Origin of the sequence: Micromonospora qiuiae (assembly GCF_016863555.1) — a bacterium.
Taxonomy (GTDB): domain Bacteria; phylum Actinomycetota; class Actinomycetes; order Mycobacteriales; family Micromonosporaceae; genus Micromonospora; species Micromonospora qiuiae.
Genome location: NZ_BOPC01000059.1, coordinates 1 through 57671 on the forward strand (window position 1 = coordinate 1; position 57671 = coordinate 57671).

General features: G+C 68.5%; 44 protein-coding genes and 4 pseudogenes (1 of these 48 running past the window's edge). 19 read left to right on the forward strand and 29 right to left on the reverse strand.

Annotation, left to right across the window (positions count from 1 at the left end):
• Positions 1 to 178 precede the first annotated feature (178 nt).
• The 6 genes and pseudogenes from Vqi01_RS31465 to Vqi01_RS20560 all read left to right on the forward strand — a co-directional run.
• A pseudogene (locus tag Vqi01_RS31465) lies at positions 179 to 809 on the forward strand (IS5 family transposase); the annotation flags it as partial.
• Positions 810 to 877: 68 nt separating this feature from the next.
• A pseudogene (locus Vqi01_RS20540) lies at positions 878 to 1282 on the forward strand (Rrf2 family transcriptional regulator); the annotation flags it as partial.
• Positions 1279 to 2019 carry an NIPSNAP family protein gene (locus tag Vqi01_RS20545; protein ID WP_204036452.1) on the forward strand — a complete coding sequence of 247 codons (741 nt, stop codon included), beginning with the start codon at positions 1279 to 1281 and terminating at the stop codon, positions 2017 to 2019. The pseudogene Vqi01_RS20540 and the gene Vqi01_RS20545, both read left to right, overlap by 4 nt.
• Before the next feature lie 243 nt (positions 2020 to 2262).
• Complete coding sequence (locus Vqi01_RS30875) at positions 2263 to 2373, forward strand: RICIN domain-containing protein (protein ID WP_239098533.1); 111 nt, start codon at positions 2263 to 2265, stop codon at positions 2371 to 2373.
• Between the two features lie 10 nt (positions 2374 to 2383).
• Entirely contained in the window at positions 2384 to 3469 is a 1086-nt protein-coding gene (locus Vqi01_RS20555) for a type I-G CRISPR-associated protein, Cas3-extension family (protein WP_204036453.1), read from the forward strand.
• A gap of 595 nt (positions 3470 to 4064) precedes the next feature.
• Positions 4065 to 5012 carry an XRE family transcriptional regulator gene (locus tag Vqi01_RS20560; protein WP_204036454.1) on the forward strand — a complete coding sequence of 316 codons (948 nt, stop codon included), beginning with the start codon at positions 4065 to 4067 and terminating at the stop codon, positions 5010 to 5012.
• Positions 5013 to 5122: 110 nt separating this feature from the next.
• On the opposite strand, the gene Vqi01_RS20565 is transcribed toward Vqi01_RS20560, so the two are convergent.
• The 4 genes from Vqi01_RS20565 to Vqi01_RS20580 form a co-directional block, all read right to left on the reverse strand.
• Positions 5123 to 5884, reverse strand: a complete 762-nt coding sequence (locus Vqi01_RS20565; RefSeq protein WP_204036455.1) for a GNAT family N-acetyltransferase — start codon at positions 5882 to 5884, stop codon at positions 5123 to 5125.
• Between the two features lie 68 nt (positions 5885 to 5952).
• Positions 5953 to 6738: an isocitrate lyase/PEP mutase family protein gene (locus tag Vqi01_RS20570; RefSeq protein ID WP_204036456.1), complete on the reverse strand. Its 786-nt coding sequence runs from the start codon at positions 6736 to 6738 to the stop codon at positions 5953 to 5955.
• Complete coding sequence (locus tag Vqi01_RS20575; RefSeq protein WP_204036457.1) at positions 6735 to 7985, reverse strand: MFS transporter; 1251 nt, start codon at positions 7983 to 7985, stop codon at positions 6735 to 6737. Before Vqi01_RS20575 ends, Vqi01_RS20570 begins: the two co-directional genes overlap by 4 nt.
• Entirely contained in the window at positions 7966 to 8592 is a 627-nt protein-coding gene (locus Vqi01_RS20580) for a mycothiol-dependent nitroreductase Rv2466c family protein (RefSeq protein ID WP_204036458.1), read from the reverse strand. Before Vqi01_RS20580 ends, Vqi01_RS20575 begins: the two co-directional genes overlap by 20 nt.
• Positions 8593 to 8631: 39 nt before the next feature.
• Here Vqi01_RS20580 and Vqi01_RS20585 point away from each other — a divergent pair, with 39 nt between their 5' ends.
• A complete protein-coding gene (locus Vqi01_RS20585; RefSeq protein ID WP_204036459.1) occupies positions 8632 to 9123 on the forward strand; it encodes a MarR family winged helix-turn-helix transcriptional regulator in 492 nt (163 codons plus the stop codon).
• A gap of 198 nt (positions 9124 to 9321) precedes the next feature.
• Here Vqi01_RS20585 and Vqi01_RS20590 read toward each other — a convergent pair whose 3' ends face one another.
• The 18 genes from Vqi01_RS20590 to Vqi01_RS20670 form a co-directional block, all read right to left on the reverse strand.
• Complete coding sequence (locus Vqi01_RS20590) at positions 9322 to 9819, reverse strand: alpha/beta fold hydrolase (protein WP_239098534.1); 498 nt, start codon at positions 9817 to 9819, stop codon at positions 9322 to 9324.
• Between the two features lie 3 nt (positions 9820 to 9822).
• Positions 9823 to 9993, reverse strand: a complete 171-nt coding sequence (locus tag Vqi01_RS30880) for a hypothetical protein (protein WP_239098535.1) — start codon at positions 9991 to 9993, stop codon at positions 9823 to 9825.
• Positions 9994 to 11105: 1112 nt separating this feature from the next.
• The gene (locus tag Vqi01_RS20595; protein WP_204036460.1) at positions 11106 to 14162 is read right to left on the reverse strand and encodes a glycosyl hydrolase; all 3057 of its coding nucleotides are present in this window, start codon (positions 14160 to 14162) and stop codon (positions 11106 to 11108) included.
• A gap of 533 nt (positions 14163 to 14695) precedes the next feature.
• Entirely contained in the window at positions 14696 to 18058 is a 3363-nt protein-coding gene (locus tag Vqi01_RS20600; RefSeq protein ID WP_204036461.1) for a glycosyl hydrolase, read from the reverse strand.
• A gap of 343 nt (positions 18059 to 18401) precedes the next feature.
• Entirely contained in the window at positions 18402 to 18680 is a 279-nt protein-coding gene (locus Vqi01_RS31640) for a response regulator transcription factor (RefSeq protein WP_372444386.1), read from the reverse strand.
• 135 nt (positions 18681 to 18815) lie between these two features.
• The gene (locus Vqi01_RS20610) at positions 18816 to 23597 is read right to left on the reverse strand and encodes a family 78 glycoside hydrolase catalytic domain (RefSeq protein WP_204036463.1); all 4782 of its coding nucleotides are present in this window, start codon (positions 23595 to 23597) and stop codon (positions 18816 to 18818) included.
• 420 nt (positions 23598 to 24017) lie between these two features.
• A complete protein-coding gene (locus Vqi01_RS20615) occupies positions 24018 to 24617 on the reverse strand; it encodes a LutC/YkgG family protein (RefSeq protein WP_204036464.1) in 600 nt (199 codons plus the stop codon).
• On the reverse strand, positions 24614 to 26023 hold the full coding sequence (locus Vqi01_RS20620; protein ID WP_204036487.1) for a LutB/LldF family L-lactate oxidation iron-sulfur protein: 1410 nt from the start codon (positions 26021 to 26023) through the stop codon (positions 24614 to 24616). The genes Vqi01_RS20615 and Vqi01_RS20620 overlap by 4 nt, the downstream gene beginning before the upstream one ends.
• Before the next feature lie 17 nt (positions 26024 to 26040).
• A complete protein-coding gene (locus Vqi01_RS20625; protein ID WP_204036465.1) occupies positions 26041 to 26808 on the reverse strand; it encodes a (Fe-S)-binding protein in 768 nt (255 codons plus the stop codon).
• A gap of 1 nt (position 26809) precedes the next feature.
• On the reverse strand, positions 26810 to 28336 hold the full coding sequence (locus tag Vqi01_RS20630; protein WP_204036488.1) for a rhamnulokinase: 1527 nt from the start codon (positions 28334 to 28336) through the stop codon (positions 26810 to 26812).
• 2 nt (positions 28337 to 28338) lie between these two features.
• Positions 28339 to 30369: a bifunctional aldolase/short-chain dehydrogenase gene (locus Vqi01_RS20635; protein ID WP_204036466.1), complete on the reverse strand. Its 2031-nt coding sequence runs from the start codon at positions 30367 to 30369 to the stop codon at positions 28339 to 28341.
• A 155-nt stretch (positions 30370 to 30524) separates the two neighbouring features.
• On the reverse strand, positions 30525 to 30746 hold the full coding sequence (locus Vqi01_RS20640) for a LuxR C-terminal-related transcriptional regulator (protein WP_204036467.1): 222 nt from the start codon (positions 30744 to 30746) through the stop codon (positions 30525 to 30527).
• Between the two features lie 107 nt (positions 30747 to 30853).
• The gene (rhaI, locus tag Vqi01_RS20645) at positions 30854 to 32035 is read right to left on the reverse strand and encodes an L-rhamnose isomerase (protein WP_204036468.1); all 1182 of its coding nucleotides are present in this window, start codon (positions 32033 to 32035) and stop codon (positions 30854 to 30856) included.
• Positions 32032 to 32373 (reverse strand): L-rhamnose mutarotase, encoded by a 342-nt coding sequence (locus Vqi01_RS31645; protein WP_372444388.1) that lies wholly within the window; start codon positions 32371 to 32373, stop codon positions 32032 to 32034. The genes rhaI and Vqi01_RS31645 overlap by 4 nt, the downstream gene beginning before the upstream one ends.
• An 18-nt stretch (positions 32374 to 32391) precedes the next feature.
• Complete coding sequence (gene rhaS / locus Vqi01_RS20655; RefSeq protein ID WP_204036469.1) at positions 32392 to 33450, reverse strand: rhamnose ABC transporter substrate-binding protein; 1059 nt, start codon at positions 33448 to 33450, stop codon at positions 32392 to 32394.
• Positions 33447 to 34499: an ABC transporter permease gene (locus tag Vqi01_RS20660; protein ID WP_239098536.1), complete on the reverse strand. Its 1053-nt coding sequence runs from the start codon at positions 34497 to 34499 to the stop codon at positions 33447 to 33449. Before Vqi01_RS20660 ends, rhaS begins: the two co-directional genes overlap by 4 nt.
• The gene (locus Vqi01_RS20665; RefSeq protein WP_204036470.1) at positions 34489 to 35550 is read right to left on the reverse strand and encodes an ABC transporter permease; all 1062 of its coding nucleotides are present in this window, start codon (positions 35548 to 35550) and stop codon (positions 34489 to 34491) included. Before Vqi01_RS20665 ends, Vqi01_RS20660 begins: the two co-directional genes overlap by 11 nt.
• The gene (locus tag Vqi01_RS20670) at positions 35547 to 37046 is read right to left on the reverse strand and encodes a sugar ABC transporter ATP-binding protein (RefSeq protein ID WP_204036471.1); all 1500 of its coding nucleotides are present in this window, start codon (positions 37044 to 37046) and stop codon (positions 35547 to 35549) included. Before Vqi01_RS20670 ends, Vqi01_RS20665 begins: the two co-directional genes overlap by 4 nt.
• Before the next feature lie 305 nt (positions 37047 to 37351).
• Here Vqi01_RS20670 and Vqi01_RS20675 point away from each other — a divergent pair, with 305 nt between their 5' ends.
• From Vqi01_RS20675 to Vqi01_RS20685, 3 genes are all read left to right on the forward strand, one after another.
• Complete coding sequence (locus Vqi01_RS20675; protein WP_239098537.1) at positions 37352 to 38347, forward strand: LacI family DNA-binding transcriptional regulator; 996 nt, start codon at positions 37352 to 37354, stop codon at positions 38345 to 38347.
• Positions 38348 to 39719: 1372 nt separating this feature from the next.
• Positions 39720 to 40064, forward strand: a complete 345-nt coding sequence (locus tag Vqi01_RS20680) for a poly(ethylene terephthalate) hydrolase family protein (RefSeq protein WP_204036492.1) — start codon at positions 39720 to 39722, stop codon at positions 40062 to 40064.
• Positions 40065 to 40130: 66 nt separating this feature from the next.
• Positions 40131 to 41516, forward strand: coding sequence for an extracellular catalytic domain type 1 short-chain-length polyhydroxyalkanoate depolymerase (locus Vqi01_RS20685; protein WP_204036473.1), 1386 nt, complete (start codon positions 40131 to 40133; stop codon positions 41514 to 41516).
• A 137-nt stretch (positions 41517 to 41653) separates the two neighbouring features.
• Here the strand turns inward: Vqi01_RS20685 and Vqi01_RS20690 are convergent, their stop codons facing one another.
• A complete protein-coding gene (locus tag Vqi01_RS20690; RefSeq protein ID WP_204036474.1) occupies positions 41654 to 41878 on the reverse strand; it encodes a hypothetical protein in 225 nt (74 codons plus the stop codon).
• 232 nt (positions 41879 to 42110) lie between these two features.
• On the opposite strand from Vqi01_RS20690, the gene Vqi01_RS20695 reads away from it, so the two are divergent.
• Positions 42111 to 43007 (forward strand): hypothetical protein, encoded by an 897-nt coding sequence (locus Vqi01_RS20695; protein WP_204036475.1) that lies wholly within the window; start codon positions 42111 to 42113, stop codon positions 43005 to 43007.
• 160 nt (positions 43008 to 43167) lie between these two features.
• Here Vqi01_RS20695 and Vqi01_RS20700 read toward each other — a convergent pair whose 3' ends face one another.
• Both Vqi01_RS20700 and Vqi01_RS20705 read right to left on the reverse strand, forming a co-directional pair.
• Positions 43168 to 43659 carry a transposase gene (locus Vqi01_RS20700; protein ID WP_239098544.1) on the reverse strand — a complete coding sequence of 164 codons (492 nt, stop codon included), beginning with the start codon at positions 43657 to 43659 and terminating at the stop codon, positions 43168 to 43170.
• Positions 43659 to 44333: an IS110 family transposase gene (locus Vqi01_RS20705; RefSeq protein ID WP_239098538.1), complete on the reverse strand. Its 675-nt coding sequence runs from the start codon at positions 44331 to 44333 to the stop codon at positions 43659 to 43661. Before Vqi01_RS20705 ends, Vqi01_RS20700 begins: the two co-directional genes overlap by 1 nt.
• 386 nt (positions 44334 to 44719) lie before the next feature.
• Between Vqi01_RS20705 and Vqi01_RS20710 the strand changes: the two genes are divergently transcribed.
• The 3 genes from Vqi01_RS20710 to Vqi01_RS20720 all read left to right on the forward strand — a co-directional run bounded on the left by Vqi01_RS20710 (position 44720) and on the right by Vqi01_RS20720 (position 48039).
• Positions 44720 to 45655, forward strand: coding sequence for a polyphosphate polymerase domain-containing protein (locus tag Vqi01_RS20710; RefSeq protein ID WP_204036477.1), 936 nt, complete (start codon positions 44720 to 44722; stop codon positions 45653 to 45655).
• Between the two features lie 3 nt (positions 45656 to 45658).
• Positions 45659 to 46336, forward strand: a complete 678-nt coding sequence (locus Vqi01_RS20715; protein WP_204036478.1) for a DUF4956 domain-containing protein — start codon at positions 45659 to 45661, stop codon at positions 46334 to 46336.
• A 71-nt stretch (positions 46337 to 46407) separates the two neighbouring features.
• Complete coding sequence (locus Vqi01_RS20720; protein WP_239098540.1) at positions 46408 to 48039, forward strand: CotH kinase family protein; 1632 nt, start codon at positions 46408 to 46410, stop codon at positions 48037 to 48039.
• 236 nt (positions 48040 to 48275) lie between these two features.
• On the opposite strand, the gene Vqi01_RS20725 is transcribed toward Vqi01_RS20720, so the two are convergent.
• Entirely contained in the window at positions 48276 to 48863 is a 588-nt protein-coding gene (locus tag Vqi01_RS20725) for a hypothetical protein (RefSeq protein WP_239098541.1), read from the reverse strand.
• A gap of 176 nt (positions 48864 to 49039) precedes the next feature.
• On the opposite strand from Vqi01_RS20725, the gene Vqi01_RS20730 reads away from it, so the two are divergent.
• The 4 genes and pseudogenes from Vqi01_RS20730 (at position 49040) to Vqi01_RS20745 (ending at position 53400) form a co-directional block, all read left to right on the forward strand.
• Complete coding sequence (locus Vqi01_RS20730; protein WP_204036480.1) at positions 49040 to 50350, forward strand: efflux RND transporter periplasmic adaptor subunit; 1311 nt, start codon at positions 49040 to 49042, stop codon at positions 50348 to 50350.
• A 30-nt stretch (positions 50351 to 50380) separates the two neighbouring features.
• A complete protein-coding gene (locus tag Vqi01_RS20735; RefSeq protein ID WP_204036481.1) occupies positions 50381 to 51085 on the forward strand; it encodes a response regulator transcription factor in 705 nt (234 codons plus the stop codon).
• 2 nt (positions 51086 to 51087) lie between these two features.
• The gene (locus Vqi01_RS20740) at positions 51088 to 52578 is read left to right on the forward strand and encodes a sensor histidine kinase (protein WP_443673856.1); all 1491 of its coding nucleotides are present in this window, start codon (positions 51088 to 51090) and stop codon (positions 52576 to 52578) included.
• A 138-nt stretch (positions 52579 to 52716) separates the two neighbouring features.
• A pseudogene (locus Vqi01_RS20745) lies at positions 52717 to 53400 on the forward strand (IS6 family transposase).
• 365 nt (positions 53401 to 53765) lie between these two features.
• On the opposite strand, the gene Vqi01_RS20750 reads toward Vqi01_RS20745, so the two are convergent.
• From Vqi01_RS20750 to Vqi01_RS31650, 3 genes are all read right to left on the reverse strand, one after another.
• Positions 53766 to 54380, reverse strand: a complete 615-nt coding sequence (locus Vqi01_RS20750) for a restriction endonuclease subunit S (RefSeq protein WP_204036483.1) — start codon at positions 54378 to 54380, stop codon at positions 53766 to 53768.
• Positions 54377 to 55768 (reverse strand): N-6 DNA methylase, encoded by a 1392-nt coding sequence (locus Vqi01_RS20755; protein ID WP_204036484.1) that lies wholly within the window; start codon positions 55766 to 55768, stop codon positions 54377 to 54379. Before Vqi01_RS20755 ends, Vqi01_RS20750 begins: the two co-directional genes overlap by 4 nt.
• A gap of 374 nt (positions 55769 to 56142) precedes the next feature.
• Positions 56143 to 56712, reverse strand: a complete 570-nt coding sequence (locus tag Vqi01_RS31650) for a DUF4357 domain-containing protein (protein WP_372444390.1) — start codon at positions 56710 to 56712, stop codon at positions 56143 to 56145.
• On the opposite strand from Vqi01_RS31650, the pseudogene Vqi01_RS31800 reads away from it, so the two are divergent.
• Positions 56618 to 57671, forward strand: a pseudogene (locus Vqi01_RS31800) (ISL3 family transposase); its annotated part runs 135 nt beyond the window's last position; the annotation flags it as partial. The gene Vqi01_RS31650 and the pseudogene Vqi01_RS31800 overlap by 95 nt on opposite strands.

Consider the following 57671-nt stretch of genomic DNA (forward strand, 5'->3'; position numbering starts at 1 on the left):
CGCCCCGGACATCGCAAAGCTCACCGTGGCGTCCCAGCCCTGATCCACAGCACGGGCCAACCGATGCGCGTCCAAGACCCGCTTCGTCAGAGGGTGGTTTGTGACCTCTTCTTCGCTTTGCGGCTGGCTGATCTTTGCGGACCCATAGCCGATGTGGTGGCGTCGCGCTAGGACGGTCGTGAGTGGACGTGCGGCGTATCCGAGTGACCTGACCGATGAGCAATGGGCGGTGGTCGGACCGTTCCTGCAGGCGTGGAATGATCGGCATCCGTCGGTGTCGGGGCATCAGGGCCGTTACGAGCTGTGGGAGATCGTGAATTCGATCTTCTATCAGAACCGGACGGGTTGTCAGTGGGCGTATCTGCCGCATGATCTGGCCCCGAAGTCCGCAACGTACTACTACTTCGCGCTGTGGCGTGATGACGGTACCGACCAGGTGATTCATGACCTGCTGCGCTGCCAGGCGCGGGAGAAGGCCGGCCGGGCGGAGGACCCGACCGCGGTGGTGTTGGACACCCAGTCGATCCAGGGCGGCCAACCACGCCCCTGCCGCGACGACCGGCAAGGACGCCGGCAAGAAGGTACCCGGCCGCAAGCGGGGTCTGGCCGTCGATGCTCTCGGCCTGATCATCGCGGTGGTGGTGACGGCGGCGTCGGTCACCGACAACGCGATCGGCATCCGGCTGCTGGACAACGTCCGCGCGCACACCCCGACGGTGACCACGGCGTGGGCCGACGCCGGGTTCAAAGACGACGTGCAGATCCACGGCACGGTCCGAGGTATCGGCGTCGAGCAAGTCCTTCGGACGTAACAAAAGTGGTTGCTTCCGGCGTGGGTGTCGGCGAAACTGTCGGGGTGGCGGCCAACAGCAGGGTGACGATCGCGGCCCACGCCTTGGCATGGCTGGAACTGGCCAGGCGGCGCGGTCGTGAGGTGCTCACCTCCGAAGAGGTGGCGGCCAGCGTCAACACGAACGCGGTCATCATCCGGCGCAGTCTCGGTGACCTGCAGCGGGCCGGCCTGGTGACGGCACGCCGCGGCAACGGCGCCGGCTTCTCCCTCGGGCGGCCGGCAACAGAGATCACGTTGCTGGACGTCTGGCTCGCCGTCTCGGCGAAGCCGCTGCTCGCCCTGCACCACTCCGAGCCGAACCTGGAGTGCCCGGTCGGACGCGGCATCCGTCCGGTGCTCACCGACCTGTACGACGAAGCGACCGACATGTTTCGGGCGGCGCTGGCGCGCTGGACCGTCACCGACGTCCTGGAAAGGATCCTGGCATGATCGTCGAACTGCGCCGTTACACCCTGCGTGAGGGACGCCGTGACGAACTGATCGATCTGTTCGACCGCGAGTTTGTGGAAACCCAGGAAGAACTGGGGATGGCCGTGCTGGGCCAGTTCCGCGACCTCGACCGGCCCGACCAGTTCGTGTGGCTGCGCGGATTCACCGACATGCAAGCGCGCCGGACCAGCCTGACAGCCTTCTATTCCGGCCCCGTGTGGGCGAAGCACGGACCAGCGGCGAACGCGACAATGCTCGACTCGGACGATGTACTGCTGCTCCGTGAGATCGTCGCGGTGCCGGTATCCGACCGCAGCACCGCCAACCCCGAATCAGTCTTGCACGCGACAATCTGGTACTGGGCCGGCCCTTTCCCCGACCCCACCCACAGCTCGACGCAGACCCTGGCCTTACTGAGGACCGAGTACGCCCCGAACGACTACCCCCGGCTGCCGATCCGTGAGCAGGAGCACGCCCTAGTCTGGCTCACCCGGTCACCCCTACAGGAAGGCGTCCCAACGGAAGTGGTGAAGACCGAACGCTTCCGCCTCAGCCCCACCCGCCGCTCCAGCCTTCACTGGCGAACTCAACAGCGCGCCGTCGATGCCGAGCGACACGCTCGCTGGTGCGTCGGCTCGGGACGGGGCGACGGCGTGTACGCAACCCACGTGGGTCGCACCGCCGACGGGCGCCTCGCCAGCTTCGTCACCGACTTCCGCGTCGTGCTGCTCGAATAGCGTCCACGTCATCGCCCCAAGGCCACGTGCTCAAGGGCGTGCCCACCCAAGAGGACGTACACTCATGCCGCTGGTCGCGCGGAGCCGTCAGGAGCTCTGACCGTCTCGCCGGAGGGTCGGCCGGCGGCAACGCATCGTTGCGCCAGTAGGCGACGACGATGGCTGTGCCGCCATGGACAGCGTTCCGATTGGAGCAGCCGTGGTGCCAGCGATCGTTGCCGTCCGGACGGCAAAGTGCTGGGCGTGGGGTCGGGCAAGTGCCTGGACGCCACCGCGCACGGCACGGCCAAAGGGACACTGCTGGAGACCTGGACCTGCACGTGCGGCGACAACCAGCGGTGGTTGAGAACGTAGGCTGTGCGGCGTGGCGACGCTGCATCGTGTGGATCTCCCGGGGCTTATCGGCGACGAGCCGCTGGCGTTCCTAGCGGCCATGAGCCTGCTCGACCAGCTCCAAGGGGCCAGCTACCTGCACTGGGATGCGGCGGACCGACACGCGGTGCTGCACTGCCAGCGCTATGCCGGCGTGCCGGACATCGTCGCCGACCTGGTGCAGCGGCTGCAGAAGGTCGGCCCGGGGCAGGCAATCCCGAACACCCCGGGCTTTCCGGTGTCTCGGCGACGGGGCGCGCCCGACCCGCTGCGGGTGCGCCCGGCCGACTACGGGCGGCTGGTGGACCGGGTGAGCCGCGCCTCCGGCGGGGTGCGCTGGCTCACCGCAACCGTGACCGACCGGGCCACCGACGCGGCCGGGCACTGCCTGGTGAACCCGCTCATCGCGGTCCGCGGGCGGCAGACCGTCGGCAGCTTCTGGTACTACCCCATGCTGGCGGTGCGGGCCGACCCCGAACGGCTGCTGACCGAGGCGCTGACCGGGTGGCGGCGGGTTGAGGGCGCGGAGGGGTGGCTGCTCGACCACCGCGCGACCTACTCCACCGACCCGCAGCTGCCCGGGCCGGGCGGCAGTCTGGCCGTGCCCGGCGCCACCTGGCTGGCGACGCTCGCGGTGTCCCGGTTCGGGTACAGCCGCCGCAACGGCATCGACGACGGGCCGGTGCTGCCGAACGGATGGTTCCGGGCCGGTGACCGGGACGTGTTCCTGTGGCCGCTGTGGACGCTGCCGGCGAACTGGAACGTGCTCGGCGGGGTGTGGAACGCCGGGTGGGGGTACGACAGCTGGAACCTCACGGCGGCCCAGAATGGCGCGCTGCAGGCATCCATCCTCCGAACCCACGGCGTGATGGCGCCGAACGCCATGGACTACACCGTGGACCTCGGCATTTTCGCGATGTGCGCGGCCGCGCGGCCACCAGGCGGCGCGCTGACCCCGGAGCCCGTCGAGGTCGAGCGGCGGCCCTCCGAGTACAGCCGCGAGTACGAACCATGGAAGGGCTGGGACGGCGACTATCCCGACCCGGGCGACTACCCCGGGCGGTACGGCTGGGGATGAGTCAGCTGCCGATCACCAGTTCCTAGGGCGGGGCGGTGAAGTCGCGAGCCGGCAGCATCGGCAGGCCATCGTGCTCGACACCGGGACGTTGGGTCCGGCCGACGTCCCGAACTGCCGATGACAGCGCATCCGATCAAGCGTGTTGGACGAGGGTGCCGGTCGTCTGGTAGGCATTAGGCCGCTGGAGGTTAGTTGTCTGGGGTTCTGTAACGATCCCTGAATCTGCGGAGGGATGGCGGAAGGCGATTAGGGGCACCATTTCCGCAAACGGGGACCACCTGAGTCAGCCGGATTTCGATCGGCGGATCGAGGCTCTGCTCTGCCGGCTTTACAGCGGCCCAGACGACGAGGTGCGAGTTTACGACGGCCGGGGTGGCGACGGCGGCCGTGACGTCGTCGTCCGACAGGGGCAACGCCTCCGGATCTTCCAGCTGAAGTACTTCCGGGACGGATTCGGAGCCGAACGCCGAACGCAGCGTAAGCAGATCGTCAACTCTTTCCACGAAGCTATGGCACACCAACCCGATGAGTGGATCTTGGTGATCCCAACGAATCCGACTCCCGGCGAGGAACGATTTGTCCACGATCTCGGTGCGTGGCCGCCGCCGTGGAACGAGTGCGGGAGGCGTTGGCCTGCTACGACACTCTCGCCACCACCGGCGGATGCCGGCCCTCCATCGTCGAACTCGGCCGGCAGGTCGAATACGCCGGTACGGCGTACCGGCACGCCCAGCACCCCCAGCTGCTGCGGGTCCTGCCCGACCTGCTCGCCGACGCCCGCCACGCCGCGGCGGACGGCAGGCCAGCACCCACTGCGCACCTGCTGGTACGGGTGTACCGGCTCGCGGCCCAGGTACTGGTCAAACTCGGCGAGCCCGACCTGGCCTGGCTCGCCGCCGACCGGCCGATGACCGCTGCCGGCAGCGACCCGCGACGTACCGCCATTGCCGTAGTGCCTCTCGCGCAGGCCCTGCGCGCCCTGAGCCGGGGCCGCCTAGCGCTGAGCGTCACCATGACCGCCCTACACCAACTCGACGCGGCATCGCCAACCAAGGCCCCGCCGGAACGGCTTACCCTCACCGGAACCCTGCTGATCGAAGCCGCCCTCGCCGCCGCCAGCTACGGCGACGCCACCACCACCGGCAACCTCACCGACCGGGCCGGGCGGCTGGCCAACCACAACCGCGACCACAGCGAGTTCACACCGATCGTGGTCGACCTCGCCCGGGCCCTGGCCGCCACCAGCCTCGGCGACAACGGCCAGGCCATCGCCACCCACCTGCACGCCACCAGCACGTACGCCTGGCGCCGGCTGCCCGCCGAACACCGCGCCGCCCACCTGATCGACATCACCCGCGCCCACCTCGCCATCGGGGACCACCAGGCCGCCGGACGTGCCCTGGTCACCGCCGACCAGATCGCCCCCGGCGAGACCCGCATCCGTCCCGCCGCCCGCGCCGCACTCACCACCGTCCTACGCGCCGGCCCCTCCCCAGCAGATGTCACCCGCCTCGCCACCACCATCGGCCTGACCCGACGTTGAACACTCCGCTGCCTGTGCTGCCCGCGTTGATAGCAGCCATACGACTCGCTGCGGTGCTATCGGTTCAGACCGACCTTCGCACCGCAGAGGAGCGCCGGGGTGGGCGTGCGTCATCGGGACGACCACCAGGTCGAGGTAGCCGTGACCCGGAAGCCCAGGGACTCGTACAGCGGCCTGCCCAGCCGGGACGCGGTCAGGGTGACCGGCAGGCCGGTGATCGACGCCAGGGAGCCGAGCATGAGCGCGCGCCCCACGCCCCGGGAGCGGAACGCCGGCGCCGTTCCCACCCAGTAGTGGCTGCCCAACCCGCCTTCCACCGTGGTGACGCACGCCCCGGCGACCTCGCCGTCCAGTCTGGCGAGGAACACGTCGACACCTGGCTGGTGGATCAGGGCCGCGGGAAACATCTCACCGGCCCGGTAGGGCTCGAACCTGGACAGGGTGAAGGCCGCGATCACGGCCTGTTCGGCCGCGCGCAGGTCCTCCTCGGTCCGCAGCCGGATCACCGGTATCGCCGGCTCGGCGACCGCACCGGGCGCACGCAGCATGATCGGCATCTGCCGGCCGTTCATGTCTAGGCGGCTCAGGTCCGTGGCGCTGAAGGGATCCTCCGCGTCGATCGGGCCGGACGCCCGGCCGGCCAGGTCGATCAGCTCCGCGAGTTCCTCGCGGCCAAGGTCGGGCTCCTGGACCAGGATGCGCAGGCCCGCGCGCTCATCTCCGGCGACGGCGAGGAAGCCGCGGCGCCGGATCACGGTGTGACCGCGGGCGTGGCCGACGGCCGTCCAAAAGGCGGCGGAGTTGCGGGCCTGGCGCAGAGAGGTGTCGGAGGCGCTCGCGGACCGGTCGCGGGTGTTCAGGTCGATCGTCATGGCGGCAGGTGTTCCTTCTCTTTGGTAGGGCCGGTACGGCGACATCGCGCGGTGGTGCGGGCCGTCGGTCACGGACGTGGGCGGGCGTCGCTGGCCCGCCGGTCGGGCGCTGCGGCGAGTAGCGTCGCGGCTCTGCTGGTGAGGGTGTCTAGCGTCCACCGCTGGGGGTACGGACCGTAGGAGACCCGTGCGACACCGAGTGTTTCCAACTCGGCGGGCGTGGGCATGGCGGGCACTCCCAGCAGGCTGAGACGGCCCGGGCCGAAGGCGGCGACGAGTTTCCGGATGTCGCGCGGGTCGCTGCAGCCGGGCACGAAGACGCAGTCGGCGCCGGCCGCGAGGTAGGCGGTGCCGCGTTCGACGGCGGCGGCGAGGGCGGTCTCGGGCGGGCCGGTGAGGTAGGCGTCCGTGCGGGCGTTGAGCACGAAGGGCAGGCCCTCGTCACGGCCCGCGGCCACCGCTGCGCGTACCGCCCGTACGGCCTGGTCGACCGGCCTCATGGCGTCCTCGAGGTTGCCGCCGACGGCGCCGGCGCGGATCGCGGCGCGAACCGTCGCCGCCACGTCGCCGTAGCCGCCCTCCAGGTCGGCGGTCACCGGAAGGTCCACGGCGGCGGCGATGCGGGCGATGGCCGCGAGCGCGAGTTCGACCGGGATGTGTTCGCCGTCCTCGTAGCCGTGGGCCGCCGCGATGGAGTGGCTCGCCGTCGCGATCGCGTGGCACCCCGGCACGGCTGCCACGGCACGGGCCGAGGCAGCGTCCCACGCGTTGACCAGCACCAGGATCCTCGACTCGTCGTGCAGCGTACGCAGCCGCCGGGCCTTCTCCTGAAGGGTCGGTGTCGAAGTGGTCATGTGGCTCCCGGGTCGAGTGTCTGGAAGGGCCGGCGGTGCGCGGCCCAGGTGACGGCGAGGGTCGTGGCGAGCCCGGTGGCCAGGAAGACGAGCCCGAGAACGAGCCACCCCGGCCCGGACCAGACCATCACCAGGGTGGTCAGGGCGGCCGGCCCGACGGCACGGGCCAGCGGGACGCCGCTGGAATACACGCCCTGCCACTGCCCGGGGCGGGTGGGATCGGCCAACGCGAATCCGACGCACCACGACCCGGCGGCCAGTCGCAGCTCGCCGGCCACCTGCACGGCCACGGCGGCGAGGAGGAGACCCGCGGCGACGGCAGGGTCGGTGGTGGCGGTCGCCGTCCAGAAGAGCACGCAGGCTGCGCAGAGCGCGAGGCCGGCGAGGCGGATCGCCCGGGTCGCCTCGGCCAGGGTGGTCACCCGTCGGGCCGCCCGGCGCTGCCAGCCGAGGACGCCGAGGGTGTTGACGACGAAGACCGCCGCCACGATCCAGCGCGGCGCCGCCGTGCGGCTGGTCAGGTAGAGGGGGAGCAGCACGCCCAGCATCGGCATGTACAGGTACAGCACCGCGTTGAGCGCTGCGACCACGACGTAGCGGATGTCCCGCGGGGCGTCCCATCCGTGGCCCGCCCGTACGGGGGCCCGTGCGGCGGGCGGCAGCCGGGTGAGCATGATCGCGCTCACGGCGAAGAGCGCCGCGTCACCGACCAGGGCGGCGCGGTAGACGGTGGGCGTACCGGCGAGGAGCGCCAGCCCTCCGGCGGTGGCGCCGAGCCCGATGCCGGCGTTGACGGCGGTCTGGATACCTGCTCGCACCGTGACCAGTTCGGTGGACGGCACCAGGGAGACCAGCAGGGCCTGCCGGGTCGCGCCGGCCCCGCTCTGGGCGATCGCGTACGCGACGCAGGCGGACGAGACCAACCAGGGTGCCGGTGCCGACGCCAATGTCAGCAGGGCGGCCGCGGTGGCCATGGACAACAGGATGGTCACCCGCCGCAGTCCGATCCGGTCGCCCAAGGCGCCGACGGGATGGGTGAGGAGGAAGCCGGCCCCCCACGCGACGGTCAGCAGGCCGCCGACCTGCGCCGGCCTCAGGTGGCCGACCTGCACCAGGTAGACGACGAAGGTCACGTAGAAGCAGCCGTCGCCCACGGCGGTGACGAGCTGCGCCCGGAGCAGGGTGGTGGCCGGCCGCCGGTGAGGAACCGCGGTGAGCGCGGCCGGGCTAGGCGAAGCTGAGGCCATCGGAGCGGGCCCGCTTGAGTTCGGAGAAGGCCCGGCAGCCGGCGAGCAGGCGGGCGCCGTCGAAGACCCGCAGGGCCTCCTCGCCGCGGGGAATGGAGGTCAGCACGGGGCCGAAGAAGGCCACGCCGTCGATCACGACGGTCGGGGTACCGAGGTCCTCGCCGACGAGTTGCCGGGCCTTGGCGGTGCTGGCGCGCATCTGCGGGTCGAGGTCGCTGCAGCGGGCGGCGTCGGCGAGGTCGGCGGGCAGGCCGGCCTCGGCCAGGGCCGCCGGGACGACGGTGGCGAAGTCCTTGTCGCCCTCGTCGTGGATGCGGCGGCCGAGCGCCGGGTAGAGGTGGGCGAGGGCCGCCGGGCTGTGGTGCACCGCAGCTGCCACGCACACCCGCGCCGGCCCCCACGCGCGGTCGTTGAAGGCGCGGTACCAGGGCTCCAACTCGCGGTCTTCGTTGAGGACCGAGAGGCTCATCACCTCGAACCGCAGGTCGATCGGACGCAGCCGTCCCACCTCCATGAGCCAGCGGGAGGTGATCCAGGCGAACGGGCAGGACGGGTCCACGTAGGCCGTGACCACCGGGACCGACGTACGATCGAAGTTATCTTCCATGGAAGAGAAGTTACCTTCTATGGAAGATAAGATGCAAGCGTGAATGAGGACCGCATCGCCGGCATCGTCGCCCAGTGGCGTCGTGAACGTCCCGACCTCGACCCCGACCCGTTGCTGATCATCGGGCGGATCCAGTGGCTGGCCGAGGTGCTCGACGCGGCCCTGCGGCCGCCGTTCGCCGAGGCGGATCTGGGAAACGGCGAGTTCGACGTGCTGGCGGCACTGCGCCGGGAAGGCACGCCGTACACGCTCACGGCCGGGCAGTTGAGCCAACGGATGCTGGTTACCACCGGGGCGGTGACCAAGCGAGTCGACCGGCTCATCGCCCGGGGCCTCGTGTCGCGTTCGGTCTCCGACAGCGACGCTCGGGGCAGAGTGGTGGGGCTGACCCCGGCCGGCGTGGCGTTGGCCGACCGCCTCATCGAGCAGCATCTGGCCAACGAGGCGGCCATCCTCCGCGAGCTGCCCGACGCCGACCGCAGGGAGCTCAAGCGCCTGCTGGCGGCGTTGGCCCGGATCGTTCGTTCCTGACGGCCGGCCCGCCGGCCCGGCGAAAAAGTCCCATCCTCGATGCGACGCGTCCGGGCTCTCCTCAGGGGACATCGACAGCGCGTACTTCGGCCCGGGCAGGAGGCTCCGGCGGTCCGAACCTGGCGGACGCGGAGCCGTACCCGGGGCCCTCGACGTGCGCAGGATCCCGGGCAGGGGTGCCCAGCTCGGCGCTGTCCGTCAGTGGGAGGCGGCGCGATCGAGGATCATCGCCAGCTCGTCCGGGCTGTCGCGCATGAGATTGTGCCCGCCGGGCAGGGCGTGGGTGGTGCAGCCGGGGTCCGCACTCAGCTTCAGGTAGGTCGTGGTGAACGGGGACTGGTCGGCCCGGCCGGCGGCGTACACGTAGTCTCGGCGCTCGATGTGCCCGAGATCGCCGGTAAGCCGGAGTGGCTGGAGCAAAGAGGCGATCGGGTGGGACGTGGCCCGTGCGTCGAAGAACGGCAGCGGCCGGGACGCGCAACCGGTCTCGTCCACGTCCACGTACCACCGTCGCTCCTGGTCTGACACGAGTGACCAGCAGGAGTCACCGTGAGCGGGTACCACGGCGTCCAGGTAGACCAGGGAGCGGACCCGGTCGGGTGCGCGGTCCCCGGACCCGGTGATCACCATCCCGCCGTAGCTGTGCCCGACGAGCGTCACGTCCCGCAGATTCTCGCCCTCGAGCGTGGCCACCACGTCCTAGATGTGGGTGTCGAGGTTGACCGTGCCGTGCAGCAGGTGGCTGCGTTCACTGACGCCGGTCAACGTCAGCGGATGGACTGTGTGCCCCGCGCCCGGTAGCCGGCTGGTGAGCTGCTCAAAGCACCACCCGCCGTGGCACATCCCGGGGACGAGTACGACGTTTGCCATGATCCTGCTCCTTGCGTTGATCTCGAATGGTGGTGGGGCGCCGGAGGTCGCCGACGAGGGCGATCACCGCGGCAGCGGCGCACAGGACTGCGGTCCAGGCGAGGGTGGCCGTGGTGGAGGTGTGGTCGGCGACCAGGCCGGCGAGCCAGGGGCCAGCGGTCTGGCCGTCGGTTCAAATCCGGCCATCCCGACAAGGTGAAACAGCAGGTCAGGAGGCTGGTCCGAGACATCGGACCGGTCTTTCTCACTTCCTGGGGACCACGTCGGTCAAGTGCGCCGTCCGGTAGCGCTCCTTGACCCCCAGTAGTCCGGTGGCCCAGCGGCATGCTCACGCACGTTTGCCCCGGTCACCTGAAGCATAAACCGGCCGAGTAAGGGAGTCGTCACACCGCCCCCGGGAGTTGTCTCCTGATCTTGGACACTTGAACCTTGGATCATGATGATCCGGATGGACAGGAGTCCTGGAACACGATGGTAAACAAGCACTACCCCGCGCAGGTCAAGGCCGACGCGGTCGCGTTGTACCGGTCCCGGCCGGGCGTGACGATCGCGCAGATCGCTGATGACTCGGGGTCAACCGGGAGACGCTGCGTAGCTGGGTCCGCGCTGACGATCAACGGCGGGGCGGGACCGCTGGGCCAGCGACGACGGCGACGAGGCCGGGACCATCGGTATCGCGGCCAACCGGCCGGTCGAGGTCTACGTCGGCCTATCATCACAGTTGTCTCTAAGATCAAATCCTGCTAGACCTTGGTGGCAGACGGTCAGATCAGGAAATGGTGCACCGCCACACCATGGCTGCAATCGGGGCGTGTACGCCCAGCTGTCGGCAGATCTGCTGCTGCCTGGACCAGAGTTGCGTGCGGGAGCAGCACAGCAGTACGGCGATTTCGTGGTTGCTGTGCCCTTCGGACAGTAGGCGGAGGCGCAAGTCATCGTCGCTCAGGCCGCCTGCCGCGTCGATTTCGTGCGGGGCCGCAAGGCTTGTGTCGCGGTCCGTGCTCGGCCGGGCGGTGGGCTCATTGTTTGCCAAGCGGGTTCTCCTCGCAAAGGCGGTGGGGTGGGCCGTGCGTTTGGCCCACCCCACCGGGCGCTGGTTGCGGCCTCCTCGGTCAGGGTTGGTAGATCGTGGCGATGGCGTACGGCTCGACGCGAACGGGTCCACGCAAGCCGTAGGGGTCGGTGCGAGAGCTGGTCTGGTTGTACTTGGTCACCGCGTTCCGCATGGTGGTGCGGACGACGACTTTGACCTCGTTTGGTCCTGCCTTGATGTACGGGGTTAGGTCCCAGGTGACGTCGGAGACGATCTGGGCGCCGACTCGCTTGCCGTTGACGTGGAGTTCGGTGGTGCCGTCGACCTTGCCGAGGTTGATCTGGACGCCCTTGCCGGCGCCGATCCAGTTGGCGGGAATGGTGAGGGTGCTGGTGTAGGTGCCGACGCCGGATTCACCGGCGATTTGCGGCCGGTCACGCCAGTCCCACAGTGGAAAGGTGCCCGACAGTGAGGGGATCGTGATCGTGGTGTGCCCGGTCGGGGTGAACGCCTCGACCGACAGGCTCCACGTGTACGGGCCGGGGTTGGCGGCGCGTTCGGGCACGTCGGTCTTGACCAGCACCTTGGGGCCCTTGCTGAGTCGGAACTGGTGTGTGCCGTCGGACGTGGTCTTGTAGAGAATTGTGCCGTTCGCAGTGGTGACCAACTCGCCGGTGTCCGGAACGTCGCCGATCACATGGATGCCAGGCTTGCGGCGGCTGTCGACGGCGAGGACGTGGGTTCCCTGCCTGGGCAGTGTCAGCGGCACGACCACTCGGCCCTTGCGCTGTTCGTAGTGTGCGGCCGGAGTGACCGTGCCGTCCCACAGGTTCATGTTCAGCACGGCGCCGGTGCCCTCGATGCCTGGGCTAAAGGAGACTTCGCGGTCGTCGGGGTTGTAGAAAAAGACGTAGCGGACACCGTCGGCCTCACGCAGCTGGGTGAGGACGTTCGCGTTCTCCCATGCGACGCGTGGAGCAAGGTCTTCCTGGTCCAGGGCGTCGGCAACATCGCCCTGGGTTTCGACGCGTCGGACGTGCTTACCCTTGAGTGCCTGCTTGATGAACGTACGGACCTCCTCGTCACCGGCGGTGCCGGCGGCGTAGCCGGCATCCGCGTCCGGCACGGCTCCGACGAAGATGATCGTGAGCCCAGCCTTGGCGGCTGCGGCGAGGGCCTTGGCGGCGTACACGGGCACAGCGCGCTCGTCCACGACGAGTGCCTGGTACCGCGGGCCGTTCGGAAAGAGCACGCCGTCGCCGATGACTCCGTCCTCGGCCAGTCCCTCCGGGTCGAGGTACTGGATGGTGTAGCCCCTGCGCTCCAGGCGGCGGGTCTCGAACAGCTGGGACGGCTGGGTGCCTTCATCCGTGGCCGTGCGCGCCGCTGTGGTGAGGAATCCCTTGCGGTAGATGGCGATGTCAGTAAGGGGCGTGCCGGTCTCCAGCACCTGAGTGCCGCGGGCCCAGTACGCGTTGGTCTCCTTGAACACCGGCCACTGGGGGTTGTTGACGTCGTTGAAGCTGTCGTGGGAGGTATCGCCGAAGCGATACTGACCCGGCCATCGCGCCCCGAGCGACATGTACTGGAAGCCATGCAGGAAAGGCTGGGTGATACCCGCTGCCCACTCCTTGTCGATCATCGCCTTGTAGTCGCCGAGGTCCAGTTGGTGCGAGTTCTGTGGCTGGGCGCCGATCTCGGTGGAGATGCGGGTAGTGCCGCCTTGATGGGCACCGCCGACGACAGTACGCTGCCAGTCCAGCGCAAAGCGCCAGCCGTAATTGTCGATGGTGACCGGGAATCGGTCACCGGAGTTGTAGGACTCGCCCTCCACCTTGCCGCCGAGGCGAGCGAGTTCCCGATTGCTGCGGATGGGTTCGAGGTCCTGACCGTACGCGGCCTGCGCCTTGTACCGCATGCCGTACCGGGCCGCCCACTCCTGGAACGGCGCCAGGTGGTGTTCGACGTACAGGTCGGTCAGCAGCGTGTAGTAGTCGGTGCGGACCTTCTCACCCTTGCCGCCGGGCAGGTCGAAGTCAGGCACCGGCGGCGTCGTGGGCACCCAGTATCTGCTCATGCCGTGCTGGAACATCAGCGGTAGGTACTTGGCCATCGGGTAGCCGCGCCGGGTCTGGAACTCGGCGGGGAAGGATGGGGCCCAGAACAGCGAGTCGGCGTTGAGTTCGAGCGAGTCCTCGAAGAAGTCACCACCGACCTTCTTGAGCGCGTCGTAGTTCTCCGGCCCGATTTGGAACTCCTCGAGGTACTCCGCCGCCTTCGCCGCCGCGTTCTTGTCGAAGGCGCTAGTCACCACTTTTGCGGCGTCACGCTGCCAGAACGCGAAGATGATCCAGTCTCCGCTGCCCGGCGGTGTCCAGATGAGCCTGTCGTTCGCGACGTCGGCCGTGAGGTCGACCAGGGACGCCTCGTCCAGGATTGTGGAGGTAGCCGGGATCCGCACCGGGGTCCCCCAGCGGGGCCGCTCGGCTGCCGGCAGCAGTTCGGCGGCGGGCCCACGCGTGATCACCCGGGCGGCGGTGACCGCCACGAGGATGCTTGGGCGCGCACCCGTCGGGTCGTCAAAAGTCTTGGGTACGTCACCGGAGAATTCCGCGCCGCCACGGACATCGACGCGCCCGTACTGCAGTTCCTGCTGGGCGTAGCCGGTGCCCGAGCCGGTGTTCGGGGTCTGTACGGGCCAAGCGGCACCCATCGTCATGCTGACCGTGACATCAAGCTGGCGCGCCTTGTCGAGGACGGCACGTAGGTTGGCACGCTGGACCTCGTTCGCCCACGCGTCAGTCGAGTAGGCGATCTCCACCTCGCCGAACCCGGCAGCCCGGATCGCGGCGATCTCGCGGATAGTCTCCTCGATCCCGAGTGGTGCGCGCCACCACCAGCGGACCGCGGGCAGGAACTGCTGCGGAGGGCTCTGGAACGCCGCCGGTGCGATCGGCGCCGCCCGGAAGACCGGTCCGGTTCGGGCTGGCGTACGCACGGCCCGCTCGTGCAACGGAACCGCCGCGCTGGTCGCCGCACTCGCGGTTCCCTCGGCGATGATGCCGCCGGCGGCGGTCGCCGCCGCAGCGGACGTGGATATTTGCATGAACCTGCGCCGGGAAACGGGACTTTGCATGGTGCTCCTTTTGGCCGCGGGGGGGGGTTGGATTAGGCGGCACTTTCGCTCGACTGCTAGCCGACGGGTGCGAGGTGGCGCCGGGGTGCAGGGCTACCTAGGGCTTGACTTGGTCAAGCCGTGAGGCGGCTGCCCGAGCCTGGACGCTGGCGGTGGTCGGCCAGGGTCCAGGAGGGTGGGTCAGTTGAGCGAGCCGGCGGGTACACGTAGACGGCGTCGGGCTTGCCGCCCGCAGCGTCCATCTGCAGAAGCACCGCCGATGCCGGCCACAGCGGCGGCGAAGCCGCCGAAACGGCGGCGCCTACCGGGATGCGGTGAGGACTCCTTGTGCACAAGAGCCTCCGAGGTTGGGATGGTGTTGGGCCAGAGGGCTTTGAGACGTTTCAATGCCCCGCGCTCGTCTGGACACCCGACCAAGGTGCTTGGTCCCTGAGCGACGGGTCTCGCCGACGACGCGATGGGCTGGCCTGTCGCCCCAACTCAGCCGCGGTGGGTCGCGGTGACCGCAGGGGCGGTCACCGCGACCCGGCCGCTCACTTCTTGGTGGTGTACTTCAACTCGACAAAGGGAACAAGCTTTGCCTGCTTCGGTCCGAACTCGAGGTAGACCTGGTCGTTGTGCCACCACCTCGTATCCCTGCGGCGTTCCAGAGGTGCCTGTTCGGTGATGACTCCTCGGTCGAGCTGGACGTTGGCCAGTGCCGAGCTGTACTCGATAACGATCTTGTTCTGTCCGTCGACCAGGTAGTCGCTGACGTCCGCGACGGGCTTGGTCCAGCTGACCCCGCCGGTGTAGAGGTCCTTGCCGACCAAGGGGACCTGCCGGCCGGTGCCGTCGTCGATGGTGGGCTTGCCGACGCCGCCGACATCCTTTCGCACCTTCGTCGGGTTGGTGCTGACGCCGCCTCCGACCTTGCGGCCGTTGATCCAGACCTTCATGCCCTCTTCGAGCGTGTCGCCGAAGTCGAGGTAGGCGCCGCTGGCTGCCTTGGCGTCCCAGTGGAAGGTGGCCTCATAGCGGCCGGTGCCGGACACCGCCTTGCCAACCGTGGGGATGTTGTTCCAGGTCGTCAGCTTGTCCAGCTTCACGTTGATGGCGGTCTTGACCGTGGAGGTCTTGCGGTTGATGGTCGTCAGAGCTCCGATGGTCTCCGTGCGGACCAGGTCCCCAGCAGTGCTGTTGGGGCGCCAGGACTGCACGGTCAGGTCCCAGCCGGTGATGTCATAGGCGCCCGGGACGGTGACGGCGTCTTGGTATTGCTTGCCGTTGCTCAGCTTCGTCGTCACCTTCCCGCTGTCGATGGCGCGCACGGTCACGCCATTCCGAAGGGCATAGGACGACTCGGCGTTGGTGGAAACGATGTGCAGCTTTTCGTTGTTCACCTTCTGGAACGCCATCAGGGCGATGTTGTTGTAGTTGATGTCGATGGGGACCACGGTCTTGCCCTTGGCCCACTTGTAGTTTGCGAGCTCCGTTACCTTGCCGGTCCAGGCGTCGATGACGTACGGGATGAACTTGCCGTCCATTTCGATCTCGGTCTTGATGTTGGTGCCGTGGTCCTCGTTGCGGACGCTCGCCTTGTGACTCTTGTCGTGGTAGTCGTTGGGGCAGTAGTTGTAGACGTAGAGATAGCGGTTGCCGTCGCCGTCTTGCCTGGTCTGCGTGAGGAGCTGGTGGTTCTCCTGCGCATATCCGGCGTAGGGGTACACGCCCAGCTCCTGCAGCTTCTCCATGACGTTGTCGTCGTATCCGCCGGGAGCGGCGCTGAAGTAGTCGATGTTGTCGTTGACGGTCGCCGTCCTGACCCCGGGCAGCTTCTTCAGCTTGTCCATGACCTGCTTCAGCGCAGCGTCCTTGCCGTCGTTGAAAGGCGTCCGCGAAGCAGCGCCGCCCAGGATGACGACCTTCAGGCCCTTCCTGGCCCAGGCCAGAATCCTCTCGGCGGCAGCGAGATCCAGCCAGTCCTGATACAGCACGATGGCCTTGTACCCGGCCTGTTCGATGGTCTTGGTCTTCGGATCAAAGTAGACGTCGTCGTTGAACAGGAACCTGGGGTTGAAGTAGTCGTAGGTGTAGCCGTTGTCCTGCAGTTCAGTGGAGCGGTAGTACACACCCTGGTGGGCGTACTGCCAATTCATTCTGGAATTGTCGTTGCCGATATCGGCAAGGTACGCCACACCATGGATCCAGTTCTGGTGGACGAACCCGACATCGGTGCGGGACCTCCCCGTCTGCAGCAACTGTTGCACGCGACCCAGATGCGCATTGAACTCGTCATAATCCGCAGAGTCGGGATGCCGCGTACCAGGGTAGTTGAAGTCAGGTTGACTCTCGTTCGAACCTCTCGGACTGTATCCGGGCCAGGTGTAGTTGCCGTATCCGAAGTCCGCAGCCCAGACGTGCCAGACGATCCGCTGGAAACCCGCCGCGAACTCGGAGTAGGCATCTCGGAGCTTCAACTGGTGCGTGGAGTTGAAGGCCGGCAGCTGAGCTCCTGTCTCGCTGGAAAGCACCTTGTTCTGCAGCTTGGCGCCGCCGGTCCAGAGCCGGAAGATATCGACCTGGTTGTACTGGTTCAGGTTCTCCGCCTCGGGGTAGTCCACCGCCATGATGGGCTCGGAGATCTCGAGAGGCCTTCCGTACGAAATCTGCGCGCGGGTCTTGATGCCTACCGAGTTCAGCCACTCCTTCAGGGGCGTCAGCATCCGCTCCATATACAACTGGGTCAGGACGTCCTGGTAGTCGTTGACGATTCCCTGGCGGCGCTCTTCGGCACCATCGAGCCGGTAGGTCCCGGTAAGCCCTACCGAGTGGTAAGGGATATCCGGGATGGCGGCGACACCGCTGATCAGGAAGAGGTACGGCGTGATGTCGTAGCCCTTCTTCTTTCGGAACTGCTGGGCCATGTCCTCGGCCCACCAGGTGAAGCCGGTACCTGTGCTCATCTCCAGAGAGTCCATGAACAGCTGCACGTCGCCGTTTAGGATCTTCTGCCGCAGTACCGGATCACTCAGATAGTGCTGCTCCCAGAACTCCCGCAACGCCGCGACACCGCGCACGTCAAAGTAGTTCGTGGCATAGCTCGGCTGCACGGCGGGGCTGGAGGTCTGGTAGGTCCCCTGGGTCCACAGACCAAACACCCGGTAGGTCCCGTCGCCGGGCGCGGTCCAGTTCAGGTTCTGCGTCCACACGTCCGCACCCTGTGACAGATGGGGCGCCAGGTCGACCATGCTGCCAGGAGCGACCATGTTGCCCGAGACCACTCGGTAGGCATAGGCGGTCACGAACCTCGCCCCCGCCCTGCGGGCGTTTGCTGCAGGCGACGGCAAGACGGTCAGGCTCTGCCCCGCATCCACCGTCCCGGTGCCCAAGGTCAGGTTCTGCATTGCCGCCTGACTCGTCGGATCCAGGCCGGGCACATTCGAGGTGGCCCAGTTCGTACCAGAGGTCAGATAGACACTCATGCCCAGGTCCAGCAGCTTGTTCATCATTAGGCTCCACTTGTGAGCCCACATGGCAGAGCCATAGGCATAATCAGCGTCAGACGCAACGCTGTCATTCTGCATGCACAGCTCCACACCCCGGAACCCACCGTCATACAGAGCCTGGATCTGCTCCAGCAGAGTCTCGTCGGTGTGCGCCGCATCACCCAGCCACCACCGCACGTCTGTGCTGAACACCCGATCCGGATCGATGTACTTGCTCTCCAGATACTGCGCAAAAGCCGCACTATTGGTTGCCGCCGCAGCACTCACCGCAGCAGGCAGCCCCGCCGCGTCGGCCTGGCCGGATCCGACAACCCTACCGGCAACGACCAGTGCACCCGCCGCGGCCACTCCGCGCATAATGCCTCGGCGAGAGATGGGGCTGCCAACATCCAACCGCTTCGTCGTCATGTCACTCAACGCACTACCCTTCCAGTCCTCAATGGCCTTCCTGCTCCCCCGCTGACCCGGGCCAGGCACCGCCGAAGCCAGATTGCTACAGCCGCGAGGACACCGGTTGGCACCCCGTGCGCGATGAAACGTTTCATGCTGACGTTCGCAATGCTATGACAAGCGCCACACCCTTGGCAATCAGGCGACGCCAAAGTTGGCGATTCCTCGCCAACGCCCAAGCGGCTATAGCCGCCATGGACCCACCACCACAGAGGCCAATCGTCGCGTGACTTCCTCGAACATGCGAGATCCGATGACGTGGCCCGGATGGCTACCTCGGGCCTCCACCGCGCGAATTGCGTCAGATGAGGTCTCTGCGAACTGCCCACACCACTGCCTCGATGGGGCGCTGGACTCCGAGATGGCGACAGATGTTCTGCACGTGCCTACTGACGGTGCGGTGACTCAAATGCAGTTCGTCGGCAACTTGATGCAGGGTTGCTCCCCGCGCCAGCCGGGCAAGGATGTCGAGGTCGACGGCCGACAATGAGCCGGCCGACCCCGGGGCCTGATAAAGCTCGACCACAGGGCAGCCCCCTTTCGCGAGTGGAGTCCGGCGTAGTAGTGGAATGCTCGGCACCGCAACGGGATCAGCGCGCGGGGCAACTTGCCACCGTCATCCAGTCATTGATGGTCTTGGTGGGCAGGCCCATCAACAGTGCGCCCTCACAGCTTCTTCGGGGCTTGGCGGGGACTGGGCAGCGGCGGAGAGGGCTCAGGAGACCGGGCGCGACCACACGTCGGCGATCGACGGGTCGAAGTAGGCCGGGTCGTCCTGGTTCTCGAACCGGATCCGGACCGACCCGTCGGCGGCCGCGAGTGAGGCCGGGACGACCAGCTCGTAGGTCACCGTACCGGCACCGGCGGCGGAGCGCTCGAAGGTGCGCAGCAGCACCTCCTCACCGTCGACGTAGACCTTGTAGCGCTTGACCTGGGCGCGGTCGTAGGTCTCGACCGCGCGGACCACGAACGCCTCGCCCGGGGCCACGGCCAGGTCGAACTCGAACCACGAGAACGGCGTGAGGTGTCCGGCGTAGCGCCGGGTCAGTCCGGCCTCCGTGCTGGTTCCGGAGGACGGCGCCGCCGTCAGCCGGTGCGCCTGCTCGGACGAGGCATTGCCGAGGTCGACGTGGTCGAGGGCGTCGGTGACGTCCGGGGTGATCGCGACCCGGACCGAGCCGGTTCCGGTCGCGAGGATCTCGCCGTCGCGGACGAACCGCGCGGTGAGCGTGACGTCCTCGACCGTCTGGCGGGCGGCACGCGGGACGACCACGTCGAGGGCCACGCTGCGGGTCTGCCCGGCCGGGACCGTCAGGTCGGCCCCGGCGACCGGCTGCCATCCCTCGGGGAGGTCGAGCCGGAGCCGGCCGGATGTCGGGGCCCGGCCGACGTTGCGCACCGTCGCGGTGACCCTCGTGGACGCGCCGGGCCGCACCTCGGCCGGCTCGGCGGTGACCGACTCCACGACCACCGGCGACTGCACAGAGACCTCGAGCGGGCTACGCATGGTCAGGGTCGCGTCGGCGTACACGTAGGTCGCCTCGGCGTCTCCGCGCAGGGTTCCCGGTCGCTGCTGCTCGGGAACCGCCAGCTCCAGCCGGCCCTCGCCGGTGCCGCCGGGTGGCAACTGGTTAATCAGCCGCACCCAGGAGGGCGTGGTGGTCCAGCCCTCACCGAACCCGGTCAGCGAGGCACGGACGTTCACCACCCGTTCAAAGCCGTCGTTGGCCACGGCGAGCCGCACGGGGATCCGGTCCCCCGGCCGCAGCACGTCGGGACCGGCCTCGGCCTTCAGCGACAGGCCCAACAGGTCCGACGCCGCGGTCGACACGGCGGACATTGCCCGGTCGACCGCGGTGACGAGCTCCTCCAGGCCGGCGGCGTTCAGTTTCGCGAGGACGTCGGCCATCGACTCCAGCGCCAGGTGCGAGGCCGCCAGGTGACGGGCGGCCGCGCGGGTGTCGCCCGTGAGCAGGGCGGCGTGGGCGTCGCGGGCCTTGGCCTCGGAGGTGGCGGCCGCTGAGGACAGCCGCTGCGCCTGCCCGGGGTTGAGGTCGCCGGCCCGGCGGGCGGCGTCGACGAGGGCCGCGAGGGGCTGCGTCGCGTCGATCGCCGTCCCGACCAGGCCGAGCTGCTCGTCGGAGGCGAAGCGATAGTCACCGGAGCCGACGACCACCCGTACAACGCCGTCGGTGACGGTCACCTCGTGCACACCGGGAGCGTCCGCCACCGGCCGTCCGCCCTCGGATACGGCCCAGCGGCTGGCCCCCGGGACCTCGACCGTGGCTGTCGTGCCAACGGGGACGTGCACGTTGAGCGAGAGTCGGCGACCCTGCCGGCGCCAGTCGCTGGACACCGGGCCCCACGGGGTTTGCGTGGTCGCGGACGCGTGGTCGAGCTGACCGGTGACGGCCGGGGCGATCGTGACGTCGCGGTAGCCCGTCGTGGCAGAGGGCCGGATGCCGGCGACGTATTGGTAGTTCCAGTCGTCGAGGGTGCCGAGGAAGTAGTGGCCGACCGATCGAGCCTGCAGGGACCAGTGCTCCCAGACGGTGGTCGCGCCGTTCGCCAGCTTGTAGCCCCAGCTCGGATACGTCGTCTGGGTCGCCACACGGTAGGCCACGTCTTCGTGGCCGTACTGCGTGAGCACCGGCAGCAGGTACTTCGTGCCCAACGTTCCGGTGTCGAGGTGGTAGCCCCGCTCGACCACGTCCTGGGCGAGTCGGTCAGCGACTCGCTGGGCGACCTCCTCGTTCGGAGTGAGATTGAAGGCAAGCGCCAGCACGTTGTGGACCTGTCGGTAGCGGTTGGCATCCGCACCCTCGCCGCGATAGCGGTCCTGAGAGTTCTGGAAATAGACGTCGTTGAACGCCGTCTTGGTGGCGTCCGCCCTCGCCGCGAACTGCACGGCGTCGTTTTCCTTGTCCAGATGCTGCGCGACTCGCTCCATGGTGCGCAGCATGAGGTAGAGGTACGCCGTGCCGGACACGCGGTTGTCCTCGTCCGGCGCATGACCGCCGGCCGGGCTGCCCGTGGGCGACACCCAGTCACCGAGCCGGTTGCTGATCACGGTGCCGTTGGCTCGACGCTGGCTGTACTCCAGGTCGACGTAGCCCTTCATGCCGTCGTAGAGCTCGGTCATCACCCGGTCGTCGCCGCCGTACTGGTACAGCCAGTAGGGGATCATGATGTAGGCCGCGTGCCAGGGCTGAGACGGTCCCCATGCGCCCCAGTTGCCCGAGCTGGGTGCGATCACCATGGGGGCACCGGCGCGGGAACCGCTGACCTCCCGGGTCTCGTGGATGTCGCGCAGCCATTTGGCGAAGAGCTCGTGGGTGTCCATGTTCAGCATGAACATCTCGGCACCGACCGTGGCATCGCCGGTCCAGCCGTTCTTTTCGAACATCGGGGTGTCGGTCGGGATGTGGTGGATGTTGTTGTAGAGCGTGTTCACCACGATTTCGTGGACGCCGTTCAGGGTGCCGTTCGAGGCCTGGAACCTGCCGGTCTGCTCGGCGTCGGTGTTGACCCGCTTGGCGGTGAAGGCGCTCAACGGCGGCGGATCCTCGCCCGGCCAGCCCGTGACTTCGATGTACTTGAAGCCCTTGTAGGAGAACTTGGGCATCCAGGTCTCCGGCTCGCCGGTTCCGGCCAGCGTGAAGTAGTCGGTCTGGAGGCCGGCCTGGAAGCCACCGTTGTTGCTCATGTTGACGCGGCCGTTGGCCAGCAGCTTCTCCGCGTGAGCGGCCCGGATCGTGGTGCCCGCCGGGCCCTGGACGGTGTACTCGACCATGCCGGCGATGACGTTGGGGAACTCCACCACATAGACGCCCGGTGCAGGCTCGGTGATGCCGACGGCGGGGTAGGACCGGGTGATCCGGATCGGTTGCTGGCGCTGGTTCACCAGGACACCGCGCGGCCCGCTAGCGATCCTCGGGGCACTCCACGCGGAGTCGTCGAAGCCGGCGGAGTTCCAGCCCGGGACCGCGAAGCGCGCATCGTAGCGCTCACCGGCGTAGAGGTCGTCGAAGCGGGTCGGGCCCTCGTGGTAGGTCCAGGAGTCGTCTGTCACCACGCGCTTGGTGCTGCCGTCGGCGTAGTCGATGTGCAGGATGCCTCGGGCCATCGGCTCGTCACGCCAGGTCGGCCGCTCCCAGTTCCAGACGTTGCCGCCGGTCATCGCGAAGAATTCGCGGCCGAGCTCCATGCCGATCGCGTTCGGCCCCTCGACCAGCCGGTCGGTGACGTCGAACGCCGCGTACTGCACGGTGTCGTCGTAGTCGGCGAAGCCCGGGGAGAGCATGGCATCGCTGACGGGGGACCCGTTGAGGCTGACGTCGGCGTAGCCGCCGGCCGCGACGTAGTACGTCGCGTTGCGCACCGGCCTGTCGACGGCGAACTCCTTGCGCAGCAGCGGGGCAGCGGCTGGCGCAGGCGCCAGGATCGTGTTGATGGTCCCCACGAGTTCCAGTGAGCCGTTGGCGACTGTGCCGCCGCTGAACGGGTTGAAGCCGGTGGAGAAGTCGACGTCGGCCAGCACCCGGCTGTCCTCGGTCCGGGTCACCTTGACCGCGTGGGCCCGCGACCGCTCCGGCTGCCCGCTTGCGACGTCGGAGCGGAAGCCGATGAAGCCGCGCTGCATGTTGCCGGCCTGCGTGACGTTGCGCGATTCGACCTCGATCCCGTTGATGCGGGTGACCACGTGGACGCTGGACTGGTCGGTGCCGGGTCCCACGGTGACACTCAGCTTGTTTCTCTGCGTGGTGAGCTGGTTGACCGTCACTGCCGAGGAGATGTCAATGCCGGGGTTCGCCAGGAGGGTGTAGTTCCCGTTCACGCGACGGTGGGGGCGCAGGCGGGGCACGCCACCGTCGACGGAGACCTGCCACATCAGGGCGTTGTTGGGGTTCGGCGCGCGCACGAAGGCACCGAACGCGACGTGGTCGATGGTGAAATCGAACTCCGCGGTGTAGTTGTCCCACCCGACGAGTGGGTCGCCCGACGGCGGCCGCGCGCCGACCCACCTGCTGTGGCCCCAGTCGGTGGCGGTCATCAACCCGGTTCGGAACTGTGACGACCCGCTGGCCTTGCCTGCAGTGGTGATCACGTCGACCGTCCACTCGTACCCGGTCGTCGACTTTAGGGTCGGTCCGTCGTACTCCACGTCGAAGGACCGGTCGGACTCGACCGCCCCGCTGTCCCAGACGACGTCCCCTCCCGTGGTGATCCGCACGCGGTAGGACTCCTGGCGGACGTCGCGCTCCGTGGTGCTGATGATCCACGAGAACCGGGGACGGTCGAGGTCGATGCCGACGGGCTCGGGCTTGCGCTCGACCTTGAGGTCGACGAGCTTCACCCGATCACCCTCCGCCGGATCACCCTCCGCCGGCCGCGCGCTCGCGCTCGGTGTCGGTGCGCCGAGCCCGGTCAGGATCAGCGCCAGCACCATCAGCAGCACGCCGGCGAGACGACGGGATCTGTCGGATGTGTACGGCATGGGGGCCACCTTTGGCTGGACGCTGCTGGGCCGGTGAAACGTTATAGGGACAGTAGGCAAGACTTGTCGCAGCTCCAACTGGGTTCGGAAGAGATGGCCGCTTCCGGCCACCTCTATGAATTGAAACGCTCCAGAGTTTTTCACCACGTTGCGCCGCGGCGACGACGCCCTCCGCCCGCTCACCATTCAGGTCAGCCAGGGAACCCTTCTGCCAGGGGCACCCTCGACGGAGGGCAGTGGGGGCCGGGCGAACTCGTGCGCCGCGACGACGGACCGTGGCGCTGGCAACCACAGCACGGAGATACAGATGAGGAGCCTGCTGGATCTTCAGCTGGCCGGCTCGCGGGCATTGCGGGCGGCTTTCAGCGCTCTGGGCAGCCCTAATGCCGGTGCGCCGGCGGGTTCGGCCAGCCGGATCGGTCAGGGCAGCAGGATCACGTGCAAGTTGCGGGGCCCGTGCACGCCCTCCACCCGGTTGAGCTCGATGTCGCTGGTGGCGGACGGCCCGCTGATCCAGGTCAGCGGGCGGTGCGGGGACAGCCGGGCGAGCGCCTCGGGCACTCCTGCCACCACTTGGTCGGCCCGGACCACGCACACGTGTAGGTCCGGCAGGAGACTGAGGACCCGACGGCCCTGGTCGGGCGAGCCGTCGAGGACGACCGTGCCCGTTTCGGCGACCGCCACAGCTACGGCGGTGACGACCGCGTCCGCTGCGCCGATCTGCTCATTGGCGAGTCCGCCGTCGACCACGACGGTCACCGTCGAGGGCAGCCAGGCGGGCGGCAACCCGGGCGGTACGACGACGGTGGCTCCCGACGGCAGGATGCCGCTGATGGTGTCGGCGATGTCCGCCTCGGCGAGGCGGTGCACCTCTGCCCGGTAGTCGACCAGTCGGTCCACCAGTTGTTCGAGGTCCCGCATGCCCGCCCGGCGGTAGGCGCGGGGCACCTCGACGGACGCGCGTGCATCGGTGCCGAGGGCGGCGCGCAACCGACCGAGGACGAGTTCGCGGGCGGTCATCGCGTGGCCCACCAATCGCGGAAGGTCTGCGCCGGCGGGTCCGGCAGGTCACGGCTGGCAGTCCAGCCGTCAAGCGGCGGGGGTATACCACGCCCCCGCCGCCCGGCGAGCCGGCTCAGCCGCACGGCCCGCTGCGCCGCCTGGTACAGCCTGGGTCGATTCATCGTGTATGCCGCGGCCGCCATCGCCGTCGCCTCGCCTCGCGGATGGGGCGCCTGGTCACGCAGGTGCACCAGCAACTCCGGAATGTTGATTTTCACCGGGCAGGCGTCGTAGCAGGCCCCGCAGAGCGACGAGGCGTACGGCAGTGAGGAGTTGTCCGCCACGCCGGTGAGCTGCGGGGAGAGCACCGCGCCGATCGGGCCCGGGTAGACCGAGCCGTACGCGTGGCCGCCGGTGCGCTCGTAGACGGGGCAGACGTTGAGACAGGCGGAGCAGCGGATGCAATGCAAGGCCTGCCGACCGACCTCGTCGGCGAGGACCGCGCTGCGGCCGTTGTCGAGCAGCACCAGGTGGAACGCCTGCGGCCCGTCCCCGGGCGTGACACCGGTCCACATCGAGGTGTACGGGTTCATCCGCTCCCCCGTCGATGCCCGCGGGAGCAGTTGCAGGAATACCTCCAGGTCCCGCCAGGTCGGCACCACCTTCTCGATTCCCATGACGGTGATCAGAGTCTCCGGCAGGGTGAGGCACATTCGCCCGTTGCCCTCGGATTCCACTACGGCGAGGGTGCCGGTGTCCGCCACGGCGAAGTTGGCCCCGGAGATCGCCACCTTCGTGGTGAGGAACGTCTGCCGCAGGTAACGGCGGGCGACCGCGGCGAGCGCGGCCGGTTCGTCGGTGAGCGTGGAATCCACGCCGGGCATGGTCCGCAGGAAGATCTCCCGGATCTCGGCCCGGTTGCGGTGGATCGCCGGGACCAGGATGTGACTGGGCCGGTCGTCGCCAAGCTGCACGATCAGCTCGGCCAGGTCGGTCTCCACTGGTTCAATCCCGACGGCCTCGAGGGCCTCATTGAGCCCGATCTCCTGGGTGGCCATCGACTTGACCTTGATGACCCGACTGCCGCCGGTGGCGCGTACCAGATCGGTGACGATCCGGTTGGCCTCGTTCGCGTCGGCCGCCCAGTGCACCACACCACCGGCTGCGGTGACCTTCGCTTCGAGTTGCTCGAGCAGCTCTGGCAGGCGGGCCATGACGTCGGTCTTGATCGCGCTGCCGGCGGCCCGCAGCTCCTGCCAGTCCGGCACTTCGCCGATCACACCGGCCGACTTGGCCCGGATGGTTTTCGTGGCGTGCCCGAGGTTGCGGCGCAGCTGCGGGTCAGCCAGGCCGCGCCGCGCCGCGCTCGGGAACGGCTCCGCCCCGCGTAGATGCCCCACCCCAGGCGGAGCGGTCACCGGCATGCCGAGGAAGGTCCGCGTCACGGCCGCACCGCCCCTCGGTCCCCAGCGGTCTCGCTGTGCTCGGTCGAGGCCAGGATCTCCGCGAGGTGCACCGTCCGGACCCCGCTACGCAGCCGGGACAGCCCGCCGCCAATGTGCATGAGGCACGAGGAGTCCCCGGCGGTGCAGACGTCCGCGCCGGTGGACAGCACGTGATGCATCTTGTCCGCGAGCATCGCCGTCGAGGTGTCGGCGTTCTTCACCGCGAACGTCCCCCCGAACCCGCAGCACTGGTCGGCAGCCGGCAGCTCGACCAGGTCCAGGCCGCGCACCTCACGCAACAGCCGCAATGGCCGGTCCCCCACCCGCAGCATCCGCAGCGAGTGGCAGGTCGGGTGGTAGGTCACCCGGTGCGGGTAATACGCCCCCACATCGGTCACGCCCAGCACGTCGACCAGCAGCTCGGACAGCTCGTACGTCCGCCCCGCCACCGACTCGGCCCGGCTGGCCAGCCGCCGATCGCCGGCCCTGCTGGCCACCATTGCGTGCTGATGCCGCACTGACCCGACGCACGACCCCGACGGTGCGACGATCACGTCGTACGGATCGAACGTCCGCACGTGCCGGCGCACCAACGGCAACGCGTCCCGCTGGTAGCCGGTGTTGACGTGCATCTGCCCACAGCAGGTCTGCTCAGTGGGGAAAACCACCTCGTGACCGAGCCGCTCCAACAACGTCACCGTCGCCTTCGCCGCCTCCGGGAACATGGTGTCGGCCAGGCAGGTCACGAACAGCGCGATCCGCACATCACACCTCCACCCGCCGGGCAGCCGCCCGCCACGCGGCGGATTCGCCGTCGGGCTCGTAACGCACGATCTCCTGAGTCTGCCGCAACAACCGCCGCAGCGCGACCAGGTCGTCACCGACGACGTCCGCCGCGCGGGCCTGCACCAGCACGTTGCCGATCGCCGTGGCCTCCACCGGCCCGGCCAGCACGGGAAGGCCGCAGGCGTCCGCGGTGAGTTGGCAGAGCAGGGCGTTGCGCGCTCCGCCGCCGACGATGTGCACGGCGTCGACGTGCCGGCCGGAGAGTTCCTGGACCTGCTGCACCGCCCGACGGTGCGCCAACGCCAGGCTGTCGATGATGCACCGGACCACGGCGGCCGGCGACTCCGGCACCGGCTGACCGGTGCGGCGACACGCCTCGGCGATGCGGGCCGGCATGTCGCCCGGCGGCAGGAATGCCGGCTCGTCGATGTCGACCAGGCTACGGAAGGCGGGCTCGCGCGCAGCGGCGGCCAGCAGCTCGGGCAGGTTCGGGTCTCCCCAAGTGCGCAACGCTTCCTGCAAGGGCCACAGACCCATGACGTTGCGCAGGTAGCGGATGGTGCCGTCGACCCCGCCCTCGTTGGTGAAGTTCGCCCGACGGCTCGCCTCGGTGAGCACCGGCCGGTCCAGCTCGACGCCGACCAGCGACCAGGTGCCGCAGGAGATGTAGGCGAAGTGCTCGCCGGCGGCGGGCACCGCGACCACGGCGGAGGCGGTGTCGTGGGAGCCGACCGCCACCACGTCCGGCGTGCCGGGCAGGTCGAGCTCGGGCAGCGCCGGCCCGATCCGTGTGCCGGGCTCCCGCAGCGGCGCGAGGATGTTGGTACGGATACCCGCGTCGGCCATCATGTCAGTTGCCCAGACGCGCCGATTCAGGTCGTACAGCTGAGTGGTGGAGGCGTTGGTGACCTCGGCGCCGATCTCCCCGGTGAGCCAGTAGGCGATCAGATCCGGGATCATGAGCAACCGGTGGGCGGCGGCGAGTTGCGGCGAGTCGGCGGCCGCTACGAGTTGGTAGAGCGTGTTGAACGGCAGCTGCTGCAGGCCGGTGGTGGCGTAGAGCCGCTCGGCCCCGAGCCGTTGCGTCACCCGTTCCAGGACACCCTCGGTACGCGTGTCGCGGTAGTGGACCGGGTTGCCGAGCAGCGCGCCGGAGGAGTCGAGTAGTCCGTAGTCGACCGCCCAGGAGTCGACGCCGACGCTGGCGACCGGGCCTGCCGATCGCAGCCCGGCGAGCACGTTGCGGTAGAGGGCGAGAATGTCCCAGTGCAGCGTCCCGCCGATGCGCACCGGTTCGTTGGCGAACCGGTGCGCCACCACCAGGCGCAGGGCCTCCCGGCCGACCTGTCCGACCACGACCCGGCCGCTTGAGGCGCCGAGGTCGACGGCGGCGACCGCGACCTCGGCGGATCCGCGAGGTGTCGGCGGCAGGCCGGGCCGGGCCGCGGCCACGAGTCCGGCCGGCAGCTCGGCTCCGGCTGCCGGCTCGGGTCGTTGCGGCACCATCGTCACCGCAGGAAGGCGGCGGTGACGCCGGCGTCGACGGGAATGTGCAGGCCGGTGGTGTGCGACAGGTCGCCGGCGGTGAGGGCGAAGACCGCGTTGGCGATGTGCTCCGGCAGCACCTCCCGCTTGAGCAGGGTGCGCTGGGCGTAGAACTCGCCGAGCTTTTCCTCCGGTACGCCGTACACGGCCGCCCGGTCGGCGCCCCAGCCGCCGGCGAAGATGCCGGAGCCGCGGACCACCCCGTCCGGGTTGATGCCGTTGACTCGGACACCGTGCGCGCCGAGTTCGGCGGCGAGCAGCCGCACCTGGTGGGCCTGGTCGGCTTTGGCGGCGCCGTACGCGACGTTGTTCGGTCCGGCGAAGACCGCGTTCTTGCTGGCGATGTAGACGATGTCGCCGCCGATGCCCTGGGCAATGAGCACCCGGGCGGTCTCCCGGGAGACGAGGAAGGACCCCTTTGCCATGACGTCGTGCTGCAGGTCCCAGTCCCGCGCGGTGGTGTCCAGCAGCGACTTCGATAGCGATAGCCCGGCGTTGTTCACCACGAGGTCGACCCCGCCGAAGGCGAGCACCGCGGCCCGCACCGCCGCGCCGACCTGCTCCTCGTCGGTGACATCGAGGGGTACGGAGACAGCCAGGTCGGATCCGCCGATCTCGGCCGCGACGGTCTCGGCGGCGGCGGAGTCCCGGTCGGTGACCACGACGCAGGCACCCTCGGCGGCGAGCCGGTGGGCGATCGCCCGGCCGATGCCGGAGCCGCCGCCGGTGACCAGCGCGATCCGGGTCGCGAGGGGTTTGGGCTTGGGCATCCGCTGGAGCTTGGCTTCCTCCAGTGCCCAGTACTCGATGCGGAACTTCTCCGCCTCGTCGATCGGGGCGTACGTCGACACCGCCTCGGCGCCCCGCATGACGTTGATGGCGTTGACGTAGAACTCTCCGGCGACCCGGGCGGTCTGCTTGTTGGCGCCGAAGCTGAACATGCCGACGCCGGGCACCAGCACGATGGCCGGGTCGGCGCCCCGCATCGCCGGGCTGTCCGGGGTGGCGTGCCGCTCGTAGTAGGACCGGTAGTCGTCGCGGTAGGTGGCGTGCAGCTTCTTCAGCCGCGCGATGGTCTCCTCGAGTCCGGCGGTGGGCGGCAGGTCGAGCACCATCGGTCGGACCTTGGTCCGCAGGAAGTGGTCCGGGCAGGAGGTGCCTAGTGCGGCCAGCTCGGACATCCGCTCGCGGCCGACGAAGTCGAGCACCACGTCGCTGTCGGTGTAGTGGCCCACCTGTGCCCGGTCGGTGGAGGCGAGGCCACGCAGCACCGGGAAGAGGGCGGCGGCGCGAGCCCGGCGCTCCTCCTCGGGCAGCGGCTCGTACGTCAACTTTCCGAACGGCTCGGGGCGGCCATGCTCGGCGAGGTACGCGGCCGCGGTGGCGATGATCTCGCGGGAGTTGGCCTCGCACTCGTCGCTGGTGGCGCCCCAGGCGGTGATCCCGTGCCCGCCCAGGATGACGCCGATGGCCTGCGGGTTGGCCCGCTGTACGGCGGCGATGTCGAGGCCCAGCTGGAAGCCGGGTCGGCGCCACGGCACCCAGAGCACCCGGTGACCGAAGATTTTCCGGGTCAGCTCGGGCCCGTCGGCGGCGGTGGCGATCGCGATGCCCGAATCCGGGTGCAGGTGGTCGACGTGCGCCGCCTCGACCAGACCGTGCATGGCGGTGTCGATGGACGGCGCCGCCCCGCCGCGGCCGTGCAGGCAGTAGTCGAACGCGGCGACCATCTCGTCCTCGCGATCCACGCCGGGATAAACGTCGGCCAGGGACCGGAGCCGATCGAGCCGGAGCACGGCCAGCCCTCGCTCGGTGAGTGTCCCGAGGTCGCCGCCGGACCCCTTGACCCACAAGAGGTCGGTGGGCTCACCGGTCACCGGGTCGGTCTCCACGCCCTTGGCAGAGGTGTTGCCGCCGGCGTAGTTGGTGTTGGCCGGGTCGGCGCCAAGCCGGTTGCTGCGCGCCAACAGGTCGCGCACCGCGGAGTTCGTCATGGTTTCCTTCGCAGTTCTCAGGCCGGCACGGTCGGCGTGCCACGTCGTGTTCGGTCTGGCCGCCGCCTCGGGCATCGGCCGTCGTCCTCATCTATGAAACGTTTCATGCATCGGTTTGAGGTTAGGAAAAGATCTCTGGTGGCGTCAAGGGATCGTCACACCAGCCCTCGCCGGGCAGCCCACACCACTGCCTCGATCGGCGTATCGACATTCAGCCGCTGGCAGATCACCCGCACGCGGCGGCGGACGCTGCGTTCGGACAGGTGCAGCTCCACCGCGACGCTCGCGGTAAGCCGGCCCTCGGCGAGCAACGCGAGCACGGCGATCTCGTCATCCGTCAGCACGGCCGGCTCGACAGCCGGCGGGTCGTGAGGCACCTGGCAGTCCTTTCGCCCGGGGGACAAACGAAGGGAAACGGCCGCGGCACCGGTGGCCGGTCAGTCGACCTGTGTGGCCGGTGACCGGCCCGGCCGGTCACCGGACGTCAGGCACCCCAGCCCGCCTGCTTCCCGCCGACCCGCTCGGCCCTGACCCGCTTTAGGTAGCCGGACCGCTTGTAGGCCGCGACCGGGTCCGGATCCAGACCCATCTCCTCGCGCAACTCGCGCAGCAGCGGCCGGACATCGGTGTTGTAGGCGTCCATCAGTACGGCATTGGCCTCCAGCACGTCACCGTTGCGCTGGGCGTCGGTCAACGCCGCCACATCCACCAGCAGCGCCTTGGCGGTCGCCTCCTGGACGTTGAGCACCGACCGGATGACGGCCTGCACCTTCGGCTCGATGTTGTGGCACTGGTCGAGCATGAACGCGATGCCGTAGCTCGGACGCAGCGCGTCCGCCTGGACGATCTCGTGCATGATTCGGAACAGCTGGAACGGGTCCGCCGAGCCCACCATCAGGTCGTCGTCGGCGTAGAACCGCGAGTTGAAGTCGAAGGCGCCCAGCTTCCCGGCGCGCAGCAGGAAGGCCACGATGAACTCGATGTTGGTGCCCGGCGCGTGGTGGCCGGTGTCGATGACCACCTGCGCCCGCTCGCCGAGTTCGAGGCAGTGCGCGTACGCGGTGCCCCAGTCCGGCACATCGGTCATGTAGAACGCCGGCTCGAACAGCTTGTACTCCAGCAGGAGCCGCTGCTGGCCGGTCAGCCGGTTGTGCGCCTGCCGCAGCGCCTCCGCGAGCCGGTCCTGGCGCTCGCGGACGCTGTCCTGGCCGGGGTAGTTGGTGCCGTCGGAGAACCACAGCTTCAGATCACGCGATCCGGTGGCGTCCATGACGTCGACGCACTCCAGCAGGTGCCCGATCGCCTTGCGGCGCACCGCCGGGTCCGGGTTGGTGACCGAGCCCAGCTTGTAGTCGTCGTCCTGGAACACGTTCGCGTTGATCGTGCCCAGCTCGACGCCCTGCTCCTTGGCGTACCCGGCCAGCGCGGCGTAGTCGTCCACCCGGTCCCACGGAATGTGCAGCGCCACGGTCGGCGCGACACCGGTGAAACGGTGCACGGTCGCCGCGTCGGCCACCTTCTCGTACGGGTCGCGGGGCACGCCGTCCTGCGCGAACACCTTGAACCGGGTACCCGAGTTGCCGTACGCCCAAGACGGTGTCTCGATGCGCTGCTCACGCAGGCCATCGAGGACCCGTCTGCGCGTGGTCGGGTCGATCTCGGTCATTGTTGCTCCCCCAGTTGCTCTTCGAGATTGAAGATCTCGGTCAGGACGCGGAAACCGCGGTCGGGCCGTCCAGCGGGCAGATCGGCGAAGAACGGCGCCATCCCGCCTGCCATCGCGCGTTGACCTCGGTCGTTTCCATCGCCGCCTGCGCGGCGTCGAGGTCCTCGGTCAGGAAGCAGCCCACCAGCAGTCCGTCGTTCACGGAGAAAGAGTGAGTAGTCGTGCCAGCCCGCGCGCTTGAGCGCGACCAGCATGTCGGGCCACACGGCGGCATGGCGGCGCCGGTACTCCCCCAGCCGGTCCGGTCTGACCTGAAGGGTGAAGCAGATCCGGCGCACACCACACCTACCGATGACTCAGAAGTTAAATTCGTCGATGTTGGAGGCGTTGAACTCGAACGGGTCGCCCAGCAGGACCTCCCCGTTCGCGCCGACCGTGTACTCGCCGAGCTTGCCGGCGGTGAACGTCTCACCCTCCTTGCCGGTGATGATCCCGGAGGCCAGCGCCGCACCGGTGTACGCGGCAAGGTAGCCGAGGTCGGCCGGGTTCCACAGGGCGAAGGCCTTGACCGTGCCGTCCTTGACGTACTCGCGCAGCTGGTTCGGGGTGCCGAGGCCGGTCAGCTGCACCTTGCCCTTGTAGGACGAGCCGGAGAGGTAGCGCGCCGCGGCGGCGATTCCGACCGTGGTCGGGGAGATGATGCCCTTGAGGTTGGGGTACTTCGACAGCAGGCCCTGGGCCTCCTGGAAGGACTTCTCGTCCTGGTCGTCGCCGTAGACGGTGGCCACCAGCGTGAGCTTGCTGTACTCCGGCTTGGCCAGCTCGGTCTTCATCAGCTCGATCCAGGCGTTCTGGTTCGTCGCGTTCGCCGTCGCCGAGAGGATGGCGATCTCGCCGCCCTCCGGCCCGACCGCGTCGGAGATCAGCTTGATCTGCGCCTGGGCGATGCCCTCCGAGGTGGCCTGGTTGACGAAGGCGTCCCGGCACTCCGGCTTGGTGTCGGAGTCGTAGGTGACGATCTTCGCCCCGGCGGTCTTGGCCTCCATCAGCGAGCCACAGACGGCATCCTGGTCGTTCGCCGCGATGATGATGACGTCGGTGCCCTGCTGGGACAGCGTATTGATGTACGACACCTGCGCCGACGGGCTCGCCTCGGACGGCCCGGTCTGGGCATACTGGCCCTTGAACTCCTCGACCGCCGGCTTGCCGCCCTTGTTGTCCGAGGTGTCGAAGTACGGGTTGTTGACCTGCTTGGGCAGGAAGGTGACCTTGAGACCTTCCTTGATGGTGCCGGCGGCGTTGCCGGTGTCGCCGGTGTCCGTGCCGCCGCCGGTGTCCTCGGCGCAGGCGCCCAGGGTGAGGGCGACGGCGGCCAGCGCCGCGGTAGCGACAATGCGGATACGTCGGATTCTCATGATGATGTCCTTTCCAGTGGGGTGGTGACGGGCCGGCGCCGACGTAGCCGCTCGCGCGCCATCCGCACGAGGTTCGGTCCGACAACCGAGAGAATGAGCAGGGTTCCGGTCACGATGGTCAGCGCGTTCGCCGGCACATCGGCCAGTTGCAGCGCGTTGCGGAGGACGCCGAGCAGGGCCACCGCCGCGAGGACTCCGACGAGACCACCGCGACCACCGAAGATGGAGACGCCGCCGAGCAGCACGGCAGCCACCACCGCCAGCTCCAGGCCGGTCGCGTTGTCGGCGCGGGCACTGGCGAACCGGAACGTCCAGAACACACCGGCCAGCGCCGCCATGGCTCCGGTGGCAACGAAGAGCCAGAACTTGGTGCGCAGCACCGAGATCCCGGCAAAGGTCGAGGCCTCGGCGTTGTTGCCGATCGCGTAGAGCGAGCGGCCGATCGGGGTGAGGTACAGCACCACGCCGAACACGACGGCGAGGGCCGCCAGGACCAGCACGAACCAGGGAATGACCGTGCCGGGGATGGGGGCGACGGCGTTCTGGGTCCAGGCCGGCGGATAGTCGGCGATCGCCCGGTCTCCGAGAACGACGTACGCCAGGCCGCGGTAGAGGGCGAGTGTGCCGATGGTGACGGCCAACGACGGCAGACCGAAGACGGTGATGAAGACGCCGTTGACCGCCCCGAGCACGGCGCCCAGCAGCAGGCTCAGCACGATCAGCACCGGCAGCGACGTGACGCCGAGATACCAGAGCTGGCCGAGCACCGAGCAGGTCAAGCCGACCGTGCTCGCCACCGACAGGTCGATCTCGCCGGTGATGATGACCAGCGTCATCGGCAGCGCGATCAGGGCGATCGGGATCGCCTCCAGCACCACGAACCGGTAGAAGCGCGGGCTCCCGACGCCCTCGATCGTGGCGGTGGCGACGAGCACCACGAGCAACAGCGCGAGGATGAGGATGGCGTCCCAGGAGCCAAGCAGGCGACGCCACCCGGGCGGCCCGGCCGACCCGGTGCGGGCCGGCTTGACGAGGGTGTCAGTTGCCACGGGTCTTGCCTCCTCGCAGACGACGTGCCATGCGGACGGCGAGCGCCCGGTCGAGCCCGATGGCGGTCAGGATGAGCGCGCCGACGGCGGCGCGCTGCCAGAACGGGGTGACCCCGAGGACCGGCAGGGCGCTGCCGATCGTGGTCAGCAGGACGGCGCCGAGGGCCGCGCCGTACACCGAGCCGCTGCCGCCGAAGATTGCCACGCCACCGACCACCACGGCCGCGACGACGTTGAGCTCGATACCGAGGCCGGCGTTGGCGTCGAGGGTGCCGAAGCGCGCCGCGTAGAGCACCCCGGCGAGTCCGGCGAGCGCGCCGCTGGTCACGAAGGCGAAGAAGACGCGGCGGCCCACCGCGATGCCGGACAGCCGGGCAGCGTCCGGATCTGATCCGATCGCGTAGAGCTCGCGACCACTGCGGTAGTTGCGCAGCAGGTAGCCGGCCGCGACAACAACCGCGATCGCGAAGAGCGCGAGCACCGGTACCCCGAGGATCGTGGCGGTGCCCATCTGCAGGAAGCCGCGCGGCATGTCGGCGGCGTTGATCTGTCGTCCGGTCGCCCAGGTGTAGTCGATGCCGCGGAACACGTACAGCGTGCCGAGTGTGACCACCAGCGCCGGTACGCGCGCCGCGGCGATCAGTCCGCCGTTGACGGCGCCGCAGAGTGCCCCCAGCGCTACACCGATCAGGATCGCCACCGGGATCGGTGTGCCGGGGTTGGCGACGAACAGCGACCCGGTGGCGAACGCGGCCAGGCCGAGGATCGAACCGACCGACAGGTCGACGTTGCGGGTGATGATCACGATGGCCTGCCCGACGGCGAGGATCGCCAGGATGGTCGAGCTGAGCAGCAGGTCCTTGATGTTCTGTGCGGAGAGGAACCGCTGGTTGACGCCGAAGGTCACCGCGATCAGCAGCACCAGCGCGAGCAGAATGCCCAGCTCGCGCACGACGAACAGCCGGTGCGCCAGGCGAGCACTGGACTCCGGCTTCGACTCGGTACCGTCGGACGTCGCGGCGGCCTCTGGTCGTACGTTTGCCGTCGTCATGCGGCGGCCTCCCGCTGCCCGGTCGCGGCGAACATGACGCTCTCCTCATCGGCCTGGTCCCGGGGGATGTCGGCGACCAGTCGGCCCTCGTGCATGACGAGCACCCGGTCAGCCATGCCGAGCACCTCCGGCAGTTCACTGGACACCATCAACACCGCCACGCCCTCGGCGGCAAGCTGGGAGAGCAGCCGGTGCACCTCGGACTTCGTGCCGACATCAATGCCCCGCGTCGGCTCGTCGATCATGAGCACCCGCGGCGCGGTGGAGAGCCACTTGGCCAGCACGACCTTCTGCTGGTTGCCGCCAGAGAGGGTGGACACCGGGTCGCTGTTGCGCGCGGCCTTCACCTGCAACCGCCGGGCCCATTCCGCGGCCGAGCGCCGTTCGCTAGCGCCGAACAACAGCCCGAGCCGGCTCAGTGCCCACCGGCGCGGCAGCGTGGCGTTGCGCTCGATGGACAGCTCCATCACCAGTCCCTGCTGACGGCGGTCCTCGGGCACGAGCGCCAGGTCGGCGGCGATCGCCGCCGACGGATCACCCGGCCGCAGCCGCCGGCCGTCGACGCGTACTTCACCGGCGTCGTACCGGTCGATGCCGAAGACCGCTCGGGCCACCTCGCTGCGGCCCGCGCCGACCAGGCCGGCGAGCGCGACGATCTCGCCGCCGCGCACGGTGAAGGAGACGTCCTCGAAGTAGCCATGGCGGGTCAGCCCGTCGACCTCCAGGCGTACCTCACCCGGTTCCGTCGGCACCTTCGGAAACAGCGCGGAGATGTCCCGGCCGACCATGGTGCGGACGACGCCCTCGACGGTCAGGTTGCCGATCTCGTCGGTGGCGATCCAGCGGCCGTCGCGCATGACGGTGATTCGCTGGCAGAGCGAGAACACCTCGTCGAACCGGTGCGAGATGAACAGGATCGCCGCGCCGTTGTCGCGCAGCGAACGGGCCACGGCGAAGAGCCGCTCGACCTCGACGCCGGAGAGCGCCGCGGTCGGCTCGTCCATCACCACGACCCGGGCGTCGAAGGAGAGCGCCTTGGCGATCTCGACGAGTTGTTGGTCGGCGATGGACAAGCCGCGGGCCGGCCGGTCCGGGTCGATCCGCACACCGAGCCGCGCGAACAGCTCGTTGGTGCGCTCGCGCATGGCCGAGGCGTCGATGCGGCGCAGCCCCTTCAGTGGCTGTCGCCCCATGAAGATGTTCTCCGCGACCGACAGGTCAGGAAAAAGGGTGGGCTCCTGGTAGATGACGGCGATGCCTGCCGCGCGGGCGTCGGCCGGGCTGCCGAAGGCGACCGGCTGGCCCTCGAGCGACACGATCCCCGCGTCCGGCGAGTGCACGCCGGCCAGGATCTTCACCAATGTAGACTTACCGGCGCCGTTCTCGCCGACCAGCGCGTGCGCCTCGCCGGCGTACAGTTCCAGCCGGGCGTCGCGCAATGCGGCGACTGCACCGAACGACTTGTCCACACTCTTCAGCGCCAGGACCGGAAGCACGTGGCCCCCTCACGATTTGTAGTAGTAGCGGCGCAGCAACCGGGGTTGTAGTGAAACGTTTCACAGGTGGCAGTGACTTTAGGCGGCGGCCCCATACGGGTCAAGGTTTTCCGGCCGGTTACCAACTCGTTATCCTGGACCGCCTCCACCCCATCGGCGGCGTGTCCTGATCCGGCCACGTTCGCCCCATCCACACCACAGCGGTCGTCACCGCTGGTACCTTTCACCGCGCGGAACGGAATCAACCGCCGGCCGCCGGTCACCACAGGCTTGAGGGAGAGATGGCCGCCGCCAACATCAAACAAGTGGCGAAGCACGCGGGTGTGTCGCTCGGGACCGTCAGCAACGTGCTCAACCGGCCCGACCTCGTCTCCCCGGCCACCCGCCAGAAGGTGCTCGACGCCATCACCGAGCTGGGATACGTCCGCAACGACTCCGCCCGTCAACTACGCGCCGGGCGCAGCCGTACCGTGGCGATCCTGGTCCTCGACGTGTCGAACCCGTTCTTCACCGACGTCGTCCGCGGCGCGGAAGCGGTGGTCGAGAAAGCCGGCGGGATGTTGATCGTGTGCAACAGCGGTGAAGACCCACGGCGGGAGCAACGCAACCTCGACATGCTCGAGGAGCAGCGCGTGCAGGGCCTGCTCGTGACCCCCGTCTCCGACGGTCGGCACCCACGGCTGGACGCGTTCGTCAAGCGGGGCATTCCGGTGGTGCTCGTCGACCGGGGCTCCGGGCACCCGAGTCGATGCTCGGTCGCCGTCGACGACGTCGCCGGAGGGCGCTTGGCCGCCGAACACCTCGCCGAGCGGGGACACGAACGGATCGGGTTCGTTGGCGGCCCGGTCACGATCCGCCAGGTGGCCGACCGGCACCACGGTGCCGCCGCCGCGCTCGCCGACCGCGACACCCCGCATGACCTCCAGCTCTTCACGACACCGAGCCTGTCCGTCGACGCCGGTCGGCAGGCCGCCGACGAACTGGCGGCACTCGCCGCCGGGGAACGGCCCACGGCGGTCTTCTGCGCCAACGACCTGCTCGCGCTCGGCGTGCTCCAAGGTCTGACCGCGCACGGGCTGCGAGTGCCCGAGGACGTCGCCATCGTCGGCTACGACGACATCGAGTTCGCCGCTGCGGCGGCCGTACCCCTGAGCTCCGTACGGCAGCCCCGAGCCCAGTTGGGCCGCACCGCCGCCGAACTTCTCCTCGAAGAGTCCATGAACGACGGCAATCATCAGCATCGCCACGTCATGTTCCAGCCCGAACTGGTGATTCGGGTTTCCAGCGACCGCTACCGCTGAACCCGCGACCCGGGAACGAGCCGGGCCGGGAACAGCCATCGCGCTGGCGCTGGCCCGGGGCACCTGCGTCGAGCCACGCGCCAAGTCACCGCCGCTGCGCCGCCGACTGGGCCGCTGGGTTTCCTTGTTGATGCTGGAGCGCGACCCGTGCAAGGTGTTGACGTCCAGCCATCCCTGCACCTCGGCTCGGCCGAGGTACCAGCCCAGGAACTCCGGCGTGACCCCCCGAACCCGGGCGCACCCGTATGCAGGTGTCGCCCATCAGCCAACCGGCTACCTTCCCGGTGACGGTGCCGAACCGTTTCGTATCACCCACCCGGACCAGCAGGATGTCTCCGCGCTGCAACTGGTAACGGTCCAGCCGCCGAACGGTCCACTCGCTCACCCGCTTCTTCGGGTCTGGTGCGATGCCACCGTCGCGGATGCCTCCGGCCATGACCATCGGAACGCCCTCCGGCAGGTGGCCCGAGTCGCGCAACCGGGTACCCGATGGGCCGGGTTTGGATCTCACATCGCTGACCCAATGGGCCCACCCACCAGTCGGCGGGCACCGCACCGATGAGACTGTCCCTGGTCGTTCCCGCCCCGGGAGACGGAGGCGCTGCTGGCGTATGACTTCATCGAGACGATCACGCTGACCGGAGCACGGGTATACGCGCTGACGGCGTCGAGCACCTCAGCCCTCGGATTCGGATCCGGGATGCTGCCGCTACGCGACCACCCTACGAGTAATGCAGAACAACCGAAACCTTCGTGATGGACCTCGAGGATGCCGGTTGCCGCGCCAAGCACCTCATCCGTAACCGGGACGGACCGCATTCGTTTTGCCCGAAAATAGTCCGTCGTTAAGAGGTCCAACGACGATCACAACTCCGCCGATGCAGTACGCCCACCAGGCGATTTTCAATGGAGGCAACCAAGACCGGCTCGCTAAACCACCCGAGTTAAGGGTTCCAGCAGCGCCCCACACGACACCACATCGAGCTAAAACGATACATTGAGGGTATCCGCGAGCTTCTGACCTGCGGAAACCCTCTCGCTGTCGGGACGGCCGGATTTGAACCGACGACCCCTTGTTACGGAACGTAGCCATCCCAGACTTGTCGCCGCTTGCCACAAATGGGCATTGACCTGCAGAGACAGTGTCGATCACTAGTCTTGCCTTGTCACTGATTGTCAATCATCAGCCGGGGTTTTCGGGGGGTAAATGGGGGGCGCTGTGGGGCCATGCCCGCCACGTAATCGGCGATCTCGCCGCGCCCCGAAAATCTCCGAATACCGAAACCATTGGGACCGATTCAGGACGAACGCGTCGGTGGATCGAGGCTGAGAGGCGCCGCACCCGACCATCAGGCCCTTATCCACCTGCCAGATGACCACCACCATCACCCCTTGGAGCCTGGCGTCCACAACCACCTCCGGCGGCCCCCTCGCGACCTTCACCTACTGGGCGGCCCCGACGTCGGCGGGTCACACCGCGCCCCTCTCCGCCGAACCGGCCTGGAGGGGGCCGTGGCTGGCATCGCACGGCTTCGTCGTGCTCGGCATCCAGACCAACAGCCGCGACGATTTCGGCACAGCCCACCCCAACATGGCACATGGCCGGCCGCCCACGGCGTTGTCCTCGGGCGGCGGGACGGTGCTGCAGTTTCTCAGCCACCGGCCGGCGTGCGTGCGGCGCTCGTCGTACGGGAACCGATCCCCACGGGAACGTTAGGTGTTTCCTTGACGGCCGTCATCGACGTGTCTAATGTTTTCATAAACATCCTTCGATGGAGGTGCCATGAGGCGAACCAGGGCAGCGCTGGCTGGAGTGGCCAGCTTCCTGCTCCTCACCGTGGGTTTTGTCGCCCTGTCTCCGCCGGCGTCCGCCGCGTCGCTGGTCGAGGTGACCAACTTCGGCAACAACCCGGGCGGCATGCGGATGCACATATACGTGCCGGACAACCGGCCCGCCAATCCGGCGATAGTGGTAGCCATGCACGGCTGCGGCGGATCGGGGCCGGGCTTCTACTCGGGCAGCGAGTTCGCCTCGCTGTCGAACCAGTACGGGTTCATCGTGATCTACCCGAGTGCCATGCAGGAGGCCGGGTTCGGCAAGTGTTTCGACACCTGGTCGGACGCGTCCAAGCGCCGTGGTGGCGGCAGCGACCCGGTCTCCATCGAGTCGATGGTGAACTACGCCCGGACGCAGCACGGCGGTGACATCAACCGGGTCTACGCCACCGGCAGCTCGTCCGGCGGCATGATGACCCAGCACATGCTCGCGGTCTATCCCGACCTGTTCAAGGCGGGTGCATCTTTCATGGGCGTGCCCTTCAACTGTTTCGCCAACGCGGCCGCCTACCCGCCCGGCGGTTCCTGCACCAACGGCACGATGAACCGGACTCCCCAGCAGTGGGGTGACCTGGTTCGGGCGGCGTACCCCGGCTACACCGGCCCTCGCCCGCCGATCCAACTGTGGCACGGCACCAACGACACCCTCGTGCCCTACTCCCTGTTGCAGGAGTCGGTCGAGCAGTGGACCAACGTGCACGGGCTGAGCCAGACCCCGACGTCCACCGACACCCCGCAGCCCAACTGGAACCGCCGCCGCTTCGGCACCCAGGTCGAGGCATACGCCATCCAGGGCGCCGGGCACAGCCTGCCGTCGAGCGGCATGGCGCGGGTCGCCATCCAGTTTTTCGGCTTGGACCGCTCGACCTCACCTACCACTCCGCCGCCGACCGGTACGCCGACGCCGACCAACAACCCGACCACACCGCCGCCCACCTCACCACCCGGCTCCACCAGCGAAATCATCGGCACTCAATCCAACCGATGCATCGACGTACCCAACGCCTCCCGCAACAACGGCACCCGGGTCCAGCTCTACGACTGCAACAAGCAGACCAACCAGGCATGGACCTACACCGCCAACAAACAACTACAGGTCTACGGCAACATGTGCCTCGACGCCGCAGGCTCCGGCAACGGCGCCGCAGTCCAGATCTACAGCTGCCACAACCAGACCAACCAACAATGGAACATCAATTCCAACGGCACCATCAGCGGCGTCCAGTCCGGACGATGCCTCGACGCCTGGAGCACCAACAACGGCGCCCAAATCCAGCTCTACGACTGCCACGGGCAGACCAACCAGCAATTCCGACTCGCCCGCCTCGCATAACAATCATGACCCACACGACAAACTGAACCGGGCGGGCCCGACACCACGCCGGGCCCGCTCGAAGGCGGCCACCTGACGGGCGGAACGCTGACGGCGGCCTGAAGCGGATCCGAAGAGACCCTGGTTGGCTCAGCTACCTACATGGCGACCGGAAGCGTCTCGATCCAACAGGCTGCGACCTTTGCGGCCAGCAGGGATTGGGCCTCCTCGGCGTCCGCCCGTGTCAGGAAGACTCCCGCACCCGAGATCTTCGGCCCGTTTTCGCTGCCCACGTCGGTCGTGAGGACGAAGACCGCTACCGCGCCGCGCTCGACAGCGGCACCGACCCCACCATCGTCAGCCGCTGGATCACCGACGTCCACGCCGACAGGTCACCGCCGAAGCAACCCTGCGCCGACTCACCGGACGCCACACCATGCCCCCGGACGAGATCCGCCACATCTTGGCAACCCTGGGAAACATCACCACCGTGCTCCGCGACGCCGACCCCGCACGCCCCCGACTCGCCCCACGCGGCTGGCCCCGACCGCCACCTCGCCCGATTCCCGAGAGCATAGGCACGCATCGGCCTCTCCGGCCTGGCCATAGAGCCGGATGGAAACTGATCTGCGCCGAAGGAAGGAGGCCAAGGGGCGCTTGCCCGAACGACACGACGACGACGCGCACGTACAGTCGATTCCATTCGCCGGCCGGCGGTCGGAGTACGGGGAGAACGGTCGAATGAAGCCCAGAAGAGTGAGCCTGCTGGACCTCGGGTTGGATTCATCGTTCGACGCGGCGATGACCTTCGTGCAGTCGACACTGCAGAACATCAACGCCGGGTGCGAGGAACCCATCGTCGACATCGACTTCGTCCGGTCGCGAGACCCCGACACGGTGGTCTCCGCCTTCACCGCATCATGCGACGTCCTACATGTCATGGCGCACGGCGATCATACGGTCACGCCGACGTTCAGCAGCACGGACGGCAAGGTCGAAATCTCGTTGGAGCACCTGGGAGAAGTCGCGGCAGACCAGAGCAAGGGCATCTCGACGAGCGCCATCATCGCGGACGGCTGCAAGACCGGCACCGGCGTATGGCAGAAGGCGGTGCGGGACTGCCTTCAGGGAGAAGTGACCTACATCGGCACCTCCGCCGTCGTCGGCTGGCACGAGAGCGGTGTCTTCTGCTCCGCGTTCTACGGTGCCCTCTTCCGCAACCGCGGCAGGGGCATGACACCGGCCGAGCAAGCCCTGGATGCCGCCGATCGCGCCATCCAGGCGTACACCTTGCTGACCGACAGGGAACTGCCCGTTCAAGGTCGTGACTTTGAAGCCGAGCCAGCGAGCACGCACACTGCTCGGCTAGTTCCGGCGCCGTTGAGCCGCGAATGCGGAGCCTGTTGGGGTTCGAGGCGCCCCGGAATCCAACACCTCGAGACCGGGTTTGACCTGGAGTGTTGGCTTTGGATGTGTGTCGTGATTGACACGAACCGATGCCCAGTGTGGTGATGTGGTTCACCAGCGTTATCCCGCTCGGCTGAAGATCAGCCTAGCTTGACGGGTCCTGAGCCAGGCGTTCGGGACCCGTCTTTGCGCGCGAGCCCCCTCCGGCTCAGCCGGACGCGCCTCCACGACCTGACGCGGTGTGCGCTCATGGCTCCCCTCTGTGTCAAAACACCATCGGTAGGAGAGTTCTATCCTGGGTGGCGGCGGGTCCGGGAAGTGACTTCTCCGAAGAGCCGGCCTGGGGATGCGGGTCGGTCACGCTAAAGCCAGTAGGCGTTCCCCGGTATCCTCCCGGACCCGCCGCCGTGGCTACCGCGTCGTTGATCATGCAGCGGTAGACGATGTCGGACAGGCGTCGTTTCAGGGCGCGCATCGCTTCCATCGAGGTCTTGCCGGCGGCCTTCTTCCGGTCGAAGTAGGCGCGGCCATCGGTGGGATTGCGCAGCTGGACGGTGGCCATGATGTGTAGCACCCGGTTGATCTGCCGGTTCCCGGCACGGGAGAGCCGGTGGCGAACCTGCTCGCCGAAGGACGCGTCGATGGGAGCGGTGCCGTTCCAGGAGGCGAAGTGGGCCCGGTTCGGGAACCGGGTGATGTCACCGACCTCGACCAGCAGCCGGGCAGCGCCGGAGGGTCCGATGCCGTGCAGGTCCATCAACGTGGTGCCGGTGGAGTCACCAGTTCCTTCAACTCCTTGTCGGCCTCCTTGGAGCGCTGGTAGATGCGTTCGAGGTCACCGATCAGCTCCGCGGCGACTCGCCGTCGGGCCTTGCCGACCGCGTCGCGGGGCCGGACCGTGGCCAGCAGTGCTTTGGCCTGGGCGGCGGACAGGCTCTTCTTCGCCCCGCCCGGAATCAGTTCCAGCAGCAGTTGGTGCAGCTGGGACACCATCCGGGTGTGATCCTCGCCGAGAGAGCGACGCCGGTCGACCAGAATCCGCAGCAGAGCAAGCTGCTCATCGTTGACCACCGGGCGCAGCCCGGTCATGCGGGTGCCGACCAACGCGATGGAGTGTGCGTCGGTGGCGTCGGTCTTGCGGCCCTGCCCGGTGGCGAACACCCGCGCCCGGGCGGACAGCTTCGGCGGAACGTCGACGACCTGCTCGCCGTCGGCCAGTAGCCGGTTGGCGATGTGCCGGCCGATGCCCTGACAGCCCTCGATCGCCCACACCCGGTCCGGCCACCGGCCGGCGTACTTCGTGTAGCCGTCGCGGTCGGTGTCGAACCGGCCGCCCCCGACGACCGTCTCGTCGCCGGCCATGACCTCGATCGTCGACGAACGCTTGTGCGGGTCCATCCCGATGACCACACGATCTGACGTGCCACTCACCGCATCCTCCGATGCTCGAACCACCTGGTTGTCGAGCCGGGAGGGCAACGCCACTTCGAGCCGAGCAAACCCCTCTTGAGCCTCTCCCCGCCCTGGGGCGACGCCCGGGCCACGCAGGCCAAATGAGAGCCACACGACCAGCATGGGCAGCCGAAAAGTGAGCGACGGCCCGGGCGCCTCGACCGAAGCCTGGCCGGGCCACGGTCACAGGTCAATGAAACAAGTAGCCGAAAAGCGGATACTTGATCAAGCGTTGGAGGGTACGCCAGCCGTCAATCCGCCGTACACCTTGCGTTCACGTCTAGTTCTGACGTAGTTCAAAGCTGGCTTTGAGGTTCACCTGGTTACGTCGCTTCGTCCCTACCGTAACCAGATGGGCTATGAGGATGCGACTACCGTTCCGACGACGTGCTGTGCCGCCGGATCGTCCCGGCGGCGGTGAGCCGTCAGACTCCGACCGTTCGACGCCGCCGGGCAGCCCGGCTCCGAGCCGTAGTGATGATCATGCCGGTCATGCGCTGCGGGCGCCGAGCAGGTTGCACGCCTTCAACCGCTACGAGATCAAGTATCTGATGCCGAGCACTGCGGTGCCCGAGTTGCGCAGGGAACTCGGCAGGCGGCTTGATGTCGACAGTCACGGTGTCGGTGGTGGCTACGGCGTCTGGAGTGTCTACTACGACACCCGTGATCTGCGGTTCTACTGGGAGAAGATTGAGGGTTTGCGGTTCCGTCGCAAGTTGCGGGTGCGGCACTACGGCGACCGGTCGACGGTCGACGACGACAGCACGGTGTTTGTGGAGATCAAGCAGCGGGTCAACCGAGTCACCCAGAAACGCCGGATCGCCCTGCCCTACCACCTCGCCCGTGAGCTGTGCGACCGCCGGGTGATGGTCGCGCACGAGCCGGGCCAGCGAGCCTTCCTCGAAGAAGTGTTGGATCTGCTCTGCCGGCTCGACCTGCGACCGGTGGCGATGACCGGGTACCAGCGTGAGGCGTTTGTCGGTCGGGGTGCCGAGGCCGGTCTGCGGGTCACCGTCGATCACCGGGTCCGTGGCCGTGATCGCGACTTCCATCTCGGCGCCGACGCCGAGAACCGGCTCATCGTGCCGGCTCGGCTCGCGGTGGTGGAGTTGAAGGCGAACGAGCGGGTGCCGTACTGGCTCACCGACCTCGCGGCCGAGCTAAGCATGTCGGTGGTGCGGATCTCGAAGTACTGCCAGAGCGTCGAGGCGTTCGGCCGCGTACCCCGATCGGTTTTCCATGTTTCTGATGACGACCCCGCTGGCGCCGCGGTGCCGGCCGCTGCCCGAAGTGAGGCCTGACCCATGCCATTCGACGTCCAAGATCTGTCCGGCACGTTCAGCGTCGGTGACATCGCGATCGCGCTGTCGCTGTCGTTCGTGCTCAGCGCGATGATCGGTTGGGTCTACCGGTTCACCCACCGCAACGTCTCCTACAGCCAGTCCTATGTGCAGACCCTCGTCATCCTCGGCATGCTCATCGCGTTGATCATGCTGGTGGTCGGGTCGAACATCGCCCGCGCGTTCGCCTTGGTCGGCGCGCTGTCCGTGGTGCGGTTCCGCAACGCCATCAAGGAGACCCGCGACGTCGGTTTCATCTTCCTGGTGATGGGTGTCGGGATGGCCGCAGGTACCAGGTTCTACACCCTGGCGATCGTCGCGGCCGTGGCGATCTGCCTCATCATCCTGGTGATGTACAGGTTCAACTGGTTCGCGTCCAGCATTCAGCGGCAGGTGGTGAAGGTGCAGGTGCCGCCGGACGGCGACCACACCGCGCACATCCAGGACGTGCTGATCGCGCACACCAGTGAGTTCGAGCTGGTGAGCATAGAGTCGATCCGCGGCGGTGCGCTGACGGAGATGATGTACACCGTCCGGCTGAAGAAGGGCCACGGACCCGGTGAGCTGATCGCGGCTCTGGGCGAGCGGACCGGCGGACAGCGGGTCACCGTGCTGACCGGCTACGACCAGACGGACCTGTGATGACCCCGTTACAGACGTCACCGGCGCCTGCGCGTGGTGCGGTACGGCGGAGGCTGGCGCACCGGATCCCGGTGCGGATACGGCACTACTGGAAGCTGCTGGCCGCGTGCGCGGTGTTCGTCGTCGTCTGCGCGGTGGTGTTCAGCACCGTACGGGTCACCCCGCTGGTGACCAGCAGCAGCGATACCAGCGCCGACCATGTCACCCAGAACATCGTCGGGACGACGGACCTGTTCGACGCCACCGTGGCGCACCGGATCACCCTGACCTTCCGCGACGAGGACTATCAGCGGCTACTCGACGATTTCTGGGCGGACGACGAGAAGAGCTTCCTCGAGGCCGACCTGACGATCGACGGCACCCGCATCCCCAGCGTCGGTATCCGGCTGAAGGGCAACTCCACCCTCGGCGGACTGACCCGTAACGGCGAGGCGCGGCAGCGGGGATTCGGCCGCGACCAGCCGCCGGGCGCCGGGCAGCAACCCCAGCCGGGCGGCAACGGCCCTGGCGGTGGCTTTCCCGGCGGTGGTTTCCCGGAGGGTGCGCCGGACGGCGACCAGCCGGGCGGGGCACGGGGCGGTGCTGGCCCGGGCGGGTTCGGCCAGGCATCGCTCAAGGCCGAGGAGCCGGAGAACCTGCCGTGGTTGATCCGCTTCGACGAGTTCGTCGAAGGTCGTCGCTACCAGGGCCACCGCGAGGTCGCAGTGCGGGTTGCCGGGATGGGTGGCGGCAGCACGGTCCTCAACGAGGCGGTGTCGCTGCACGTGTTGGCGGCTGCCGGTGAGACCGCTCAGCGGTACGCGTACTCGAGCTTCACCGTCAACGACCGGCCGACCACGGCCCGGCTCGTCGTCGAGCACCCGGACGAGGGGTTCGCCGACACGCTGGGCGGTGACGGTGTGCTGTACAAGAGTCTGGCCACCGGGCAGTTCACCGACCAGGGTGACGATCCGACCAGTTACGCCGACGACTTCAAACAGATCACGATGAAGGGCAGCCAGGACCTCCAACCCGTCATCAACCTGATCAGGTGGGTCAACACCAGCAGCGACGCCGACTTCGCCGCCCACCTCGGCGATCATGTCGACGTGCCGGCGCTCGCCCGCTATCTGGCCGTGCAGAATCTGCTGCTCAACTTCGACGACATGGCTGGGCCCGGCCGCAACTACTACCTCTGGTACGACCTCGGCGCGAAGAAGTTCACGGTCGTCGGCTGGGACTACAACCTCACCCTCAGTGGGGAGGCCACTCAGGGCCCGCACGACACCGTTCGGATGGGCGGCCGCTTCCCGCAGGCCGGAGCCGCTCCACCCAGAGGCTTCCAGCCACCGGAAGGCATGCAGCTGCCGGAGGGCATGCAGCTGCCGGAGGGCATGCAGCTACCGGAGGGTATGCCGCGCCCGGACGGCGACGCCGCCGGCGGGCGGGGTCGGCCGGGCGGTCTGGGCGGCAACAAGCTCAAGGAACGTTTCCTTGCCAGCGCCGCTTTCAAGCCGGTGTACGAGGACGCCTACCGCGACCTCTACCAGAAGATCTACGCGGACGGGACGGCGTTGAACGCCGTCGAGAGCATCACCAAGGTGCTGTCCACCGTCGACGGCTACGACGAGCAGAAGACGACGGCGGACGTCGAGCAACTGAAGACGCTCCTCCGGCAACGGACGTCGCATCTCGCCACCGACAGCGTCATCACCAGCGGGTGAGGTGTTAACCGGGCGACGGGATGCAGAACCCTGCGGCCGGTGGTGTGCGTTGGAGGCACACCACCGGCCGCGAGCGGCGTGCAGCTACGGAGCGGTGCCGGTCCCGGATCCACCCGACCGATGTCGCTAACGGCGGGATAGCGGAGTCGATGGGCCCGTAGCCACGGGTGACGATGCGGGGCGCAGCACGCGAGCTGCGGATTTGCGCGCTCCTGCCGATCGGACCGAACCTGGGCCTACGGCTCGGCGGTTGCGGTCGGGCGGAGCACCTCACACGCCTGCATGGCCTCGGCGACCTTCGGGTCCGTGGTAGCCGGGTTGGCCCGCAGGTCGACACCCCGGTCGGCGAGGCAGTTGCGGTACGCCGCGCTGGCGTCGCGGTTGCCGCCGCCCGGGCCGCCTTGCCCGCCGGGGCCGTTGCCTGCCGGGCCGCCGCTGGACCGCACCGATGCGCAGGCTTCCTGAGCCTTCTGCCAGGTCGCGTCGTCGACTCCCTCCGGGCGGAAGCCACCCATCCGGCCGCCGCCCGGCCCACCGGACGGGAACGCGGTGGGACGCCCGGATGGGAAGCCGCTGGACCGGCCCGAGGGGAACGCGGTCGGCCGGCTGGAGGGGAAGGTGTTCGAGATGTCGATGCCCTGGTCGCGGAGGCAGTCGAGGTATGCCGAGGCTCCGTCCGGCGCGCCTGTGGGGTCCTGGCCGGGGTCGCTGGATCCGCCGTCGCGGTCCGAGCCGCAGCCGGCCGCCAGGAGCAGCGCCGCCGACCCGGCGGCCAGCCCAAGGGTCCATCGCGAGCGGGGAGACTGTCGCGTGCGCAGAGACACAGGTCCTCCATCCTCGTCATGCCGCCGGATCGGGAACGCGGCACGCTGGCCAATGCAACCGCCACTACCTCCGGGCCAGGTCAGGCCAAGCTCAAAGAACCCTTCGAATCGACTCTGAGGGAACTCCGAGGTACGGCTCAGCCACCTGCGAGGTGAGGCACCGATACTCGCCGCTCATGGGCTTGTTCCGGAGAAGATGGCGTGGCCGCGGCCGGCTCGCCGTGTGCGGCGTCGCCGCGCTGGTCGTGATCGGCACTGCGGTGGCGTGGACGCTGCACAGGGCAGAGCCGGCCCCGACGGACGGGAGCGACACCGTACGGGTCGACCGGGGTGAGGTGGTCACGGCTGTCGCGACGACCGGAACCCTCGAGCCGGCACAGACCCGCACGCTCGGCTTCGCCGCCGACGGCACGGTGACGGCGGACAACGTACGCCCCGGAGATCAGGTGAAGACTGGTCAGGTACTCGCCGAGATCGACGCCACCGACGCGGAGGAGCGGGTCGCCGACACGCAGAAGTCGCTCGACGACGCGGAGGAGGCCCTGCAGGACGCGGAGGAGGCGGCCGACGGCGGGGCCGGTGCCTGCCCCGTCTCCGCACCCCGGACCGGGCAGGCCGTCGAGGTCGGCATGGTCGTCGGTCGCGGCGCGCCGCCGTCGGTCACGCCGTCGGCATCACCGAGCAGCCAGCCGTCGCCGTCGCCGACCCGGTCGACTCGGCCGCCCGCCGGCCAGCCGTCGGCGAGCCAGCCGCCCCGCTCCGGTGGCGGTCAGGCACCCGGCAGTGGTCAGGTACCGGGCGGTCAGGTGCCGGGCGGTCAGGTGCCGGGTGGCGGCCGGGGTGCCGAGTGTTCCGGTCAGCGGGTCGGGGATCCGGTACTCGCCGCGCAGCAGCGGGTGACGAGTGCCGAGGTCGCGCTCGCCGAGGCGGAGGACCGGCTGGCCGGTACGAAGATCAAGGCGCCGGTCGGCGGGAAGGTGCTCACGGTGGCCGGCGCGGTGGGTGCCGACGTCGGTACCGGCGGCACGTTCGTCACACTGGCCGACGTGGCGGGCATGCAGGTGAGCGCCGATGTCCCGGAGGCATACGCGGGCCGTCTGAAGCTTGGCCAGGGCGCGACCGTCACGCTCGCGAACCGGCCGGACGAGGAGTTCGCCGCTCGGGTCGTACGGGTCGACCCGGTCGGCGCCGCCGACGGCGACCTGGTGCGCTACGGCGTCGTCGTCGCCTTCGAGACGGTTCCGGCGGAGCTTCTAGTGGGCCAGAGCACGAACGTGCGGGTGCGTACCGGTGAGGTCGCCGGGGTGCTGCGGGTCCCGTCGACGGCGGTGCGCGGCGACGGGACCGTCTTGGTCAGGACCGGCGCCGGCGATCAGGTCCGGGCCGTCGAGGTCGGGCTGCGCGGCGACCGGTACACGGAGATCAAGACTGGGCTGGTCGAGGGCGACGAGGTGGTCACAGCCGGCGTCGAGGGAAGTCCCAGCTAATTCTGAGGTAGCTCCGATAGAAGGGATGACGTGGCTGGACGGTTGACCCGGGTGCTCGTCGTCGACGACGAGCCCAATATCTGTGCCCTGCTGTCGGCGACGCTGCGGCTCATCGAGTTCGACGTACGGGTCGCCGGTGGTGGGCACGAGGCGTTGGCGGCGGCGGTCGAGTTCGAGCCGGACCTGGTGGTGCTGGACGTGATGCTGCCCGACCTCGACGGGTTCCAGGTCGCGCAGCGGCTGCGGGCCGGGCCGGGCCCCCACGTTCCGGTGCTCTTCCTGACCGCCCGCGACGCGGTCGAGGACCGCATCTCCGGCCTGACCGTCGGCGCCGACGACTATGTCACCAAGCCGTTCAGCCTCGAGGAGGTGGTGCTGCGCATCCGGGCGATCCTGCGTCGCAGCCGCATCGAGCCGGACGGCGACACCGGCGTGCTGCGGTACGCCGACGTCGAGCTCGACGAGGACGCGCACGAGGTGCGTCGCGGTGGCCGGCTGATCGACCTGTCGCCGACCGAGTTCAACCTGCTGCGCTACCTGCTGGTGAACGCGGGCCGGGTGGTGAGCAAGGCGCAGATCCTGGACCGGGTCTGGAACTACGACTTCGGCGGCGACGGCCGGATCGTCGAGTCGTACGTCTACTACCTCCGCAAGAAGATCGACCGCTGGGAGCCGCCCCTGATCCACACGGTCCGTGGTGTGGGTTACGCGCTGCGCCGGCCCCCGGACGAATGAGAATGCCCAGGTGGCGGCAGTGGACGCTGCGGTCCCGCCTCGTCGTCGCCGTCGCCGCGCTCAGCGCGGTCGCTCTGGTCGTGTCGAACGCGGCCGGCATCGTGCTGCTGCGTCAGTACCTCACCGACCAGATCGACAACGAGCTCGCCGGGATGCGGCACGTCGCGGCCCGCCCGTTTCCGCCCGACCAGGCCGGCGACAGCCCGTTCCCCCGGGGCCGCTTCGACATGTACCGCACCATCCTGGTCTTCGACTCCGACGGCCGCCGGTTGCCGTCCCCGTCACCCGACGAGATCTCACCACCCGACGTGGGGGCGCTCGCCGCGCTGCGGGAGAAGGCGGACGACGGGCCGTTCACCGTGAAGTCCGTCGACGGCGAGGACCACTGGCGGGTGGCGGTGGTCACCCAACCCGACGGCGGAGTGGCCGTACCGGCGATCTCGCTTCGCCAGGTAGAGGCGACCGCGGACCTGCTGCTCGCCATCGACCTGGTCGTAATGCTCGTCGTGCTGTTCCTGCTCGCGCTGGTCGCCGCCGCGGTGGTCCGGATCGGCCTGCGCCCACTGATCCGGATGGAGAGCACCTCCGCGGCGATCACCGCCGGCGACCTGACCCACCGCGTCGACGACGCCGACCCGCACACCGAGTCGGGCCGGCTGGGTATCGCGCTGAACTCGATGCTCGACCGGATCGAGTCGGAGGTCGCCGCGCGGACCGCGTCCGAGCAGCGACTCCGGCAGTTCGTCGCCGACGCGTCGCACGAGCTGCGTACCCCGCTCACCTCGATCCGCGGCTTCGCCGAGCTGTACCGGCGCGGCGGAGCGCCGCCCGGACGGCTGCTCGACGAGACGATGTCCCGCATCGAGGGCGAAGCCGCCCGAATGGGGCTGCTGGTCGAGGACATGCTGCTGCTGGCCCGGCTGGACCGCCAGCGGGAGCCGCAGCGGCGGCCGGTCGACCTGCTCGCGATCGCCGCCGACACGATCCGCGACGCGCACGCCCGCCGTCCCGACCGCCCGGTCCGGCTGGCCAGCTTCGGCGGCGACCAGTGCGCCTTCGACCCGGTGACGGTCCTCGGCGACGAGCACGGGCTGCGCCAGGTCGCCACGAACCTGGTCGCGAACGCGCTGCAGCACACGCCGCCGCAGACCGACATCACCGTACGGGTCGGCCGGCTCGCCACCTACCGGCCCCGCCGTCACACGGCCGCGACGGTCGGCGAGGAGCCGCCACCGCGTACGCCGCTTGCCGTGTTCGAGGTCGCCGACAACGGTCCCGGCCTGCCACCGGAACACGCCGGCCGGGTCTTCGAGCGGCTCTACCGGGCCGATCCGAGCCGCGCCCGCAGCAACGGCGGCTCCGGGCTCGGCCTGTCGATCGTCGCGGCGATCGTGCACGGTCACGGCGGCCGGGTCGAACTGGAGACGAGCCCCGGCCAAGGGGCCGCGTTCCGGGTGCTGCTGCCCACCGGTTCCCAGTCAGCTTTGAGCTAGCGCGGGGCTTGCTCCGAGCCGCCCCCTGCAAGCTGTCGCGCATGCGCCGGCGCCGTTGCGTTGGGCGTTGGGCGTTGGGCGTTGGCAAGATCGAGGCATGCTTGAGCAGTGAGGTCATCGACCCGACCTGATTCATGGCTGCCTCCGAGATCGGCGTTCGCCGGGTTCCGGTTCCCGCCCGAGGTCATCGTCGTCGCGGTGCGCTGGTATCTGCGGTTCAACCTGTCCTATCGGGACGTTGAGGAGTTGCTGGTCGAGCGTGGCGTGGAGGTCGATCACGTCACCTGTTCCGGTAGGTGCAGCGGTTCACGCCGCTGCTGGCCGACGCGGCCCAGTTCTGCCGCCATTCACCAGGCGACAGGTGGCACGTCAACGAGTCCTACGTCAACGGAGTCTGGCGGTACGTGTACCGGGCGGTCAACCAGTACGGCCAGGTCATCGACGTGCTGGTCTCGGCCCACCGTGACCGCCGACGCGGCTCGGCGGTTCTTCCGCCGGGCGCTGTCGGTGTTGAAGGTGACACCCAGCGAGGTGGTCACCGACGCTGCCGCGGTCTACCCCGGTGTGCTCGACGAGCTGATCCCGTCCGCGTGGCACCACGTCGAGCAGTACGCCAACAATCCGTTCGAGGCTGATCACAGCCGACTGAAACACCGGTTGAGACCGATGCGCGGGCTGCGAACGGACCACACAGCACAGGTCAGCATCGCCGGACACGCCTTCATGCAAAACCTACGCCGCGGCCACTACGAACTCGCCGCCGACGCCCCGCCCGCTCTGCGGATCGCCGCCGCGTTCACCGAACTCGCCCAAGCGATCTGACCGCAGACCCGACACGGGCGCGTCTTCCGATCCCACAACGCAACGGCGCCCTCCGGGACGGCACCAGCCTGCCTACCCATGATCATCTCCCAATCGGGCGCTATAGGCGTTAGCGATGGAAGGTGTCCTCATTCGGCACCGTCCGGTGCCGTTTTTGTTGCCCTGTAGCGCCGTCGCGGTTCGCCGATGCCGGGTCCGTACCACCCGGGGTCGACCCGTACTGAACTGCCGAGCACAAATCGATCCCGCATCGGGCGCTGCCGCCCGTGGTGTAGGCTGCCACTGTCAGTAGCGGGGTGTTGCGTCGTTGGCAGTCGTTCCGAGTCCGCGCGTGTCGTGAATGGTGAATCACGAGGATGATGTGCTCACGGGTTTGTCAGGAGCAGGGGTAGCAGCGCGTCGCGTAGCTGCTCGGTGACATCGACGATTTCCCGGTGAATCGCCGCCTTGTCGTCCAGCGCCACCATAATGTCGCCGATGGTCACTTGAGTGGCGAGCGGCGGGATGAGTACGGGCAGGGTCCGCAGGGTGCTGACGGTCAGCGTCGGAACGGTGGCCGTGGAGGCATGTCGAGAGATCCAGTCGCGCACTGCCGGATGCCCCAAGTAATACTGCAGGTACCGAGGGTCGACGGTCGGGATGGGGCGGAGCCGGAAGCAGGCGGTACCCGTGATCCAACCGACCTGGTCTAGGGTGGCCAGGGCTTGCTTTCCCAGATCACCGGTTCGCACAGAGATCAGGTCACCGGCAACGAGGCGGTACCGGTCCAATCGAGCGGCCGCGTCGGCCGTTACCGAAATCGTGCTACTGCCCGCGATGCGCCCGTACTGCAGGTGCTTCGGCGCGACGACGTCAATCGGCACGCCACCAGTCTCGACTGGCCGAATCATGCTGCTCGATGGGCCGGCCATGACGCTGCAAACGCTCTCCAGCGGCACCTCCTGCCAGCCGTCCGGTAGGGGACCAATCAGCGTGTTCACAGCGACAGCTCCTCTAAGTAGGCGTCGACGGTGCGGTCAACGCTGGCGGCTTGTTCGGCGAGCTGATGCAGTCGTTGCGTAAGTTCGCCGACCTGCCGGGCTTGGGTGCGTGAGTCAGGTGTCACGTCAGACGAAGCAACGTACGCGCGCGGGTTCAGCCGATACCGGCTCGCGCGGATCTTCTCGAGGGAAACTGCGGCTGCAAAGCCTGGCTCCGCATGGCGACCGTGTTCGCGCCATTGACGGTACGCGTCTTCGATCCGGTGGATGTCTGGGCCGGAAAGGGTTCGTCGACCTCGGTGTCGCACGCCGCCAAGGTCGGTCGCGTCCACGAATAGCACCTCATCCGTGCGTTCGCCGGAGGGCAGCCGCAGCAGCCACAGCGTGACTGGAATGTCGGTGGCGGTAAACAACTGCGCCGGCAGCGCGATGATGGCCGACACGACTCCGTCCTCGATCATGGAGGCTCGGATGCTCTGCTCCTGCCGATTTTCCGATTGGCCGGCGCCGTGCGTCATCACCACGGCCGCCCGGCCACCTTGATCCAGGGAGGCGACGACGTACTGAAGCCATGCGTAATTAGCGTTGTGCGCCGGAGGCACGTCGTATCGCCACCGACCGGCGACACGATCAGTGTTGCTCCAGTTCGTAAGGTTGAACGGAGGGTTCGCGGTCACCACGTCAAATCGGTGATCGGGCGCCCCGGCCGGTAGCGTCTTGACTGGGCTCGGAAGGACGCGGGGGGTCACTCCCCTCAGACGCAGGTTCAAGTAGGCCAGCGCCGCCGACCGCGCCGTGTAGTCGGCGATCGCGATCGTCAGCCGGCCGTTGACGTCGCCCGATTGAGTCAGCCGATCCAAGATCGCGGCAGGAAACTCGCCGGCCTTGCAGCACGGATCGAGTAGCCGGTCGCCCGGTTTTGGATCGAGCAACACGGCGGCCAGTTCCGTGATGGCCTCGGGCGTGTGAAACTCCCCTCCTTTGCGCCCAGCGGTCAGATTGATGCCGGCGAGTAACGCGCCGAAGACTCGTGTCAACGGGAGTTCGGCATCGAGGCTAAGCCGAGTGACGAGTTCGTTGAGCGGCGCCAGCGACGCCTCGCGAGCCTTGCGCACGGAGTCCAGCAGGGGGCGGAGGATCGCCGGGTCCTCCTGACCCGCGGCAAGGTCGGCAAGGATCGCGCGCTCAAGGTCCAGGCCGCCATCACTCAGCGAATCCCATGCCGGTCGGCTGCGCAGATATACTAGAAGGAGCAGGACGTCACCGAACTCGATGACATCGAGCATTCCCCGGTACCGATCGTAGCCGCGCCATAGCATATCGGTGACGCGCCGCCATGCGTCATCTCCGCTGGTCACGCCTACGCCCCCGCCCATTACGTCGCTCATGGCTTCTGTCCTTGTCCGTCTTATCGCGCCGGTCGGGGATGATCCGAAGCCACAGCGTCAGTAGGTCCTTCGACTCCCACGGCAGAATCCGATGGGTGAGGACAAGTACGAAGACACCGACGACCGTCCACCACGGCGCCTGCATCAACGCCGTGCCCGCCGGCACCGCGATACGGATCAGTGCATCAACGGACGCCTTCATGACGGCGCATGTCCGCCGATACACAAACGACGCGAGCGTGACGACCCATGGGCGGCGTGGCAGCCGACCGCGGACCTCATCATGTCAAGCGCCTCCCTCCCCGACCTCACGAGCGTATGCGCGTATGACCCTGCGCGTCAACGCGCAGGGTCATACGCGTTCAGATGCAGGCTCAGCGGAAGGTGTTCAGGACAGCGCCGTCGCTCTCGCGCCGCCAGGCAGTCCAGCCGTTCGCTGAAGCGCCAGCACATGCTGTCGCAGCATCCGACGGGGATTGGTACCGGCGACCGTCCACCTCCAACTCACCCGACGCCAGCACCGTCGCCGTGAACCGTTGCCGCCGGCGTGGCCGATGCCAGAACAGCCGATCCCCCGGATTAAGCGCCCCGCTGATCAGCAGGGGCGCCAAAGGACCGCGAGGCGGGCCAACCGGCGGGGTCGCCGGCGGATCCGGCTGGCCGATCCTCAGCCGTATCACCAGTTCCTCTCCCGCTGCAAGGCTCGCGGCCAACTCGCGGGAGACCTCCACCGTCAGTTCCATCAACCTAAGCCAGATCCTCTGAGTCCTTGGTTCTTCTCGGTACTCAGCATAGTCTACGCGCCAGCCGGCTGAGGCGTGTTTCGTAAGTCGGGGTGTGATGAGGCATGCGCGATGCTGCCCGCAGTGCGGGATCCGGGCCGTCCGGGTCAAGGGCTGGGTACTCACCCGCCCGCGTGATCTGCCGGTGGCCGGGCGCACCATCCGGTTGCGGTGGCGCAAACGCCGCTGGCACTGCGACCAGCCCGGATGCCCAAGAGCGACATTCACCGAACAGGTGCCACAGGTCCCGGCCCGAGCCCGGATCACCGTCCGCCTGCGGCAGGCCGCCGGCGCGGCCGTCGCCGACGGCAACTGCACGATCGTGCAGACCGCCCGTGACCTGGGCGTGTCCTGGCCGGTCGTGGCAGCGGCGTTCACCGCTCACGCCAGCACGGTGTTGCCGGCCGAACCGGAGCCGGTGACCGTGCTGGGCATCGACGAGGTCCGCCGCGGCAAACCGTGCTGGAGCATCGACGAGGTCACGCAGTCGTGGACCACCACCGTCGACCGCTGGCACGTCGGCTTCGTGGATCTGGTCGGCGGGCAAGGGCTACTCGCCCAAGTCGAGGGCCGGACCAGCAGAGCGGTGACCGACTGGCTCACCCAACGCCCCGTGGCCTGGCGCGAACAGATCGGGGCCGTTGCGATCGACATGTGCACCGTGTTCAAGGCCGCCGTCCGCGAGGCGCTGCCGCACGCGCTGCTGGTCGTGAACCACTTCCACGTCGTGCAACTGGCCGACCGGGCCGTCAGCGAAGTCCGCCGCCGCATGACGATGACTCACCGCGGCCGACGCGGCCGGAATGGCAACAACGCAACCGGCTGACCAGATCAGCAGTCCGTATGCGCGCCGAACACGTCGACCGGCTGACCGACACCCTCAGCAACCTGCCCGCCAAGATCGACACACCGATCCTGACCGCCTGGAACGCCAAAGAAGACCTGCTCGACCTCGTCGCGCTCGCCCGCACCCACCCCCACCGGCAGACCGTCGCCCGACTGCTGCACCGCTTCTACACCGCTGCGCCACCACTGACCTGCTCGAACTACACCGCCTCGCCACCACGATCGAGACCTGGTGGCCAGAAATCCACGCGTTCCTGCATACCGGCATAACCAAC

What these genes read in the sequence shown, in the direction of transcription:
- Vqi01_RS20620 (WP_204036487.1), bottom strand. Translation starts at nt 26,023, where the DNA reads ATGCCGGTGACCGCTCCGCCTGGGGTGGGGCATCTACGCGGGGCGGAG.
- Vqi01_RS20630 (WP_204036488.1), bottom strand. Translation starts at nt 28,336, where the DNA reads ATGGTGCCGCAACGACCCGAGCCGGCAGCCGGAGCCGAGCTGCCGGCC.
- Vqi01_RS20565 (WP_204036455.1), bottom strand. Translation starts at nt 5,884, where the DNA reads ATGACGATCGACCTGAACACCCGCGACCGGTCCGCGAGCGCCTCCGAC.
- Vqi01_RS20570 (WP_204036456.1), bottom strand. Translation starts at nt 6,738, where the DNA reads ATGACCACTTCGACACCGACCCTTCAGGAGAAGGCCCGGCGGCTGCGT.
- Vqi01_RS20755 (WP_204036484.1), bottom strand. Translation starts at nt 55,768, where the DNA reads ATGAGCGACGTAATGGGCGGGGGCGTAGGCGTGACCAGCGGAGATGAC.
- Vqi01_RS20740 (WP_443673856.1), top strand. Translation starts at nt 51,088, where the DNA reads ATGCCCAGGTGGCGGCAGTGGACGCTGCGGTCCCGCCTCGTCGTCGCC.
- Vqi01_RS20595 (WP_204036460.1), bottom strand. Translation starts at nt 14,162, where the DNA reads ATGCAAAGTCCCGTTTCCCGGCGCAGGTTCATGCAAATATCCACGTCC.
- Vqi01_RS20610 (WP_204036463.1), bottom strand. Translation starts at nt 23,597, where the DNA reads ATGCCGTACACATCCGACAGATCCCGTCGTCTCGCCGGCGTGCTGCTG.
- rhaI (WP_204036468.1), bottom strand. Translation starts at nt 32,035, where the DNA reads ATGACCGAGATCGACCCGACCACGCGCAGACGGGTCCTCGATGGCCTG.
- Vqi01_RS20600 (WP_204036461.1), bottom strand. Translation starts at nt 18,058, where the DNA reads ATGACGACGAAGCGGTTGGATGTTGGCAGCCCCATCTCTCGCCGAGGC.
- Vqi01_RS20715 (WP_204036478.1), top strand. Translation starts at nt 45,659, where the DNA reads ATGCCATTCGACGTCCAAGATCTGTCCGGCACGTTCAGCGTCGGTGAC.
- Vqi01_RS20635 (WP_204036466.1), bottom strand. Translation starts at nt 30,369, where the DNA reads ATGACGAACTCCGCGGTGCGCGACCTGTTGGCGCGCAGCAACCGGCTT.
- Vqi01_RS20710 (WP_204036477.1), top strand. Translation starts at nt 44,720, where the DNA reads ATGCGACTACCGTTCCGACGACGTGCTGTGCCGCCGGATCGTCCCGGC.
- Vqi01_RS20615 (WP_204036464.1), bottom strand. Translation starts at nt 24,617, where the DNA reads ATGACCGCCCGCGAACTCGTCCTCGGTCGGTTGCGCGCCGCCCTCGGC.
- Vqi01_RS20680 (WP_204036492.1), top strand. Translation starts at nt 39,720, where the DNA reads ATGACCACCACCATCACCCCTTGGAGCCTGGCGTCCACAACCACCTCC.
- Vqi01_RS31650 (WP_372444390.1), bottom strand. Translation starts at nt 56,712, where the DNA reads ATGGTGCGCCCGGCCACCGGCAGATCACGCGGGCGGGTGAGTACCCAG.
- rhaS (WP_204036469.1), bottom strand. Translation starts at nt 33,450, where the DNA reads ATGAGAATCCGACGTATCCGCATTGTCGCTACCGCGGCGCTGGCCGCC.
- Vqi01_RS20695 (WP_204036475.1), top strand. Translation starts at nt 42,111, where the DNA reads ATGGAAACTGATCTGCGCCGAAGGAAGGAGGCCAAGGGGCGCTTGCCC.
- Vqi01_RS20545 (WP_204036452.1), top strand. Translation starts at nt 1,279, where the DNA reads ATGATCGTCGAACTGCGCCGTTACACCCTGCGTGAGGGACGCCGTGAC.
- Vqi01_RS20575 (WP_204036457.1), bottom strand. Translation starts at nt 7,985, where the DNA reads ATGGCCTCAGCTTCGCCTAGCCCGGCCGCGCTCACCGCGGTTCCTCAC.
- Vqi01_RS20685 (WP_204036473.1), top strand. Translation starts at nt 40,131, where the DNA reads ATGAGGCGAACCAGGGCAGCGCTGGCTGGAGTGGCCAGCTTCCTGCTC.
- Vqi01_RS20580 (WP_204036458.1), bottom strand. Translation starts at nt 8,592, where the DNA reads ATGGAAGATAACTTCGATCGTACGTCGGTCCCGGTGGTCACGGCCTAC.
- Vqi01_RS20665 (WP_204036470.1), bottom strand. Translation starts at nt 35,550, where the DNA reads ATGACGACGGCAAACGTACGACCAGAGGCCGCCGCGACGTCCGACGGT.
- Vqi01_RS30880 (WP_239098535.1), bottom strand. Translation starts at nt 9,993, where the DNA reads ATGGCAAACGTCGTACTCGTCCCCGGGATGTGCCACGGCGGGTGGTGC.
- Vqi01_RS20700 (WP_239098544.1), bottom strand. Translation starts at nt 43,659, where the DNA reads ATGGACCTGCACGGCATCGGACCCTCCGGCGCTGCCCGGCTGCTGGTC.
- Vqi01_RS20730 (WP_204036480.1), top strand. Translation starts at nt 49,040, where the DNA reads ATGGGCTTGTTCCGGAGAAGATGGCGTGGCCGCGGCCGGCTCGCCGTG.